The organism is Streptomyces sp. NPDC046860 (genome assembly GCF_040645115.1).
Lineage (GTDB): Bacteria > Actinomycetota > Actinomycetes > Streptomycetales > Streptomycetaceae > Streptomyces.
In genome coordinates this window covers 56,522-104,421 of record NZ_JBEYXQ010000020.1, presented here as the reverse complement: position 1 = coordinate 104,421, position 47,900 = coordinate 56,522, and the positions used below count along the sequence as shown (strand labels likewise).

Annotated in this window: 44 protein-coding genes and 2 pseudogenes (1 of these 46 cut by a window edge); 11 read left to right on the top strand and 35 right to left on the bottom strand. The window is 73.0% G+C overall.

The genetic code is table 11. The features are described 5' to 3' along the window. From ABZ898_RS24830 to ABZ898_RS24790, 9 genes and pseudogenes are all read right to left on the bottom strand, one after another. Positions 1 to 146, bottom strand: a pseudogene (locus ABZ898_RS24830) (sulfate adenylyltransferase small subunit); the annotation flags it as partial. Then, positions 143 to 754 (bottom strand): adenylyl-sulfate kinase, encoded by a 612-nt coding sequence (cysC, locus tag ABZ898_RS24825; RefSeq protein WP_361662920.1) that lies wholly within the window; start codon positions 752 to 754, stop codon positions 143 to 145. The pseudogene ABZ898_RS24830 and the gene cysC, both read right to left, overlap by 4 nt. Further along, positions 747 to 2,084: an MFS transporter gene (locus tag ABZ898_RS24820; RefSeq protein WP_361662917.1), complete on the bottom strand. Its 1,338-nt coding sequence runs from the start codon at positions 2,082 to 2,084 to the stop codon at positions 747 to 749. The genes cysC and ABZ898_RS24820 overlap by 8 nt, the downstream gene beginning before the upstream one ends. Before the next feature lie 20 nt (positions 2,085 to 2,104). Further along, positions 2,105 to 2,869 carry a class I SAM-dependent methyltransferase gene (locus ABZ898_RS24815; RefSeq protein ID WP_355196323.1) on the bottom strand — a complete coding sequence of 255 codons (765 nt, stop codon included), beginning with the start codon at positions 2,867 to 2,869 and terminating at the stop codon, positions 2,105 to 2,107. A 47-nt stretch (positions 2,870 to 2,916) separates the two neighbouring features. Beyond that, on the bottom strand, positions 2,917 to 4,050 hold the full coding sequence (locus ABZ898_RS24810) for a hypothetical protein (RefSeq protein ID WP_361662914.1): 1,134 nt from the start codon (positions 4,048 to 4,050) through the stop codon (positions 2,917 to 2,919). A 32-nt stretch (positions 4,051 to 4,082) separates the two neighbouring features. Further along, positions 4,083 to 4,835 (bottom strand): SDR family oxidoreductase, encoded by a 753-nt coding sequence (locus ABZ898_RS24805; RefSeq protein WP_361662911.1) that lies wholly within the window; start codon positions 4,833 to 4,835, stop codon positions 4,083 to 4,085. After that, positions 4,832 to 5,584, bottom strand: a complete 753-nt coding sequence (locus tag ABZ898_RS24800) for a hypothetical protein (RefSeq protein WP_361662909.1) — start codon at positions 5,582 to 5,584, stop codon at positions 4,832 to 4,834. Before ABZ898_RS24800 ends, ABZ898_RS24805 begins: the two co-directional genes overlap by 4 nt. Before the next feature lie 50 nt (positions 5,585 to 5,634). Then, a complete protein-coding gene (locus ABZ898_RS24795; protein ID WP_361662906.1) occupies positions 5,635 to 6,873 on the bottom strand; it encodes a transaldolase family protein in 1,239 nt (412 codons plus the stop codon). An 84-nt stretch (positions 6,874 to 6,957) separates the two neighbouring features. Beyond that, positions 6,958 to 7,632, bottom strand: coding sequence for an HAD family hydrolase (locus ABZ898_RS24790; protein ID WP_361662903.1), 675 nt, complete (start codon positions 7,630 to 7,632; stop codon positions 6,958 to 6,960). Positions 7,633 to 7,849: 217 nt separating this feature from the next. On the opposite strand from ABZ898_RS24790, the gene ABZ898_RS24785 reads away from it, so the two are divergent. The 5 genes from ABZ898_RS24785 to ABZ898_RS24765 are packed head-to-tail and all read left to right on the top strand — an operon-like array spanning position 7,850 to position 13,487. Then, on the top strand, positions 7,850 to 8,704 hold the full coding sequence (locus ABZ898_RS24785; protein WP_361662900.1) for an AfsR/SARP family transcriptional regulator: 855 nt from the start codon (positions 7,850 to 7,852) through the stop codon (positions 8,702 to 8,704). Continuing rightward, positions 8,701 to 10,044 (top strand): MFS transporter, encoded by a 1,344-nt coding sequence (locus ABZ898_RS24780; protein WP_361662897.1) that lies wholly within the window; start codon positions 8,701 to 8,703, stop codon positions 10,042 to 10,044. Before ABZ898_RS24785 ends, ABZ898_RS24780 begins: the two co-directional genes overlap by 4 nt. 45 nt (positions 10,045 to 10,089) lie before the next feature. Further along, positions 10,090 to 11,298 (top strand): methionine adenosyltransferase, encoded by a 1,209-nt coding sequence (gene metK, locus ABZ898_RS24775; protein ID WP_361662895.1) that lies wholly within the window; start codon positions 10,090 to 10,092, stop codon positions 11,296 to 11,298. Positions 11,299 to 11,346: 48 nt separating this feature from the next. Continuing rightward, positions 11,347 to 12,336, top strand: coding sequence for a carbohydrate kinase family protein (locus tag ABZ898_RS24770; protein WP_361662893.1), 990 nt, complete (start codon positions 11,347 to 11,349; stop codon positions 12,334 to 12,336). A 14-nt stretch (positions 12,337 to 12,350) separates the two neighbouring features. Then, complete coding sequence (locus tag ABZ898_RS24765; RefSeq protein WP_361662890.1) at positions 12,351 to 13,487, top strand: transaldolase family protein; 1,137 nt, start codon at positions 12,351 to 12,353, stop codon at positions 13,485 to 13,487. Here the strand turns inward: ABZ898_RS24765 and ABZ898_RS24760 are convergent. After that, a complete protein-coding gene (locus ABZ898_RS24760; protein WP_361662887.1) occupies positions 13,471 to 14,280 on the bottom strand; it encodes a methyltransferase domain-containing protein in 810 nt (269 codons plus the stop codon). The genes ABZ898_RS24765 and ABZ898_RS24760 overlap by 17 nt on opposite strands. 272 nt (positions 14,281 to 14,552) lie before the next feature. Here ABZ898_RS24760 and ABZ898_RS24755 point away from each other — a divergent pair, with 272 nt between their 5' ends. After that, positions 14,553 to 16,568: a helix-turn-helix domain-containing protein gene (locus ABZ898_RS24755; protein WP_361662884.1), complete on the top strand. Its 2,016-nt coding sequence runs from the start codon at positions 14,553 to 14,555 to the stop codon at positions 16,566 to 16,568. A gap of 16 nt (positions 16,569 to 16,584) precedes the next feature. On the opposite strand, the gene ABZ898_RS24750 is transcribed toward ABZ898_RS24755, so the two are convergent. Next, positions 16,585 to 17,628 (bottom strand): transposase, encoded by a 1,044-nt coding sequence (locus ABZ898_RS24750; protein ID WP_361662882.1) that lies wholly within the window; start codon positions 17,626 to 17,628, stop codon positions 16,585 to 16,587. A 203-nt stretch (positions 17,629 to 17,831) separates the two neighbouring features. On the opposite strand from ABZ898_RS24750, the gene ABZ898_RS24745 reads away from it, so the two are divergent. Beyond that, positions 17,832 to 18,587 (top strand): hypothetical protein, encoded by a 756-nt coding sequence (locus tag ABZ898_RS24745; protein WP_361662880.1) that lies wholly within the window; start codon positions 17,832 to 17,834, stop codon positions 18,585 to 18,587. A 116-nt stretch (positions 18,588 to 18,703) separates the two neighbouring features. Further along, on the top strand, positions 18,704 to 20,260 hold the full coding sequence (locus tag ABZ898_RS24740) for an alpha/beta fold hydrolase (RefSeq protein ID WP_361662877.1): 1,557 nt from the start codon (positions 18,704 to 18,706) through the stop codon (positions 20,258 to 20,260). A 49-nt stretch (positions 20,261 to 20,309) separates the two neighbouring features. Here ABZ898_RS24740 and ABZ898_RS24735 read toward each other — a convergent pair whose 3' ends face one another. The 16 genes from ABZ898_RS24735 to ABZ898_RS24660 form a co-directional block, all read right to left on the bottom strand. Beyond that, a complete protein-coding gene (locus ABZ898_RS24735; RefSeq protein ID WP_361662874.1) occupies positions 20,310 to 21,188 on the bottom strand; it encodes an amino acid ABC transporter permease in 879 nt (292 codons plus the stop codon). After that, positions 21,185 to 21,829, bottom strand: coding sequence for an amino acid ABC transporter permease (locus ABZ898_RS24730; RefSeq protein WP_161148463.1), 645 nt, complete (start codon positions 21,827 to 21,829; stop codon positions 21,185 to 21,187). Before ABZ898_RS24730 ends, ABZ898_RS24735 begins: the two co-directional genes overlap by 4 nt. A gap of 12 nt (positions 21,830 to 21,841) precedes the next feature. Continuing rightward, positions 21,842 to 22,762 carry a glutamate ABC transporter substrate-binding protein gene (locus tag ABZ898_RS24725; RefSeq protein WP_361662870.1) on the bottom strand — a complete coding sequence of 307 codons (921 nt, stop codon included), beginning with the start codon at positions 22,760 to 22,762 and terminating at the stop codon, positions 21,842 to 21,844. 17 nt (positions 22,763 to 22,779) lie between these two features. Next, positions 22,780 to 23,523: an amino acid ABC transporter ATP-binding protein gene (locus ABZ898_RS24720; RefSeq protein WP_361662867.1), complete on the bottom strand. Its 744-nt coding sequence runs from the start codon at positions 23,521 to 23,523 to the stop codon at positions 22,780 to 22,782. 147 nt (positions 23,524 to 23,670) lie between these two features. Continuing rightward, positions 23,671 to 24,090 (bottom strand): DUF6278 family protein, encoded by a 420-nt coding sequence (locus ABZ898_RS24715; protein ID WP_361662864.1) that lies wholly within the window; start codon positions 24,088 to 24,090, stop codon positions 23,671 to 23,673. A 15-nt stretch (positions 24,091 to 24,105) separates the two neighbouring features. Then, a complete protein-coding gene (locus ABZ898_RS24710; protein WP_361662861.1) occupies positions 24,106 to 24,885 on the bottom strand; it encodes an exodeoxyribonuclease III in 780 nt (259 codons plus the stop codon). 37 nt (positions 24,886 to 24,922) lie between these two features. Next, a complete protein-coding gene (locus ABZ898_RS24705) occupies positions 24,923 to 25,558 on the bottom strand; it encodes an MBL fold metallo-hydrolase (protein WP_361662858.1) in 636 nt (211 codons plus the stop codon). A 63-nt stretch (positions 25,559 to 25,621) separates the two neighbouring features. Further along, positions 25,622 to 26,962 (bottom strand): alpha/beta fold hydrolase, encoded by a 1,341-nt coding sequence (locus tag ABZ898_RS24700; RefSeq protein ID WP_361662855.1) that lies wholly within the window; start codon positions 26,960 to 26,962, stop codon positions 25,622 to 25,624. Positions 26,963 to 27,079: 117 nt separating this feature from the next. After that, complete coding sequence (locus ABZ898_RS24695; RefSeq protein ID WP_361662852.1) at positions 27,080 to 29,320, bottom strand: SWIM zinc finger family protein; 2,241 nt, start codon at positions 29,318 to 29,320, stop codon at positions 27,080 to 27,082. After that, the gene (locus ABZ898_RS24690) at positions 29,317 to 32,163 is read right to left on the bottom strand and encodes a DEAD/DEAH box helicase (protein WP_361662849.1); all 2,847 of its coding nucleotides are present in this window, start codon (positions 32,161 to 32,163) and stop codon (positions 29,317 to 29,319) included. The genes ABZ898_RS24695 and ABZ898_RS24690 overlap by 4 nt, the downstream gene beginning before the upstream one ends. A 94-nt stretch (positions 32,164 to 32,257) precedes the next feature. Beyond that, a complete protein-coding gene (locus ABZ898_RS24685; RefSeq protein WP_361662842.1) occupies positions 32,258 to 32,839 on the bottom strand; it encodes a sugar kinase in 582 nt (193 codons plus the stop codon). Beyond that, positions 32,836 to 33,981: an ROK family glucokinase gene (locus ABZ898_RS24680; RefSeq protein ID WP_361662839.1), complete on the bottom strand. Its 1,146-nt coding sequence runs from the start codon at positions 33,979 to 33,981 to the stop codon at positions 32,836 to 32,838. The genes ABZ898_RS24685 and ABZ898_RS24680 overlap by 4 nt, the downstream gene beginning before the upstream one ends. A gap of 81 nt (positions 33,982 to 34,062) precedes the next feature. After that, a complete protein-coding gene (locus ABZ898_RS24675) occupies positions 34,063 to 34,854 on the bottom strand; it encodes an ATP-binding cassette domain-containing protein (protein WP_361662836.1) in 792 nt (263 codons plus the stop codon). Further along, positions 34,851 to 35,825, bottom strand: coding sequence for an ABC transporter permease (locus ABZ898_RS24670; protein WP_361662931.1), 975 nt, complete (start codon positions 35,823 to 35,825; stop codon positions 34,851 to 34,853). Before ABZ898_RS24670 ends, ABZ898_RS24675 begins: the two co-directional genes overlap by 4 nt. Before the next feature lie 98 nt (positions 35,826 to 35,923). Beyond that, the gene (locus ABZ898_RS24665; protein ID WP_361662834.1) at positions 35,924 to 36,940 is read right to left on the bottom strand and encodes a sugar ABC transporter substrate-binding protein; all 1,017 of its coding nucleotides are present in this window, start codon (positions 36,938 to 36,940) and stop codon (positions 35,924 to 35,926) included. A gap of 198 nt (positions 36,941 to 37,138) precedes the next feature. Continuing rightward, positions 37,139 to 37,888: a GntR family transcriptional regulator gene (locus ABZ898_RS24660; protein WP_361662928.1), complete on the bottom strand. Its 750-nt coding sequence runs from the start codon at positions 37,886 to 37,888 to the stop codon at positions 37,139 to 37,141. A 119-nt stretch (positions 37,889 to 38,007) separates the two neighbouring features. Between ABZ898_RS24660 and ABZ898_RS24655 the strand changes: the two genes are divergently transcribed. After that, the gene (locus ABZ898_RS24655; RefSeq protein ID WP_361662831.1) at positions 38,008 to 39,030 is read left to right on the top strand and encodes a Gfo/Idh/MocA family oxidoreductase; all 1,023 of its coding nucleotides are present in this window, start codon (positions 38,008 to 38,010) and stop codon (positions 39,028 to 39,030) included. Positions 39,031 to 39,104: 74 nt separating this feature from the next. Here ABZ898_RS24655 and ABZ898_RS24650 read toward each other — a convergent pair whose 3' ends face one another. From ABZ898_RS24650 to allB, 4 genes are all read right to left on the bottom strand, one after another. Further along, entirely contained in the window at positions 39,105 to 39,500 is a 396-nt protein-coding gene (locus ABZ898_RS24650; protein WP_361662828.1) for a ribonuclease domain-containing protein, read from the bottom strand. A 139-nt stretch (positions 39,501 to 39,639) separates the two neighbouring features. Further along, on the bottom strand, positions 39,640 to 40,248 hold the full coding sequence (locus ABZ898_RS24645; RefSeq protein ID WP_361662825.1) for a dihydrofolate reductase family protein: 609 nt from the start codon (positions 40,246 to 40,248) through the stop codon (positions 39,640 to 39,642). Between the two features lie 86 nt (positions 40,249 to 40,334). Beyond that, entirely contained in the window at positions 40,335 to 41,468 is a 1,134-nt protein-coding gene (gene alc / locus ABZ898_RS24640) for an allantoicase (RefSeq protein WP_361662822.1), read from the bottom strand. A gap of 47 nt (positions 41,469 to 41,515) precedes the next feature. After that, entirely contained in the window at positions 41,516 to 42,847 is a 1,332-nt protein-coding gene (allB, locus tag ABZ898_RS24635; RefSeq protein WP_361662819.1) for an allantoinase AllB, read from the bottom strand. A 209-nt stretch (positions 42,848 to 43,056) separates the two neighbouring features. On the opposite strand from allB, the gene ABZ898_RS24630 reads away from it, so the two are divergent. Further along, positions 43,057 to 43,674: a nucleotidyltransferase family protein gene (locus tag ABZ898_RS24630; RefSeq protein WP_361662816.1), complete on the top strand. Its 618-nt coding sequence runs from the start codon at positions 43,057 to 43,059 to the stop codon at positions 43,672 to 43,674. A 65-nt stretch (positions 43,675 to 43,739) separates the two neighbouring features. Continuing rightward, positions 43,740 to 45,362, top strand: a complete 1,623-nt coding sequence (gene aceB, locus ABZ898_RS24625; protein WP_361662813.1) for a malate synthase A — start codon at positions 43,740 to 43,742, stop codon at positions 45,360 to 45,362. Positions 45,363 to 45,368: 6 nt separating this feature from the next. Here aceB and ABZ898_RS24620 read toward each other — a convergent pair whose 3' ends face one another. The 4 genes and pseudogenes from ABZ898_RS24620 to ABZ898_RS24605 form a co-directional block, all read right to left on the bottom strand. Further along, complete coding sequence (locus ABZ898_RS24620) at positions 45,369 to 45,650, bottom strand: SelT/SelW/SelH family protein (protein WP_361662810.1); 282 nt, start codon at positions 45,648 to 45,650, stop codon at positions 45,369 to 45,371. A gap of 10 nt (positions 45,651 to 45,660) precedes the next feature. Then, positions 45,661 to 46,572: a HipA family kinase gene (locus ABZ898_RS24615; protein WP_361662807.1), complete on the bottom strand. Its 912-nt coding sequence runs from the start codon at positions 46,570 to 46,572 to the stop codon at positions 45,661 to 45,663. 103 nt (positions 46,573 to 46,675) lie between these two features. After that, the gene (locus ABZ898_RS24610) at positions 46,676 to 47,386 is read right to left on the bottom strand and encodes a class F sortase (RefSeq protein ID WP_361662804.1); all 711 of its coding nucleotides are present in this window, start codon (positions 47,384 to 47,386) and stop codon (positions 46,676 to 46,678) included. A gap of 12 nt (positions 47,387 to 47,398) precedes the next feature. After that, positions 47,399 to 47,900 (bottom strand): annotated as a pseudogene (locus ABZ898_RS24605) (hypothetical protein); its annotated part runs 149 nt beyond the window's last position; the annotation flags it as partial.

Sequence of the window (47,900 nt, the reverse complement as noted above, 5' to 3'; positions counted from 1 at the left end):
TTGCCCCCGGAGAACAGGATCACCGGGTTCTCGAACTCCCCCGCCACCTCACGGAAGATGTGCACCGCCTCGGACTCCAGCGCGTCCAGATGCGACAGGGCGTACGGGGTCTCCTGGGCCGTGCTGCGGGTCGCGGCCTGTGTCATGCCAGTCCCCTTTCCTGGAGCAGCGTGTGGAGGGAGGCCGCCGACTCCGGCACGGTCTGGGTGTGCGACTCGATGCGCAGGTCGGGGCCGGCCGGTGTCTCGTAGGGGTCGTCCACCCCGGTCAGGCCGGTCAGCTCGCCCGCGGCCTGCCGGGCGTACAGACCCTTCACGTCCCGTTCGGCGCACACCTCGACCGGGGTCGCCACATGGACCTCCAGATAGGCGGTGCCGGAACGCTGATGGCGTGCGCGGACCCGGTCCCGGCTGTCGGCGTAGGGGGCGATGACGGGGACCAGGGCGACGATGCCGTTGCGCGCCAGGGTCTCGGCGACCAGCCCGATGCGCTGGACGTTGGTGTCGCGGTCGGCGCGGGAGAAGCCGAGGCCGGCGGAGAGGAAGGAGCGGATCTCGTCCCCGTCGAGCACCTCCACCCGGCGTCCGGAGCCGCGCAGCCGTCCGGCCAGCTCGTGGGCGATGGTGGTCTTGCCCGCGCTGGGCAGGCCGGTCAGCCACACGGTCGCGCCGGGCCAGCAGGCGCAGTAGCCGTGGCTGGTGCGATGGCCGGGGGCGGGCGGGATGTCGGGGGTCGCGGACAGGGTGTCAGGCATGGCTGGTTTCCTTGTCGGATACGGACCTCGGGGCGCGGCGGCCGACGAAGCTCGCGGCGGAGCCCTCGTGGGGCAGTTGCAGCACGAGGGCGCCCAGCACGACGGTGGCCGCCGCGATCACGGCGTAGTACCACATGAAGTCGCCGGTGACGTTCTTCAGGAATCCGGCGGTGTAGTTGCCGACGATGCCGCCCAGGCCCTGGGTGACGTTGGTGACCCCGAAGATCACGGTGGCGGCGGCCCCGGAGGCGGACTTGGACACATAGGCCGGCACCAGTCCGTAGATCGGGTAGAAGGCCAGCGCGAAGAGGACGCCGGAGACCATGGGCACGTACCCGACGGGGGCCAGGACGAGCAGCAGCGCCGAGGTGAAGAACATGCCGTAGCAGAGCAGCATCGAGCGGCGTACGCCGATGCGGTCGGAGAGCCAGCCGACGGCGAACCCGGCGCCCATGCCGATGACGGCGATGGTGCCCCAGACCTGGGCGGCGAAGTGGATGTCGAAGCCGAGTCCTTCGCGCAGGTAGGGCGAGAGGTAGTTCTGGAACGGCATGCAGGCGAACCCGTTGAGGAACTTGATGATCCAGACGATGACCACCCAGCGGACCAGCACCATGCGCCAGCCGGCCCGCGCGCTGGTGGTGTCGGCTGCGGCGTCCTCGTGTTCCGCTGCCTGGTCCTCGGCCTGATTGTCGGCCTGGTTCTCGGCGGGGCTGTAGAACAGGCCGTACCGCTTGAAGGCGTAGGCGGCGACCGCCGTGACGGCCAGGGTGCCCAGGCCCACGCAGTACCACAGGCCGCGCCAGTTGCCGGAGCCGACGAAGGACGGCACGAGGAGGCTGTTGACGAAGACGCCGTAGCTGGTGCCGCTGGAGATCAGCCCGAGCACCTTGCCGCGGTGCCGGTAGTCGACGACCCGGCCGACGATCTCCACCAGCGGGACGTACACGGAGGCGGCCGTGCCGCCGAGGACGGTCAGCAGGACGCCGATGAGCACGATGCTGTCCGTCATCGGGATGAGGACGAGGCAGAGTCCGCACAGCACGGCCGAGCCGATGGTGACGGTGCCTCCGCCGAGCCGGGTCGACACCCAGGTGCCCAGCAGCGCGAACGCGAGGAAGCCCAGCTGGCCGGCGGCGGTGACCGTGCCGACCACGGTGTAGCCGAAGCCAAGGTCCTCGCGCATGTCGGTGACGATCTGCGCGAACAGGTAGAACCCGAAGCCGTAGGTCGCGGCCACGAAGCTGGTGAGCAGGATGGTGATGACGAACGCGGCGACGGTGCGGTTCCGCTCCGGCCGCCGCCGTGGTTCGGTGACGGTGCTCGTCACGTCGTTCTCCTTACGCCTTGTCACGCCTTGCGGGCGACGTGGATCAGGAAGTCGGCCTCGTCGAGGTCGAAGTCCTGCTTGAAGTCGCCGAAGTCCTGGACCGATTCGAAGCCGGTGTCGCGCAGCAGACCGTCCAGTTCGGCCGAGAGGATCGGGTAGACCTCCAGGTGGTGCACGTCGCCGTCGGGGAAGTCGTAGCGGAAGCGGCACAGCCGGTCGTCGGCGTGGTCGACCGAGACGCTGACGCCGCTGCCGCAGTAGTAGTAGTTGCCGCTGCTCGTGTAGCGCTGCCGGCGCACGGAGTCGAAGTTGCGGTGGTCGACGATGAAGATCCCGCCGGGCTTCAGGGCCGCGTAGAACTGGGCGAGCACGGCCCTGCGGTCCTCCTCGTCGAACAGGTGCGGGAAGGAGCTGCCCAGGCAGACCACCGCGTCGTAGGTGCCCTCCAGGCGTCCGGACAGCTCGCGCCAGTCGGAGCACAGCACGGGGAAGTCGTGGCCGTGGGCGGCGGCGTTGCGCCGGGTCCGCTCGACCATCGCCGCGCTGCCGTCGACGGCGGTCACGTCGAAGCCGTGGGCGGCGAGCATCACCGAGTGGTAGCCGGTGCCCGCGGCCGTGTCGAGGACGCGGTGGGCCTCGGCGCCGCCCAGGATCTCGACGAAGAAGCCCTGTTCGCCGTCGCGGCGCCGGTTCCAGTCGATGAGGTCGTCCCAGCGGTCGACGAGGGACGCGCCGTACTGTGCGGCGCCCTCCTGAACCGGGTGGATCGTCCGTGCTGTGGTCATGGGATGTCTCCAGGGGCGGGGTCGGGTCCGGGCTCGGGGCGGGGGCGTCAGACGCCGTGCCGGGCGGCGAACGCGGCGTATTTCGCGCCGAGTTCACGCGCCCATTCGGCGGACTCGTCGAGCTTCATGCTGGGGCAGTCGTAGCCGAGCAGGCGTCGCATGACGGCCATCTCGCGCTCGGCGAAGTGCACGGTCCCGTCGTCGTCGATCCGGTCGATGCCGTCGGCGCGCTGGCAGTCCTCGTTGAGGGCGACGGCGGTGGCCTCGTCGAGGTGGGCGGGCAGGTCGAGGACGGCGCCGTGCCGGTACACCCGCACCGGGTAGCCGCCGGGAAGTCCGCCGGGGGCCGGGGCGTGGGCGCGTACGCCGCTGTCGGTGGCCAGGCCGTGCACGACGCGCACCACGGAGGAGGCGGTGAGGAGCTGGCCCTCGATGCCGCCGATCCGCTTGAGCGGGCCGTCCAGCAGGCGGAACAGCTCGCCGTGGTCGATGGGCTGGGCCGCGCCGCCGGTCAGCCGGACGTCCAGGTCGTAGGCGCCCCGGCCGGCGTCGCCGAAGCGGGGCACGTAGTGGCTGAAGTAGTGCTGGCTGGTGAGCCGCACCTCCACGTCGCCGGGGTCGGCGTCGAGCAGCATGGCGGCGCCGTGCGTGAGGGCCGGCACGATGTTGGCGACGTTGCCGGCACCCACCGTCGGGGCGAGTCCCACCCGCTGGAGCACGGGGCCCACGGCGTCGGGGAAGGCCGCGTTGACGACCTTGGCGCCGGTGCCCGAGGCGTGCACCGCGCGCATCAGGAGGTGGTTGAGGGTGAGGTGCATCGGCAGCCAGGGGCCGAACTGGGCCTCGTCCAGCTCCTCGAAGACCGGCCCCGGCAGCTGGGTGATCACCCGCCAGGACTGGAGGGAGGCGCCCATGACGATGATGTCGGGGCGTACCTCGGCGAGGGTGGCGCTCGTCGCGTCCACGTCCCACAGGTCCAGGGCGACGGCCTGCGGGGGCGTGGGCGGCCGGCTGATGTTGGTGGCGGTGAAGCGGGCCAGGTTGGCCCGCCGGCGCAGCGCCTCGGGGTCGCGGCCGGCGAGCACCACGCGGTCGGTGGCGGGGTCGGCCAGCAGCATGTTGAGGACCCTCGCCGACAGGTCGCCCACGCCGACGAGCATGATGAGGGGCTTGGTCGTCACGGTGTCTCCTTCCTTGGCCCTTGGGGGGCCGGTCAGCGGGGGTAGCAGCCGTTGTCGGAGCGCAGGAGCGCGCCGGTGAGGGTGCGCGAGGCGTCGGAGAGCAGGTAGACGCAGACGTCGGCGACGTACTCGGGGCGGATGTCGCCGTCGAGCTGCTCCTGGCGCTTGTACTCGGCGTAGCGGTAGTCGGGTATGCGGTCCGCGATGGCCGTGTCGACGATGAGGCCGGGCGAGACCACGTTGACCCGGATGTACGGGGCGAAGTTCATGGCGTTGGACTTGGTCAGGCCGATGACCCCGGCCTTGACGGTGCCGTACAGGGCGTCGGAGCTGCCGACCTCGCCCGCGACGGAGGCCAGGTTGACGATGGAGCCGCGCCGCTTCTCGGGCAGCAGATGGCCGGCGAAGCGGCGGGAGAGCCAGACGGGTCCCTTGACGTTGACCGCGATGACCCGCTCGATGGTGGCGTCGTCGTACTCCCACACGGGCTGCCCGAGGTAGAGACCGGCGTTGTTGACCAGGCCGTCCACCTCGGGGTGGGCGGCGATGACGTCGTCCATGAAGGCGTCGCAGTCCTCGTGCGAGGCCACGTCCCGTACGTGCGTCTCCAGCGGGCGGCCGGCGTGTTCGGCGGCCAGGTCCTTCAGGCCGGCCTCGTCTATGTCGCAGGTCACCACGGTGTGCCCGGCGTCGAGCAGGCGGGCCACGAGGGCCTTGCCGACACCGCTCGCGCCGCCGGTGACGATGATCGTGCGGGTCTCGGGGGTGAGGGCGTCGGTCGTCATGCCACGGTCTCCTTCTCCGGCTGGAGCCGGTACTGGTCGATGTGGTCGTAGAACGGCTTGCAGTACTGGACGAACTCGCGCAGGTGGGGCGCTTCCTCGTAGCTCACGCGGTACTTGCGGGCGGGGGCGCCGATGCCGGTGCTGGCCGCGACGTCGGTGTGCCAGCCGCTCCAGGTGGCCCACTCGCCGCGTTCTCCGCTGGACCAGCGCAGGGCCTCGGGCCGGAAGGGCACGCCGATGGCCGCGCAGTAGGCGGCGAGGGTGCCCTCGGGGTCGGCGGCGAGGTCCGCGGCGTTGATGACGACCGGGGTCTCGCCGGTCAGTTCGCGCACCGCGTCGAAGAGCCGGGCCAGCGGCTCGTAGCCGAGGACCTCACGGGTGACCCCGGGGTGGACGGTGGCGTGCGAGAGCACGGCCTCCTCCGGGTCGCGCACCAGGAAGGTGTGCGTCTGGCCGCGCAGGTACGCGGGGTCGGCGAGCAGGTGGTCGAGGCAGTGGTAGGGGAAGTCCTTGTGGAACACGGGGCGTTCGGCGCGCGCGTCCTCCATCATCCGCCGCACGTCCGGATAGGTGAGCGGGTGGCCGTCCTGCGGGTTCTTGTGCGGGATGGCGGCCCGCTCCTCGTGCATGAAGAAGACGTAGGCGAACTCCTCGTGGAAGACGGTGAAGTCGCCGCGTTCGATGAAGGAGCGTTCGACGGCCGTGGACAGGGAGCGCGGGTGGCTCCACAGTGCGATCGACGGGTGCACGGGCTCCTGCCTCCTGGACAGACGTGGACGGGACGGCGCCGGGCGCGCGGTCACCGGGGGTGGCCGGACAGGCTGAGCGGGCGGGCCCGGCTGGAGAGGGCCTGGAAGCGGCGGGCGACGAAGTCCAGCAGGCGCCGGGTGTTGCCGAGGACCTCGGCGTAGGTGGCGGTGAACGCGCCGTAGTGCGCGAACTGGTCGCTGGACATGCCGTCGGTGAGGTAGCCGCGCTGGAAGGAGGGCAGCCACATCAGCTTGTCCATGACCTGCTCGGGCACGTCGGCGTGGATCGCCTCGGCGTCCAGGCGGGGCAGCTCCGCCTCGCGCCGTACGACGTCCGCGACGAACTGCGGCTTGCAGGTGTAGGCGACGGAGCCGCCGGCGCTGTGCTCCAGGTGCATGCTGAGGCCGCCGAAGCCCTGGGCCGGGTCGTCGGCCTCCAGGCTGGAGAGCAGCGGCTTGACCGGGTGGCCGTGCTCGGCGATGAGCCGGTGGATGCGTTTGAGGACGGCGATCTCGCCCCAGCGCAGGTCCGTGGCCGTCAGTTCGACGTCGCGGGCCGCCGCCTCGTGGAGCAGGTCGGTGTTGGCGCCGAACCGGCCGATCATGTGCGTGAAGACCGCGCGCCAGCGGGTGGTGTCCACGCCGCGGCGCGCCGCGTCCCGCAGTCCGCCGTTCACGGCGTCGACGCAGGCGAGGAACTGCGGGACGGTGTAGGAGAGCGTGTTGTTGACGGAGATGCCGTGGCCGACCAGGGTCCGGATGGTCTGGTAGCCGGCGGCCGAGCCGGGCACCTTCACCATCAGGTTGGGCGCGATCCGCGCGATCCTCAGGCCCTGTTCGGTCATGGCCCCGGCGTGGAACATCAGGCGCGGGTCGAGCTGCCCGGAGACCCATCCGTAACGGCCGCCGGTCGCCTCCCACATGGGGCGCATGGCGCGGGCCGCGCGGCGCAGCGCCTCCTCGTAGACCAGGTGGAAGGTGTGGTCGAGGTCGGGCAGCGGCTGGTCGCGCACCGTCCGGTCGATCCACTCCTCCCACGGCCGGGGGGTGGCCAGCACGCTCCGCGCGACGAGCGAGGGGTTGGTGGTGACGCCGCGCACGAGCGAGACGTCGGGGTCGTCGGGACACAGGAAGGTGTGCAGCTGGCCTTCCCAGCGTTCGCGGGACGCCCGGTCCGGGGCGCCGGCGAGGAACCGGTCCCGCCAGCCGCCGAAGTCCAGCGGCGAGGAGTCCCACCAGATCTCGGCGGCCGGGCTGAGACGCTGTATCTCTTCTAGGACGATCGACATCGTGAGCAGTACCTTCCGATCCGCTTCCCCGCGGGGAAGCTGACGGGCACGGTGAGCGGGTCCGCACCGCCCGGCGGGCGGGCCTCAGGCGGCGGGGGCCGGCGGTGTCGGGGCGAGCCGGTGTCCGAGCAGGGCGGGCAGCCGCGCCATGGAGGTGAAGACGGTCGCCCCGGCCCCGGCCAGCTCGGCGGCGGTGCCGCTGCCGGGCGGGGCGTAGCCGAAGACGGTCATCCGGGCGGAGACCGCCGCCTGCACGCCGACCAGGGAGTCCTCCACCACGGCGCAGTGGTGTGCCGGGGTGCCGAGGTGGTGCGCGGCGTGCAGGAAGAGGTCCGGCTCCGGTTTCCAGGAGCCCACCTCGTAGGCGCTGAAGACGCGGCCCTCGAAGTAGGGCAGCAGGCCCGTGACGGACAGGGTGTGGGTGATCTTCTCCCGGGGGGCGCTGGAGGCGGTGCAGTAGGGCAGGGACAGGCCGGCCAGCAGCTCGTGCACGCCGGGTACCGGCAGCAGTCCGTCCGTGAACGCGTCCAGGGTGCGTCGGCGGAACGCGGCGATGAACTCCTCGCCCAGGGGGCGTCCGAGGCGTTCGCCGAGCTCCTGGACCCAGAGGGCCACCTTGCGTCCGCGCAGCAGGGTGAGCGCCTCGGCGGAGGTGAGTGTCAGTTCGGGTGCGGTCATGGTGCGCAGGACTTCGGCGCTGAGCGTCTCGCTGTCGACCAGCACGCCGTCGCAGTCGAAAATGACCAGTCGCTGTTCCATGACTTCAGCACAGCAGCCGGTCCTTACGATCGGCTGACGCTCCGCTACCCGCCCCGCAGAGCGGCCGATATCACCCCGGACCGCCATGAAGCGGCCAGCATTGACGGAGTCCCGGCCGACCGGCCGTGCACAGTACGCGGCCGGCGCGTGACGTTCCTACGGTGAAGAAGGCGGGACCTCCCGCGGCTCCCCCGTCCTTCATACGAGAGGAACGTGCATGAAGTTCGGAGTTCTCGGCCCGCTCACCGCCGACCTCGACACAGCGACTCCCCCGGGAGCCTCCGGGCAGGGCACGGACCGATTGCCGTCGGCCCCCAAGACCCGGCAGCTCATCGCCCTGCTGGTGCTGAACGAGGGCTCCCTGGTGACGCTGAACACCTGCGTGCAGGAGCTGTGGGGGGAGGACGCCCCGCGCAGCGCCGTACAGAGCCTGCACACAAGGGTGTTCCGCATCCGCCAGGCGCTGGCCGCGCTGCCGGGCATCGGGACCACCGACGCCGCCAAGCGGGTCCTGGAGACCCACCACCAGGGCTATGTCCTCAACCTGTCCGCCGGGGCCCTCGACGTGCACACCCTGGACGAGCAGCTCGCCCAGGCGCGCGGCGCGCGGGCCGGTGACGACGCGCGGGAGATCTCGTACGCGCTGCGCGGCGCCCTGCGGCTGTGGCGCGGCGCGACCCTGGCCGACGTGGAGATGGGCATACATCTCCAGGCCCACGTCACGCGCCTGGAGGGCATCCGGATGACGGCCCTGGAGCAGTGCCTGGACGCGGAGCTGCGCCTGGGCATGCACCACCAGCTCATCTCCGAACTGGGGGACCTGGTCTCCCGGTTCCCCACCCACGAGAACCTGCACGCCCAGTACATGCTGGCCCTCTACCGGTCCGGCCGCACCGCCCAGGCCCTCGACGTGTACCAGGGGCTCAACCGCCGGCTGGTCGGCGAACTCGGCATCGAGCCGTCCCACAAGTTGCGCAGCCTGCAGACCGCGGTGCTCGCGGAGGACCGCGCGCTGGACGTCGTCGCGCCGCGCGGCCTGCGGCTCTCGCTGGACCTGGTGGCGGGACGGTGACCACGTCGACGTCCGCGGCGCCCGCCGCCGTACGCCCCGACGCACGGACCGTGCGCCGCTTCCAGACCCGCATCGCCGTGTGCGCGGGCGGCGGCGAGGTCTGCGACGGCTGGGTGCTCGGCGTCGTGGGCACCGCGCTGCCGCTGGCCCGTGACGACCTGGCACTCGGCACGACCGCCACCGGCCTGGTCGGCGCGTCCTCCCTGCTCGGCATCTTCCTCGGCGGCCTCGCCTTCGGCCGGCTCACCGACCGCGTCGGCCGTCAGCGCATGTACCTCGTCGACCTCCTGGTCTTCGTGTTCGGCTCGCTCCTGCAGCTGACCGTCGGCTCGGGCACCGAACTCTTCCTGGTCCGGCTGGTGATGGGCATGGCGGTCGGCGCCGACTACGCCATCGCCGGGGCTCTGGTCGCGGAGTTCGCGCCGCCCGACCGCCGGGGGCGCCTGCTCGGCTCACTCATCGCCTACTGGTACGTGGGCTATGTGCTGGCCACCCTGACCGGTCTGGCCATGGCGGCCGGCCTGGAGGGGCCGCACGTCTGGCGGTGGGTCCTCGCCACCAGCGCGATCCCGTCCGTGGTGGTGCTGCTGGCCCGGCTCGGCACCCCCGAGTCGCCCCGCTGGCTCGCCGCCCGGGGGCGCCACCGTGAGGCGGACGCCGTCTGCCGCCGGTGGCTCGGCTGCACCCTCGCGGAACTGGGGGACGACACGCGGCCCTCCCTCAACCGGCCCGGCCTGCTTTCCGCCGCCTACCGCGGCCGTGCCCTCTTCACCAGCACCTTCTGGCTGTGCCAGGTCACCCCGTTCTTCGCCATCTCCACGTTCGCGCCGCAGGTGCTGTCCTCGCTGGGGACGACCGGCGGCGCGACGGAGGTGGTCCTCAACGTCTTCCTCCTGCTGGGCTGTCTCTGCGGTGTACTGCTGCTGGACCGCGTCGGCCGCCGTCCGCTGCTCGTGGTCCCGTTCTTCGTGGCCACCGGCGCTCTGGCGGTGCTGGGCCTGGTCCCGCGCGGTCCGGCGCTGCTGACCGCCGTCTGCTTCGCCGCCTTCGCGCTGAGCCACGCGGCCGGCAGCACGCTCCAGGCGGTCTACCCGAGCGAGGTCTTCCCGACGGAGATCCGCGCCACCGGCATCGGTTTCGCCGCGGCGTGCAGCCGCGTCGGCGCTGCCGTCGGCACCTTCCTGGTGCCGTCCGCCCTGACGTCGTGGGGCGTGGGCGCGGTGATGCTGTGCGGCGCGGCGGTCTCGCTGTCCGGTGCGGCGGTCTCGCTGCGTGCCGCTCCCGAGACCAAGGGCCTCGACCTGGCCCGGACCGGCGCCCCTGGAGGGACGCCCACCTGATCCCGCCCCCCTTCCGATTCCCGTACGAGCGAAAGGCAGGAAACCGTGTCCCGTCGCCTCTTCACCTCCGAGTCGGTCACGGAGGGACACCCCGACAAGATCGCCGACCAGATCAGCGACACCATCCTCGACGCCCTGTTGGCCCAGGACCCCACGGCACGTGTCGCCGTGGAGACGATGCTCACCACCGGCCTGGTCCACGTGGCCGGCGAGGTCAGCACGAGCGCCTACGCGCCGATCGCCCAACTGGTCCGGGACAAGGTGCTGGAGATCGGCTACGACTCCTCGACCAAGGGCTTCGACGGAGCGTCCTGCGGGGTGTCGGTCGCGATCGGCGCCCAGTCCCCCGACATCGCCCAGGGCGTCGACACCGCCTACGAGTCCCGCATCGAGGGCGGCGACCACGATCTGGACCGGCAGGGCGCCGGCGACCAGGGCCTGATGTTCGGCTACGCCTCCGACGAGACGCCCGAGCTGATGCCGCTGCCCATCCACCTCGCCCACCGGCTCGCCCGCCGCCTCACCGAGGTCCGCAAGAACGGCACCCTCCCCTACCTGCGCCCCGACGGCAAGACGCAGGTCACCATCGAGTACGAGGGAAGCCGCCCGGTCCGGCTGGACACCGTGGTCGTCTCCTCCCAGCACGCCGCCGACGTGGACCTCGACACGCTGCTGACCCCCGATGTCCGCACCCATGTGGTGGACCACGTCCTCAAGGAGCTCGCCGAGTCCGGGCTCGCCCTGGCGACGGACGGGTACCGGCTGCTGGTCAACCCGACGGGCCGGTTCGAGGTCGGCGGGCCGATGGGCGACGCCGGACTGACCGGCCGGAAGATCATCATCGACACCTACGGCGGATACGCCCGCCACGGCGGGGGCGCCTTCTCCGGCAAGGACCCCTCCAAGGTCGACCGCTCCGCCGCCTACGCCATGCGCTGGGTCGCCAAGAACGTCGTCGCGGCGCGGCTCGCCCGGCGGTGCGAGGTCCAGGTCGCCTACGCCATCGGCAAGGCGGAGCCCGTCGGCCTGTTCGTGGAGACCTTCGGTACCGCCACCGTCGCGCAGAGCGCCATCGAGAAGGCGATCAGGGAGGTCTTCGACCTGCGCCCGGCCGCCGTCATCAGGGACCTGGACCTGTTGCGGCCCATCTACGCCCAGACCGCGGCCTACGGGCACTTCGGCCGTGAACTGCCCGACTTCACCTGGGAGCGCACCGACCGCGTCGACGCCCTGCGAGCCGCGGCGGGCGTCTGAGACCCGCCGCGCCGAACCGTCCACCGCCCCAGACCCGGGAGTCACACCGTGCGCATCGCCGTAACCGGTTCCATCGCCACCGATCACCTCGCCGTGTTCCCCGGCCGGTTCCGGGACCAGATCCTCGCCCAGGAGGTCGACCACATATCACTGTCCTTCCTGGTGGACGATCTGGAGGTGCGGCGCGGGGGTGTGGGGGCCAACATCGCCCTGGGCCTGGGGCGGCTGGGCGGGACCCCGCTGCTGGTGGGGGCGGTCGGCGCGGACTTCGCGGACCACGAGGTCCGGCTCAAGGAGCACGGCGTCGACACCGCCGCCGTGCACGTCTCCGCCACCCGGCACACGGCCCGCTTCATGTGCACCACGGACACCGACCAGAACCAGATCGCCGTCTTCTACGCCGGGGCGATGGCGGAGGCCGCCGACATCGACCTTCTCGAACTCGCGCGCCGGCACGGCCCCTTCGGGCTCGTGCACATCGGCCCCGACGCACCCGAGGCCATGCTGCGCCACACCCGCGCGTGCCGCGCGGGCGGCGTCCCGTTCGCCGCGGACCCCTCACAGCAACTGGCCCGGCTCACCGACGGCGAGGTACGCGAACTCGTCGACGGCGCCGCGTACTTGTTCACCAACGAGTACGAGGCCGCCCTGCTCGTGGAACGCACCGGCTGGTCGCACGACGAGGTGCTGACCCGGACCGGCACCTGGCTCACCACCCTCGGCGGCGCGGGCGTCCGCGTCGAGCGGGCCGGGGAGCCTCCGGTCCGTCACCCCGCCGTGCCGGCCCGTCACGCCGTCGACCCCACCGGCGTCGGTGACGCCTTCCGGGCGGGTTACCTCGCCGCCGTCGGCTGGGGCGTGAGCCCGGAAGCCGCCGCCGCGCTGGGCTGCGGCCTCGCGACCCTCGTGCTGGAGGCCAAGGGACCGCAGGAGTACGAGATCGACGCCGTCGGCCTCCTCGGCAGGATCGCCGCCGCCTACGGCGACTCCGTGGCGCTGTCGCTCGCACCCCGTCTGACCCGGGTCCGCGCCGGATGAGAACGGGAGGAACGATGTCGCCGAAGCCGTCCGATCCCGGCCGGGCCCTTCCCCGCGCCCCGCACGACGGCGGGGCGCTGCGGGCCCTGTCCGCGGAGGGCGTCGCGCTCTGGCTCGACGGGGTGAGCCGGCGTCACCTCCTCGACGGCACCCTGCGGGCCTGGGTACACGGGGGCCTGGTCAGCGGCGCGGTGCTGTCGCTCAGTGCGATGACGGACGAACTGCGCCGGGCCGGGAGTTCGTACCAGCCGCAGGTGGACGCCCTGGCGGAGGGCGGCTGGGCGCCGGAGCGCGTCGCGCGGGAACTGCTGCGCACCGACGCCCGCTGGGCGTGCCGGGTGCTCGCCCCCGTGCACGCCAGGGCGGGCGGTCTGGACGGCTGGGTGCGCACCGACGGCGCGGACGGCTCCGCCTCGGAGGCCCTGGGACTCGCCGCGGACGTGGGCCGGCGCAACCTCCTCGTCGACGTGGCGGCGACCGGAAGCGGGCTCGACGTCCTGCGGGTCTGCGCCCGGGAGGGCGTGGGGACCTCCGCGACCCGGGTCTGTTCCGAGGAGCGGTTCGCCGAGGTGCTGGACGCGCACCTGAGCGGGCTGGAGGACGCGGTGCGCGCGGGCCGCGACCCGGCCCGCTCGGTCTGCGTGCCGTGTGTGGCGGTGGGCGAGGTCGACGCGGCCGTGGACGACGCGCTGGCTCGCGCGCCGGGGGGACGTCCGGTACCGGGACGCGCGGGCCTCGCGCTCGCCCGTGCGGTCCACGCCCGTCTCGACGGACGGCTGGGCGGCGAGCGCTGGCGCGCCCTGCGCTCCGCCGGTGCGCTGCCGCACCGCCTCGCCTGGCAGACGTCGACACCGGCGCAGGTGCGGGGCATCGTGGGCTGGCGGACCGCTCATGTCGTCTCTCCGGAGACCGTCGTCCGGACCGCGCTCGGGCCGGTGCCCCTCGGCGACAGCCTCGCGTCCCGCGCGCCGGACGCCCGGCGCGACCTCAACGCGCTGCGCCGTCAGGGCATCCACCTCGGCTGCCTGGCGGAGACCCTGACCCGGCGCGCGCAGCGGGCCCACGACCGTGAACGGGCCGCCTACCTGGAGGCCGTACGGGACCGGATGCCCCGGCGCCGGACGCGCCCCTCAATCACTCCTCGGCGCTGATCTCGATGAGGACGTGCCGTACGGCGCACTCGCCCTCCTGGACCGTCCGCCCGGCCAGGGTCCGCAGGGCGCGGCCCTGTTCGGCGGCGATGCGGGTCAGCACGTCGAGCTGGCCTCGGTCGCAGAAGTGCAGCAGCGCCCGGCCGACCGGGGTCAGGTGGCGCACGGCCTCCGTGAGGTAGCGGCGGTGGGCGCGGTAGCCCGGGTCGACGTAGGCGCGCTCGTGGTCGCTGTGGAAGACGTACTCCTCGGGCGCCAGGACGTAGTTCGAGCTCCAGAAGATCCGGTCGAAGCGGCGTCCGGCGAAGGGGGCGAGGAGGTCTCCGTGCACCGCTTCCAGCCGGTCCTCGACGCCGTGCCGGACCGCGTTGAGCGCGGTGTTGCGCACGGCGTGCTCGTTGACGTCGACGGCGGACACCCGGTGTCCCGCCAGCGCCGCCTGGACGGCGATGACCCCGGCGCCCGATCCGACCTCCAGGAAGGCGGGCGCGTCGGGGGCGAGCGGCACGGGCGTGCCCGAGGGCGCGGCGGAGTCCAGGCCGAGCAGTTCGAGCGCGGTGCGGGTGGACGGCGAGTAGGGCGGCGCGAAGACGTGGTCGAGCAGGTCCCAGCGGCGGCCGAGCATGGTGAACTCGCGTGGCCGGTCCGGGCGGTGCAGGGAGAGCCGGCTGCGTTCCAGCGACTTCTCGTAGCTGCGCATCTCCCCCGTGTCCCCCGCCGCGCCGGCGCGGCGGGCGTCGGTCAGGACCGTGGCGGGTGATGTGGCGGTGTCGTCGTGAGCGGTGCTGCCCATCGGCATCCTCGTCCTTCCTGGAGCGGGCCCTGGTGCAGGCGTGTGGCGCGGACACCTCGTGGTGTCCCCACCGTTCCACCCTCACCGCCGGGGCGACGCGTCCGGAAGGGAGTCCGGCAACACTTCCGGGCCGCTGACCGGTGGCCGGACCACCTCCCCCGCGATGTGACCTGCGCCACATCCCGTGGCATTCCCTGATCCGAGGGGCAGGCGCAGGGGGACCGAGCCGGGTCGCGCGACACGGTGCCGGAAACCGGGGGAGAGGCAGACGGATGGTCGACGGCGGACGACGCCCGGCGGCGGTGAGCGCCTCGGGCGTGGCACTGGACCTGCTCGAACTCCTCGCCGCGGAGGCTTCGCCGGACCGGATGAGCGATCTCGTGCGGCGGGCGGCGTCCGACACGGACGCCTCGACGGCCGCGGAACTGGACCGCGCACGCGAACTCGCCCTGCACGTCCACTCGTTGTTCGCCCGGCGTCAGCAGCGGGAGGCCGAGCTGGCGGCACTGATCGACACCGCGCGTGATCTCACCGCCCCGCACAAGCTGGACACCCTGCTCAAGATGATCGTCCGGCGCACCCGCATGCTCTTCGGCGTCGACATGTCCTACATCAGCTTCCGCGACCGGGACAGCGGCGAGGGCTATGTGCGCACCTCCGACGGCCACGCCTCCGCGCTCACCCTCGGGTACCGGGTGCCGGGCGACGCCGGGCTCGGCTGGGAGGCCGACGTGGGCGGTGTGCCGATCTGGTCGCCGGACTACCTGGCGGACGAGCGGATGCGGCACTCCCCCGTGCTGGACGACATCGTGCGTTCGGAGGGGCTGCGCGGCATCATCGCCTCACCGCTCACCCACGGCAGCGAGACCTTCGGCACGCTGTACGCCGCCGACCGCAACGTGCGTCACTTCAGCATCAGCGACGTCTCGCTCATGACCTCGCTCAGCGACCTCGCGGCGGTGGCGATCGAGAAGGCCCGCACGCTGGAACAGCGCGCCTCCTACCTCGCCGAACTGGGCGAGTTCCGCCGCTTCGGGCGGCTGCACACCCGGCTGACCGACCTGGCGCTGCGCGGCGCCGGGCTCCATGAGGTGCTCACCGCGGCCGCGTCGGCCCTCGACTGCGCGCTGGAGGTGCGCGACGTGGACAAGCGGCGGATCGGCGCCGCCGGGGACCCCCCGGAGGTGGCCGAGGAGCAGGTACGGCGTGCGCTGGGCGAGTCCTACCGCGGCGGGCAGGACGGCCCCGTGCCGGTGCGGTCCGCGGCGCCGGACGGTTCCGCGTACCCGGAACTCTGGGTCATCCCGCTGACCGCCGGGGACGAGGAACTGGCCGTACTGCTGATGCACGCGAGGTGGCCGCTGGACGACACCGCCCGCTGGAAGGGGCAGTTGGTGGCACAGCCGCTGGCGGTGCTGCTGCGGATGCAGCGCGGGGAGGAGGCCATCGCCAGCCCCTTCCGCGACGAGCTGTTCGAGGACCTGCTGGCGGCGACCGGGCGCCCGGTGGAGCAACTCGCCCATCGCGCGGCCCGATTAGGGCTCGTCACCTCTCGGCCCATGATGGTGCTGGTCAGCCGGCCGGAGGGTGGCAGCCTGGGCCGGGCGGCCAGTTGGGCCGCGGCGTACGCCCGCCGGACGGGCGGCCTGCGGAGCATCAGGGACGGGTGCGTCTCCCTGCTGCTGCCGCTCAGCGGGCAACTCGGTGAGCGGGACGACGGTTGGTGCGCCCGACGCGTCAGGGACGACATGACGGGCGCGCTCGGCCATCCGGTCACGGTGGGAGCGAGCGGCCGCATCACCGGTCTGGGCGAGGTGCGCGACGCGCACCGGGAGGCGACACGGTGTCTGGACGCGCTGCTCGCCCTGGACCGGGCGGGCAGCGCGGCGGCCGCCGGGGACCTGGGCTTTCTCGGGCTGCTGCTCTGCGACGCGCCGGACGCGGCCTCGTTCGTCGCCGCGACGATCGGCCCGCTGCTGGAGTACGACCGGCTGCGCCTGACGGAGCTGACCCGGACGCTCGAGGAGTACTTCGCCGCGGGCGGCAGCCCGAGCGTCGCGGCGGAGGCCCTGCACGTGCACGCCAACACGGTGTACCGGCGCCTCGACCGCGTCGCCGAGGTCCTCGGTCCCGGCTGGTCGGACCCCGACCGGGCGCTCGATCTCCAACTGGCCCTGCGGCTGCACCGCACCCGCCGGGCCCTGCGGTCGGGCCCCGAGATCCCCGCACCGGACGTGTTCGGCCCGGTGGTCCGGACGGCCGCCCAGCAGGCGGCCGGCGAGCGCTGAAGCCGCCCGGGGCTCCTCAGGCGGCGCACACGGCGGGCCGCCGCACCCCGGCCCGGTCCCCCGCCAGTTCCTGGACCGCGTACGCGCACGAGGCCAGCGTCATGTGGCGGTGCCAGCCCGCCAGCGACCGTCCCTCGTAGTCCGCCAGTCCCACCGCCGCGCCGCGTGTGCGCCAGCCGCCGCCCACGCGTCCGGGGAGCCGGACCAGGGCGCCGAGCACGGCGGGCCGCTCGGCGGGCAGGCCGCTGAGCCAGACCTCCTCCGGCCGGCCGCCGACGTGCCCGCCCGGCCACACCCCGACCGCCGTGGACGGCCCCGGTCCTCCCGAGGCCAGGGCGGCGGGCACCGTGGCCACCGCCCCGTCCGACGCGGAACGGATGCCCGCCGAGGCGAACACCTGGCCCGCCGGAGCGACCTGCGCGCGGCCCCGGACCGGCCGCCGCTTCACGGCCACCCGCACCTCGGGGTCGACGCGGACCGTCAGGGGACACCGGGCCCAGGGCTGCCGGGCGGGATCGGCCACCGGCAGCGCCCCCGGGTCGACGACCACGGGCCGCCCGCCCTCGGTCCAGTCGGCGACCTCGGTGACCAGTTCGGAGACCGCGGCCGCCCGTTCGGCCTCGCCACCGCCCGGCACCAGCCGCCAGCTGACCGGGACGACCGATCCCGCGGTGGCGAACCAGGAGCCGAAGGCCAGTTGTCCGACCAGCAGCCGTTCCCGCTCCGGGGAGTAGTGCCGGGTCACCCCCGCGCTGCGGTCACCGGTCTTGGGGATGGACACGGGTCCCACCACCCAGGCCCCGGCCCCCTCTCCGGCCCGCGAGGTGACGGCCTGGGCCAGCGCCCGGCGTATCGGGCCCCAGCGCCAGGCCCCGCGGGACACGAACCTGCGCAGCCGCTGCTCGTCCTCGGGGCCGCCCACGGCCGCGGCGATGTTCGCCACGGTCTTGCGTCCGTCGACCCCCAGCAGGCCGTCCATGTACTGGCGGGCCCGGACCCGGTGGGTCGCACCGCTGAACCCCGCGAACAGGGACGCGTACAGCTCGGTCATGTCCGTCATGCCTCCCGACTCTTCCCGCCGCGCCCCGGCCGCACGAGGGAAGCCCGTCACCCGAGTTCGGCGGCGGGGAGTGCGCGCACCACCATGGCCGCCGCGGCCGCCCCGGCGGCGGGGCCGGCCGGGGCGCGGAGGGTGGTGGCGGGCCACCACCACCCCGAGGGGGGCCGCGCCCTTGGCCACCGGACCCGCTAGCATCCCGCCGCATGAACGACGACGTGCGCAACATCGTCCTGGGCGTCATAGCCGCGGGAGTCAGTGCCGTGATCGGCTGGGCGGCCCGTACCTATCTGTGGCGGCGCAAGCTGCGGCGGAAGCAGGTGTTCTTCGGGCTGCCGGACAACTCGGAGTCGCTGTTCGTCGTGAACCGGGACCCGGCGGCCACCGAGCCGGCGGTGCACCGCTTCGACGTGTTCGCGCTGCTGGAGCTGTCGGCGCTGATCAAGGACTGCGGGGCGCATCTTCAGCTGGTGACGCAGGACGTGCCGCACCAGGGCTTCGGGGAGCGCACCGAGTTCTGTGTGGGCGGGCCGGCGTCCAACCGCCGGATGCTGGCGCACATGTCGGCGATGCTGCCGGGGGTGCGGATGAACACGGAGAAGGAGAAGGGGCCGAACCGGGGCGCGTTCCGGGTGGGCGGGGAGACGTACCGGATGGAGCCCGGCACGACCGAGTACGTGCTGCTGGCGAAGGTCTCGGCGGGCCGGCAGACGCGGCCGGTGTTCCTGTTCTGCGGGCAGCGGGCCATCACCAATCAGGCCGCGACCCGTTATCTGGCCCGTAATCACGAGCGGTTGGCCCGCAAGCACGGGTCCGGGTCGTTCGTGCTGCTGCTGAAGGTGGTCAACTCCCAGGCGTACGGCCCCGACCTGGTGGAACTGGTCGCCGATGTGACGCGGGCGGCGCAGGCGCCGTTCCCGGAGACCGAGGAGACGCCGGCCGCGGCGACACCCGCCTCCTAGAGCGCAACGGCCTCCACCGATTGTTACCCGTACGTAACTTACCCACGGGTTACTTGAGGTAAGAACAACCCACTACTGTCGGGTCACTTTCGCACTGGCACGCGTCAGGAGTGACCATGGCCCCCACCCGTAAACCCCTGCGCACCTGCGCCGTCGGCGCCCTCTCGGCGGCGTTGGTCGCCGGGACGGTCGTCGCGCTGGCTCCCGCGGCCCAGGCGGCCCCCGCCGTGCGGTTCGTCGACATTCCCGGCGACGGGGGCACCGTACTGAAGGCGAACGTCGTCACCCCTGCGGGCTCCGGCAGCCATCCGCTCCTGGTGCTGCCGACGAGCTGGGGCTTCCCGCAGGTCGAGTACCTCGCCCAGGCCCGCAGGCTCGCCGACTCCGGCTATGTGGTGCTCTCCTACAACGTGCGCGGCTTCTGGCAGTCCGGCGGCCGGATCGAGGTGGCCGGGCCGCCCGACATGGCGGACGCCTCCAAGGTGATCGACTGGGCGCTGGCCAACACGCCCGCCGACCCGGAGCGCATCGGCATGGCGGGGGTCTCCTACGGCGCCGGGATCAGCCTGCTCGCCGCCGCCCACGATCGGCGGATCAGGGCCGTGGCGGCGCTCAGCGGCTGGGCCGACCTGATCGGCTCGATCTACTCCGGCCGCACCCAGCACGTCCAGGCGGGCGCCCTGCTGGACGGCGCGGGCAGCCTCACCGGACGCGAGAGCCCGGAACTGCGGAAGATCTTCGACAGCTTCTACGCCTCCGACCTCTCCGACGAGCAGGGTCTGATCGACTGGGGCGAGCGGCGTTCCGCCCTCACCTATCTGGACCGGCTCAACGCCGGCAAGCCGGCCGTCATGCTCGCCAACGCCTGGAGCGACTCGGTCTTCCCGGCCAACCAGTACGCCGGTTTCTACGAGAAGCTGGCCGGACCCAAGCGGCTGCAGCTGCGCCCCGGCGACCACGCCACCCCCGAGCTGACCGGCCTGTTCGGGCTGCCCAACGACGTGTGGGAGGACACCGGCCGCTGGTTCGACCACTATCTGCGGGGCGTGGACAACGGCGTCGACCGCGAGCAGCCGGTCCAGCTCCGCTCACGCGGCGGGGGCGGATACGAGGGCTACCCGGACTGGAAGTCGGTCGCCGCCACCGACCGCAAGATCGCGCTGACGGGCAGCACCACGATCCACGCCAACGTCGACTCCGGCGCGGACGGCGGGATCGTCCTGCTCTCCGGCCTCCTGGACCAGGTCACCAAGCTGCCCCCGATGGCCTCCGTCCCGCTGCTCCCGCGCCGCTGGGCGGCCGTCTGGCAGTCGGAGCGGTACGCGGCCCCGCAGCGGGTCCGCGGCACCGCCAGGCTGCACACCACACTCACCCCGACCGCGGAGAGCGGCACGTTCGTCGCCTACCTGTACGACGTGGGCCCGCTCGGCATCGGCAAGCTGGTCACCCACGCGCCCCTGACCTGGCACGGGCGCACCCCCGGCGAGCCGTTCGGGGTGGATCTGGACCTGTTCTCCACGGCCTACGACGTCCCGGCCGGGCACCGGCTGGCCCTGGTGGCCGACACGGTCGATCCGCTCTACGTCGAGCACAACCCGTCCGGCGCGCGGCTGACCTTCTCCTCGCCCGGGGACGACCCGTCGTACGTGTCGGTCCCCCTGCGCGAGCAGTGATCTCCGGCCGCCGCCGGACGAGCATGGCCCGTGTGAACCGCCGCCTTCGTCACGGCTTCGGAGCCGTGGGTGGCTCCCCACCCGGCAGCGGCGCCCCAGGGCCGGGCGCGGCGACAGCCACGGCCTCGGTCTTGGGACTGCGCTGCTCCCGGCGGGACACCCACACGGCGAACCACGAGAGCAGCATGCACATCCCGATGTAGATCGGCGAGATCACCATCACCACGGGGATGAACGGCAAATCGTAGTCGAGGTTCGAGGCGATGAGCTTCCCGGCATGGAGGAACTCCTCGTAGGTGATGAGGAAGCCCAGCGAGGTGTCCTTCAGCGCGACGACCAACTGGCTGATGATCGCGGGCAACATGGCGCGCACCGCCTGCGGTACGAGGACGTAGGACATGACCTGCGTCTTCCGCATGCCGAGCGCGAACGCGGCCTCTCCCTGGCCGCGTTCGACGGAGTTCACGCCGGAGCGGAAGACCTCGGCGAGGACCGAGCCGTTGTAGAGGGTCAGTCCGGCGACGAGGGCGGGCAGCGGCTGCACCTTGAGCGCCACGAAGATGAAGAAGATCATCACCAGGACGGGCATCGCGCGGAAGAACTCCACGACGAGCGTGGACACCCAGCGCACCGGGGCGTGGTCGGAGAGCCGTCCGGCGGCGAGCACCCCGCCGAGCGCGAGGGAGAGCACGGCGGCCATGCCGAAGGCCTTGAGCGTGTTGCCGAGCCCGCGCAGCAGCAGTTCCTGGATGCCCTTGTACTCGAACGGCGTCCATTTGGCGGCGGTGAACTGGCCGGTGGAGAAGAGGAGGTAGAGGACCCAGGCGAGCAGGCCCAGCAGGACGGCGGTGGACAGCACCGCGTAGAGGCCGTGGCGCCTTCTGGTGCTGGGGCCGGGGACGTCGTAGAGCGCGGTCTGGGCCGTCATCGGGCCACTCCCCACTTGCGTTCCAGCAGGTTGAACAGGGCGCTGATGGCGAGTGTGATGATCAGGTAGCCGACGGCGATCCAGACGAAGGTCCAGATGATGTTGTAGCCCAGCTCGCTCAACGTCTTGTAGGTGCCCAGCAGTTCGGTGACGCTGAAGGCGCCCGCGATGGCGGAGTTCTTGGCCAGCGCGATCAGGGTGGAGCCGACGGGCGGGATCACCGAGCGGAACGCCTGCGGCAGTACGACCACGCTGAGCGTCTGGGAGAAGGTCATGCCGAGACTGCGGGCGGCCTCGCCCTGGCCCCGGGGGACGGTGTTGATGCCGGAGCGGAGCGCCTCGCAGATGAACGCGGAGGTGTAGCAGCCCAGCGCCAGGACGGCGAACGCCTGGAAGGGCAGGACGAGCCCGAACCGGGGCAGGCCGAGCAGCACCGCGAAGAACAGCAGGGTGAGCGGGGTGTTGCGCAGCACGGTCACCCACACCGTGCCGAAGACGCGCAGCGAGGCGACCGGCGCGACCCGGAAGGACGCCATCAGGAAGCCGAGCGCGAGGGCCAGCAGGGAGGCGTAGACGGTCAGTTCGACCGTGCCGAGGAATCCCTCGGCGTAGACGGCGAAGTTGTCTGTCAGTACGTTCATGGCGTCCTTCCGTCAGCTCGCCGGGTAGCGGTCGATCGGCGGGGGCTTCGGTGCGGGCACGCCGGACAGGCCGAGCGTGGCGTCGTACGCCTTCTTCCAGTCGCCGTCCTTCTCGCGGGCGGCGAGGGCGTCGTCGAGGGCGAAGCGCAGGGCGTTGTCGCTCCGCGGGACGCCGATGCCGTACGGCTCCTCGGAGAACGGCTTGCCGACGACCTTGAGTTCGTCGGGGGCCTTGGCGGCGTAGCCGATGAGGATGGCGTCGTCGGTGGTGACGGCGTCGACCTGGTAGGTCAGGAGGTTGTCGACGCAGACCGAGTAGGTGTCGTAGGCGACGAGGATGGCCTTCGGGTAGTCCTCCTTGATGCGCTGGTAGGGCGTGGAGCCGGCCGCGGAGCAGACGCGTTTGCCGGCGAGGTCCTGGGGGCCGTTGATGTCGTCGGTGTCCTTGCGGACGAGCAGGGACTGGCCGGCCATGTAGTAGGGGCCGGCGAAGCCGACGAGCTTCTTGCGGTTGGGGTTGATGGTGTAGGTGCCGACGTAGTAGTCGATCTGGCCGTTCTGCAGGGCCGTCTCGCGGTTGGCGGAGGCGATGGTGCGGAAGCGCACGCTGTCGCCGGGGAAGCCGAGGGAGGCGGAGAGCATCTTGGCGATCTCGATGTCGAAGCCGGAGTACCGGCCCGTCGCGGGGTCCTTCTCGCCGAGGTAGGGCTGGTCCTCCTTGGCGCCGACGACGAAGTGGCCGCGCTTCTTGGCGCGGACCCAGGTCGGGGAGCCGGGCAGGCTGAAGTCACGGTCCACCGAGTAGTGCGGGAGCTGGTCGGGGGCGGGGCCCTTGGTGGGCGGGCTGCCGTCCTTGCCGCAGGCGGCGGCGAGGACGGCGAGCGGGGCGAGGAGCAGGGCGAGGGCGCGGGACGCGCGGGTGTGGCGGAACATGGGTCGCACTCCCCCGGTCAGTGCTTGAGGATCTTGGAGAGGAAGTCCTTGGCGCGTTCGCTGCGCGGGTCGGTGAAGAACTCCTCGGGGGTGCGGTCCTCCACGATGCGGCCGTCGGCCATGAAGACGACGCGGTTGGCGGCGGAGCGGGCGAAGCCCATCTCATGGGTGACGACGATCATGGTCATGCCCTCCCGGGCGAGCTGCTGCATGACCTCCAGCACCTCGTTGATCATCTCGGGGTCGAGCGCGGAGGTGGGCTCGTCGAAGAGCAGGGCCTTGGGGTCCATGGCGAGGGCGCGGGCGATGGCCACGCGCTGCTGCTGGCCGCCGGAGAGCTGCGCGGGGTACTTGTCGGCGTGCGCCGACAGGCCGACCCGGTCCAGGAGTTCACGGGAGCGGCGGTCGGCGTCGGCCTTCTTGCGGCCGCGCACCTTGGTCTGCGCGAGCGAGACGTTCTCCAGGACCGTCTTGTGGGCGAAGAGGTTGAACGACTGGAAGACCATGCCCACTTCGGCCCGGAGCCGGGCCAGCGCCCGGCCCTCCTCGGGGAGCGGCTGCCCGTCGAGCGTGATGCTGCCGGACTCGATGGTCTCCAGCCGGTTGATGGCCCGGCACAGCGTCGACTTCCCCGACCCGGAGGGGCCGATGACCACGACCACCTCCCCCTTGCCGACGGTCAGGTCGATGTCCTGCAGGACATGCAGCTCCCCGAAGTGTTTGTTGACGTCACGCAGTTCGATCAACGGATCGACGGCCATCCGCAGCCCTACTCACTCTCAGCCGAGTCGTAGTGGCCGAAACTATCCAGACCGTGCCGGACCGCGCGGACGACACGCACCCCGGGGCATTAGCCGTATTTAAGCCTCAGTTGTCCGACGGGCGGGGGTGCCGCCCGGGTGCCGGGGTCAGGTCTCGGCGATCTCCGCGTAGGACTGGGACAGTTCGGGAAGGCCGCTCGCGGCCCACTGGCGGCCCGGTTCGGTGACCTCCACCTCGCGGCCGGAGGCGAGGCGCAGGACGGGTTCTCCGCCCGGTCTGATGCGCCAGGCGGCGCCGGGGACCGTGCGGACGACGACGGTGCCGAGGTAGAGGCCGGCGTCGTTGCCGAGCCAGGGCAGGATCTCGGGGTCGTCGCGCCAGCGTGGGACGAGCTGGTCGAGGGCCTCCAGGGAGGCCGGGGAGTCGTCCAGGCGGACGCCCGCCCGGGCCGCCTGGGAGCGCAGCAGCTCGCACTCGGAGAGCAGCGCGGCGATGGCCTCGGGGTCGGCCGGGAGCGCCGCGTCACCGCTCTTGCCGCGCCGGTGGCCCAGGAACGGGATGTTCATGGGCCAAGCCTGGCATCACACGTCGAGGTCGACCACCACCGGCGCGTGATCGGAGGCGCCCTTGCCCTTGCGCTCCTCGCGGTCGACGTAGGCGTCCTTGACCGCCGAGGCGAACGGGGTGTTGCCGTACACCAGGTCGATGCGCATGCCGCGGTTCTTGGGGAAGCAGAGCTGGCGGTAGTCCCAGTACGTGTAGGGGTGGTCGTACTTCAGCGGGCGGGGCACCACGTCGCTCAGGCCGGTCCCGCGCAGGGACTCCAGCGCGGCGCGCTCGGCGGGGGTGACGTGGGTGGCGCCCTCGAAGGCGGCGCGGTCGTAGACGTCGTCGTCGGCCGGGGCGATGTTGTAGTCGCCGAGGACGGCGAAGGGGCGGCCGCCCGCCGCGTCACCGGCGACGGCGGCCTGCAGCGCCTGGAGCCACTGGAGCTTGTACGCGTAGTGCGGGTGGTCGACCTCGCGGCCGTTGGGGACGTACACCGACCAGACGCGGACCGGGCCGCAGGTGGCCGAGACGGCGCGGGGCTCCTGGGCGCCGTCGTAGCCGGGGTCGCCGGGCAGGCCCTTGACCACGTCCCGCAGCCCCACGCGGGAGAGCACCGCCACGCCGTTCCACCGGCCGGTGGCGTGGACCGCCGACTCGTAGCCCAGCTCGCGCAGGGCCTCGACGGGGAACTGCTCCTCGGCGACCTTGGCCTCCTGGAGGCAGAGCACGTCGGTGCCGCTGCTCTCCAGCCAGGCGAGCAGCCGCGGGAGGCGGGCGGTGATCGAGTTCACGTTCCAGGTGGCGATGCGCATGCCCTCAAACCTACCCGCCGGGTACGACAGCCCGGTCTCACAGCTCGGCGGCCGCCCCGGGCGCCAGGCGCAGGTGCTCGGCGCCGGCGAGGGCACCGATCTGGCGGTCGTAGATCGGGCGGGCCAGGTCGGTGAGGAGGGCGTCGTGGATGTCGTAGGCCCGGCGCGGCCGCACCTCGCGGACGTACTCGATCACCTCGGAGATCTTGTTCCACGGTGCCATCACCGGCAGCATCAGGGTCTCCACCGGCCGGTCGGGGACGGTGAGGGCGTCACCGGGGTGGAAGACCTTGCCGCCGTCGATCAGGTAGCCGACGTTGGTGATGCGCGGGATGTCCGGGTGGATCACGGCGTGCAGCTCGCCGTGGACCTGGACCTCGAAGCCGGCGGCGGTGAAGGTGTCCCCGTGGCCGACGGTGTGCACGCGGCCGGGGAAGGCCGCCTTGAGCTGGTCCGCGACCGATCTCAGGGTCCAGATCTCGGCGGCCGGGTCGGCCTCCAGCGCGGTGCGCAGCCGCCCCTCGTCGAAGTGGTCGGGGTGTTCGTGGGTGACGAGGACGGCGTCGGCGCCGAGCGCCGCGTCCGTCTCGCTGAACCCGCCGGGGTCGATGACGAGCGTCCGGCCGTCCTTCTCCAGGCGGACACAGGAGTGGGACTTCTTGGTGAACTTCATGGCTCCCCGTCCTCCCGGTTCGGCTGCTCCTCCTCCATCGTGCCGCCGGACACGGGCGGGGGCTCACTCGGCGGGGGTGGTCTCCTCGCGGATGACCCGCTGGGCGACGCGGAAGGCGCTGTCGGCCGCCGGGAGGCCGCAGTAGACGGCCGCCTGGATCAGCACCTCCTTGATCTCCTGCGGGGTGAGGCCGTTGCGGAGCGCGGCGCGGAGGTGGACTGCCAGGTCGTCCAGGTGGCCGCCCGCGACCAGCGCGGTGAGCGTGACGCAGCTGCGGGACTTGCGGTCCAGCCCGGGGCGGTCCCAGACCTCGCCCCAGGCGTAGCGGGTGACGAGCTCCTCGAAGTCGCCGGAGAACTCGTCGGCCCGCGCGAGGACACCCTCGACGTGCGCGTCGCCGAGCACCTCACGGCGGATCTTGAGGCCCGTCTCGTACCGGTCCGGCGGCGCGACCGGCTGTGGCGGCTCGGCGGCGGTGGCGATCTCGGCGACCGCCGGGGTGCGCGGGGGCGCCAGGGGGGCCGGCGGGGCCGGGACGGGCATGGCCACGGGGGCCGGGGCGGCCGGGGCCTGTGCGGCCGGGGCGGCGGCCGGGAGGGCCGTCTGGCCGGTCTCGAAGGTCTGCTGCCAGGCGGTGGAGAAGTGCCGGACGAGGAGGTCGGTGACGGCGGCGGGCTGCTCGACGGGCACCAGGTGGGAGGCGCCGGGCACGACGGCGAGCCGGGCGTCCGGGATGCCGGCGACCAGGGTGCGGGCCTCGGCGGGCCCGGTGACCTGGTCCTCGGAGCCGACCAGCACGAGGGTGGGCACCCCGATGCGGCCCAGCTCCGGGCGCACGTCGAAGGCGGCCAGCGCCTCGCAGGCGGCGATGTAGCAGCCGGGGTCGGTGGTGCGCACCATCTGCACCGCCCACTCGGTGATCGCGGGCTGGGCGGCGGCGAAGCCCTGGGTGAACCAGCGGTCGGGCGCGCTTCGCGCGATCGGGTCGAGTCCGTTCGTACGTACGATCACGCCGCGTTGACGGAACTCGTCGGGGGTGCCGAACCGGGGCGAGGCGGCGACCAGCGCGAGCGAGGCAAGGCGCTCGGGGTGGCGCAGGGCCAGCTCGATGCCGACGGCGCCGCCGAGGGCGCAGCCCGCGTAGCCGAAGCGCTGGACGCCGAGGCTGTCCAGGGTGGCCAGCAGGCGCGTGGCCAGCTCGGCGACCGAGCCGGACGGGTGGGCGGGGGCGCCGCCGTGGCCCGGCAGATCGAAGCGCAGGACCCGCCACTGCTTGACCAGTTCCGGAACCTGGCGGTCGAACATGTGCCAGGTCGTGCCGAGGGAGGGCCCGAGGATGAGTACGGGGGCGTCTTCCGGGCCGTCGAACCGGTACTGGAGGGTGGGGGTCTTCTTCTCGCTCACCGCACCACGCTAACCGCCCGGACGGCCTCGCCGGGCCGGGGGGCCCGGTGGTCGGCACGGGGCTCCCCGGAAATCACGGGGAACTCTCACACGGTCTTCACGGGACGCCCGCGGCCCTCAGAGGGAGTCCGGTATGTCCAGGGTGGTGAGGGCGGAGACCGGGTCGAGGTCGGGGGCGCCTCGGGGCCACCAGTCCTCCCGGCCGGGCTCCGACTCGTAGGCGTACCACAACCCGTCCTGGCCGAAGCGGAGTTGGGCGTGGCCCGCCGGGTGGGTGAGGCGGTTGCGCCACGGACGGAAGGCGGGCAGGCCGGCGGCGAGCAGCAGCGGGCGGGCCCGGTCGAAGCGTCCCGCGGGCGGGTCCCACCGCTCCTCCAGCACGGTCAGCCCGGCGAGGCCGCCCTGCCGCCAGGCGGCGACCGCGCGGGCCAGGTCGGCGGAAGTGCGGTCCACGGCGGCGCCGAGGGTGGCGTACAGGCTGCGGGTGGCGGCGGTCAGGCCGGAGCCTGGGCGGGCGGCGGCGAGGCGCACGGCGTCCTGCCACAGCGTCAGTCCGCCCACCGGGTCGCGGCCGGTGGAGAGCAGCGCGTGCGCGCGGGCGGCCGCGTCGGTGGCCAGCTGGTCCAGGGCGAACGGGTCCGGGCCGCCGGGCGCCGCCGGGTACGCCGGGGGCGCCTCGGGGTGTGCGGGCGGGGGCAGCGGCGCCGGGAGCGGGGGCAGCGACCGCCCGGCGAGGGCCTCCGACGCGCGTACGCCGGGCAGCGCGGCCGGACCCCGCTCCCGCGCGGCACGGGCCGCGGTGGCGGCGCTGCGCCGGGACAGGGCGTCCAGCAGCTCCCGCTCTCCCCGGCCGCGCAGCAGGAGCAGCACGAACGGGTCGGCGTCCAGCAGGCGGGCCGCCTGGTAGCACAGCGCGGCCGCGTGCTTGCAGGGGCGGCCGGAGTCGGGGCAGCTGCACTGCGAGGTGAGGTCGCCGGGACCGGGCAGCAGGGGGACGCCGAGGTCGGCCAGGGTGTGCGGCAGCTCCTTGTCGAGCAGGGCGGCGATGTGCGCGGGGCTGTCGGCGGCGGCCTCCAGGAAGCGGTCCCAGTCCGCGTCGCTCAGCGTGCGCAGCCGCATCTGGACCCGGTACGGCCGCGGGCGGCTCCCCCGCACGTACGCCAGCAGCAGACCCGGGGTCACGGTGATCGCGTCCACGTTGCCCGCGTCGGCGTAGCCCCGCCCCCGCAGCACCCGGTTGACGTCCAGCGCGGTGTGCTCCAGCGCGTCGACCCATGCCTGGCCCCACCAGGTGCCGGCGAACTCGTGGTGCGACTCGGGGCGCGGGGCGAACGGCGGGAAGGTGCGGCGGTGTTCGCCGTCGCGGTGGGGCGTGGCCATGGACGGGGGGATCTGGGCGGGCGCGGGGTGGGCGGGGTGAGGGTGGGCGGAGGTGACCGCCGGGGCGCTCGGCTCGTGTCCGGACTCGGGCGCGCGGTGGTCCGCTCCGGGGTCCGGCGCCGGGGCCGAGGGGTCGGACGGGGCCGGGACGGAGTGGGGCGGGGTCCGGTCCCGGTCGCGCGGGACCGCCGGGGCGGCCTTCAGCAGGGCGGCCATGCCGAGGGGCTCGCGGGTGCCGTCGGACGGGCGCGCCTCGGTCGCTTCGGGGGCTTCGGGGGCCTCCGGGTCGTCGGCCCAGTCGGGCATGCGGAAGGCGTTGCTGAGGAAGTCCCGCATGTCGCGGGCGGCTTGAGCGCGGGCGGAGCGGGGGGTGCCTTCGGCGGGCGCGGGCGCGGGTACGACACGCGGAGCGGGGCGGCGCGGACGCAGCTCGGCCTCCCGGCGGGCGGCGCGGAGCGCCTCACGGGCGACGTCGCCCGGGCGCGCGGTGCCGGGGGCGGGGGTGCCGGGGGTCGGCGAAGGGTCGGCGGGCGCGGGCGGCGTACCGGAACCGGCGTCGTCCGCGTCGGCATCACCACCGGAACCGGAACCAGAACTGGCATCGGCATCGGCATCGGCATCGGCATCGGTGGAGTCCGCGTCCGCTCCCTCGCGGCGGGCGGCGACAGCGGCACGCAACGCGGCCCGGGCGACCTCCCCGGGCCGGGCCCCGCCGGTGCCGGAAGCAGCCTCCCCCTCGGGCTCTTGAGAGGCGGCGGAGTCCGCGCCGGAGACATCGGCGGCACCGGGGGCACCAGAGGCGTCGGAGGCACCCCGCAGCGCGGCACGCGCGCCCTCGGCCGACGCCGAAGCCGACGCCGAAGCCGAAGCAGGAGACACCCCTCGCTCCGCCGCCCCCGGCTCACCCTCGGCCCTGCCCCGAGCCGCGCGCAGCGCCTCTCGGGCCGCCTCCGCCGGACCGCTCCCGCCGGAACTCATGCCGGCCTCCGCAGGGAGACGAGGTCGGTGAGCTCGCGGTCCGTCAGCTCGGTGAGGGCCGCCTCGCCGGAGCCGAGGATGGCGTCGGCGAGGGCACGCTTGGCGGTGAGCATCTCGGCGATGCGGTCCTCCACGGTGCCCTCGGTGACCAGGCGATGGACCTGGACGGGCTGGGTCTGGCCGATGCGGTAGGCGCGGTCGGTGGCCTGTTCCTCCACGGCGGGGTTCCACCAGCGGTCGAAGTGCACGACGTGTCCCGCGCGGGTGAGGTTCAGGCCGGTGCCCGCCGCCTTGAGGGACAGCACCAGGACGGGGATCTCCCCGGACTGGAAGCGGTCGACCATCCGCTCCCGCTCGGGCACCGGCGTACCGCCGTGCAGCAGCTCGACCGGGACGGCGCGGTCGGCGAGGTGGGCGGTGATCAGCCGGGCCATGCCGACGTACTGGGTGAAGACCAGCACCGAGCCGTCCTCGGCGAGCACGGTGTCCAGCAGCTCGTCCAGCAGGGCGAGCTTGCCGGAGCGGGCGGAGAGCCGGTCGGGGTGGGCCGGCTCCTCCTTGAGGTAGAGGGCGGGGTGGTCGCAGATCTGCTTGAGGGCGCCGAGCAGCTTGAGGACCAGGCCCCGGCGGGCGATGCCGTCCGCCTCCTCGATGGCGAGCATCGACTCGCGTACCACCGCCTCGTACAGCGCGGCTTGTTCGCGGCTGAGCGGGACGGGGTGGTCGGTCTCGGTCTTGGGCGGGAGTTCGGGCACGATGCCGGGGTCGGACTTCTTGCGGCGCAGCATGAACGGCCGGACCAGCCGGGCGAGCCGCTCGACCGCCTCGGCGTCCTCGCCGTTCTCCACCGCGCGCGCGTGCCGGGAGCGGAAGGACTTCAGGGGGCCGAGCAGGCCGGGGGTGGTCCAGTCGAGCAGGGCCCACAGCTCGGAGAGGTTGTTCTCGACCGGGGTGCCGGTGAGCGCCACGCGCGCGGGGGTCCTGATGGTGCGCAGCGCCTTGGCGGTGGCGGAGTACGGGTTCTTCACATGCTGTGCCTCGTCGGCGACGACCATGCCCCAGGAGCGGTCCGCAAGGTGTTCCGCGGCGGAGCGCATGGTGCCGTAGGTGGTGAGGACGAAGCCGCCGGTGAGGCCGTCGAGGGTGCGGTCGGCGCCGTGGAAGCGGCGGACGGGGACGCCGGGCGCGAACCGCTCGATCTCCCGCTGCCAGTTGCCCAGCAGGGAGGCGGGGCAGACCACGAGGGTCGGCTCGGGGCGGGAGCGCTTGAGGTGCAGGGCGATGAGGGTGATCGTCTTGCCGAGGCCCATGTCGTCGGCGAGGCAGCCGCCGAGGCCGAGGGAGGTCATGAGGTCGAGCCAGGCGAGCCCGCGCAGCTGGTAGTCGCGCAGGGTCGCGTCGAGACCGGCCGGGGGCTCAGCGGGCGCGATGCCCGCCGTGAGCCGGTCGCGCAGGGCGGCCAGTGCCCCCGTCGGGACGGCCTCGACGCTCTCGCCGTCGACCTCGGCGGTGCCGGTGAGGGCGACCGCGAGCGCGTCGACGGGGTCGAGCAGGCCCAGCTCGCGCTTGCGGGCCTTGCGGACGAGGGCGGGGTCGACCAGGACCCAGCGGTCGCGCAGCCGGACGACCGGACGGTGGGCCTCGGCGAGGGTGTCCATCTCGGCCTCGGTGAGCGGGTCGCCGCCGAGCGCGAGCTGCCAGCGGAAGCTCAGGAGGTCCTCGCTCTCGAAGAACCCGGTGCCGTCGGTCGCGGAGCCGGGCGCGGTGCGGACCTCGGCGGTGGCGGAGAGGTCGCTCGCGAGGTCGCGGGGCCAGTGCACGGCGACCCCGGCGGCGGCGAGCCGGGCCGCGGCGACGCCGAGCAGGTCGGTGACCTCCTCCTCGCTCAGGGCGAGCACGTCGGGCACGTCCTGCTCGGCGAGCCGCTCCAGCGGCGCCCAGACGCGCGCGGCGCGCCGCACCGCGAGGGCGGCGTCCACGTGCGCGCGGGGCCCGAAGGCGTCGGCGTCCCCGGCCCACACGGCGGCGGCGTCGGCGACCAGGGTGGGGTCGGCCAGGCTGTGCACCTGGACGACGGCGGCGCCGGCCGCGCGCGCCCGCTCGTCGTCGCCGGTGTCGAAGACGCTGTACCCGGACAGGTCCAGGCGCAGCGAGACGCGCACGCCCGCGTCCATGCCCGCGGCGACCTCGGCCGCCCAGTCGTGGGCGCCGGGCAGCGGCTGGGGCTCGCGGGCGGCGAAGGGGCGCCCGCTGGTGTGCGGGGCGGCGGGGGTGCGCGGCAGGGTGTCGGCGACGGCGTCGAGGAAGGAGCGGACCAGGGCCTCGGGCTCGGGCAGGGTCAGCGGGCCGGGTCCGGGCAGCGGTACGGCGTGGCCCTCGGGCGGCAGGGCGGCGGCCACCGCGCGCAGGTGGGCGATGTCGTCGGGCTCCAGCGGTCCGGCGCGCCAGGCGTCGTGCCCGCTCGGGGTGAGGCCGGGCAGCAGGCGCCCGCGCGCGGCCAGGCGCAGGGCGTGCAGCGCGGCGGCCCCCCAGCAGGCGGTGGCCGGGTGGGCGGCCGGGTCGTGCCGGGCCCTGACCAGCAGGGGCAGGGCGTCGGCGAGGGGGAGGGTGTGGGCGGGCACCTGGCGGCGGCGCACCCCGGTGCCGTGCGGTCGTACGACGGTCAGCTCGCCGGGGTCGTCCGGGCCGGGCAGCGGGTCCCCCTCGGGGTCCCAGAAGGCGATGCGGGCCTCGCGCGGGAGGGGCGCGGGCAGGTACACGCAGGCGAGGCGCGCGGGGACCGCGTCCCCGGTCCACGTGCGGCCTGTCGTGGGGGCCTGTGCCGTGGCCGTGCCGTCGCTCATGTGTCCTGTCACCTCCCGTCCGTGCTCCCGTCCGTGCCGGACCGACTCTCTCCGACTGTAAGGGCGGGGTCTGACAACGGGTTGTGGAGTCCGGTCACGGCACCGTGCGCGAGACCACGTACACCATCGGGAACTGCGGGTCGGACATGTTCACGACCACTTCCTGGGTGGGCGCGGGGTTCTTCTGCTTGTGGGTGAAGCTGGCCCACGGGCCGGGGCCGGCGAACTCCCAGCCGGAGATCTGGCGGTCGCGGGTGCCGATGGTGACCGAGCCCTGCTTCAACTGGTCCCGGCGGGTGCCGAGGGCGCCGAGGAAGCTGTCCAGGCCCGCGTTGTTGGTGCGGAACTGCGCGTACAGGCGGCTGGTCTTCCAGTTGTTGGTCTCGTAGTAGGCGAGCCGGTCGGCGGGGCGCGGTACGGGCACCTGGTAGAGGCGGCGCTGCACCTTGGAGGGCCAGCCGGGGGTGAGGCCGGTGGCCGAGTACTTGGCTTCCTTGTCCTTGCCGCTGTCCCGGCTCTGGTTGGCGGAGATCACCAGGTAGCCGGCCGGTACGCCGATGAGCAGCACGATGATCAGCAGGGTGAGGGCGCGGCGCTTGACGCGGTGGCGCGGGTCCTCGCCCGACGGACGGGGTTCGGCGGGCGGGGCCGCCTGGTGGGGAAGCGAGGTGGTCATGCGGTGTCCCGGTCGCGGCGGGTCTGGGTGTACCGCTCGTAGCGTTCGTAGCGCTCCACGCGGCGGCGCTTGGCGCGGCGGAAGCGGCGGGCGACGAGCCGGGCGAGGTCCGCGGCGCCGACCATGCCGGCCTCGGGGCCGAGCTGGGCGCGGGTGATGCGGGCCTCGGGGCGGTAGCCGCGGCCGGTGAGGTGGCGCTTGAAGGCGTCGCGGGCAGGGCCGATGAGCAGGTCGTCGGCGGCGCTGACGCCGCCGCCGATGACGAAGCAGGAGGGGTCGAGGGCGGCGGCGAGGTTGGCGATGCCGACGCCGAGCCACTGGCCGATGTCCTGGAGCAGCTCGATGCACATGGCGTCGCCCTCGCGGGCCAGCTCGGTGATCATCGGGCCGGTGATGTCGCCGATGTTGCCCTTGACGTGCTCGATGATGCCGTAGGCGACCGGGGAGTCGGCAGCGGCCAGCTCTCTCGCCTCGCGGACCAGGGCGTTGCCGGAGCTGTACTGCTCCCAGCAGCCGCGGTTGCCGCACGGGCACCGGTGGCCGCCGGGCACGACCTGCATGTGGCCGAACTCTCCGGCCACGCCGAACTTGCCCCGCTTGACCGCGCCGTCCTCCAGGATGGCGCCGCCGATGCCGGTGCCGAGGGTGATCATGACCAGGTGGTCCTCGCCGCGCCCGGCGCCGAAGCGCCACTCGGCCCAGGCCGCGGTGTTGGCGTCGTTGTCCACGAGGACGGGCACGGACAGCCGGCCGGAGAGCCGGTCGCGCAGGGGCTCGTTGCGCCAGGACAGGTGGGGCGCGAACAGCACGCGGTTGCGGTCGGCGTCGACCCAGCCGGCCGCCCCGATGCCGACGGCGTGCACGTCGTGCCGGTCGGAGAGGTCGAGCACCAGCTCGACGATGGTGTCCTCGACGACCTGGGGGCTCTTGGACTTGTCCGGCGTCTCCGCGCGGAGCTTCTCCAGGATGTTGCCGTCGGCGTCCACGACGCCCGCCATGACCTTGGTGCCGCCGATGTCGATCCCGACCGTCGGCACCCGGGGCGCGGTCAGGTGGGAGCGGCGTTCCCGGGTGCCCACCGTGCGCAGGACGGGGGCGCGGCGGGAGCCGATGGGGGCGGCGAGGTCGCGGTAGGTGCTCATCGGGCTCGATTGTGCCTCACGCTCACGCCGAGTGCGGCGCTGTCGGGGGCGGAGCCGCGAATCCCCGCGGCCCCGCGCCCGTCAGCCGCGCTTCAGCTCGTGGTGCAGAGCGTCCAGGTCCGCTCCGCCCGCCATCTGCTTGGTCAGTTCGTCGAGGGTGATCTCCTCGCGTGTGTGGTTGCCCACCATGGTGCCGCGGCGCAGCAGCACGAAGCGGTCGCCGACGAGGTGCGCGTGGTGCGGGTTGTGGGTGATCAACACAACACCCAGGCCCGCGTCCCGTGCCGCGGCCACATATTTGAGGACCACACCGGACTGCTTGACGCCCAGGGCGGCGGTGGGCTCGTCCAGGACGAGCACCTTGGCGCCGAAGTGGACGGCGCGGGCGATGGCCACGCACTGGCGCTCGCCGCCGGAGAGGGTGCCGATGGGCTGGTCGACGTCGCGCAGGTCGATGCCCATGCGCAGCAGTTCCTCGCGGGTGGTGCGGCGCATCAGGTCGGTGTCCAGGCGCGCGAAGGGGCCCTTGCCCTTGCGGGGCTCGGAGCCGAGGAAGAAGTTGCGCCAGACCGGCATCAGGGAGACGACGGCGAGGTCCTGGTACACGGTGGCGATGCCCCGGTCCAGGGCGTCGCGCGGGGAGGCGAGCCGGGTCTCCTCGCCCTCGATGCGCAGGGTGCCGCCGTCGTGCTGGTGGAGTCCCGCGATCGTCTTGATCAGGGTGGACTTGCCCGCGCCGTTGTCGCCGAGGACACAGGTGATCTCCCCGGCGTGCACCTCCAGGGAGACGCCCTCCAGGGCGCGGACGTTGCCGTAGTGCTTGCTGACGCCGGTCAGCTCGACCAGGGGCGTGCGCTCTTCGATGACGGTCATTTCGTGGCCTCCGCGCGCTTGCGGACCCAGGTGTTGAGCAGGGTCGCCAGGAGGAGCATGGCTCCGAGGAAGAACTTGAACCAGTCCGGGTTCCACTCGGCGAAGACGATGCCCTTGCTGGTCATGCCGAACAGCAGGGCGCCGACGGCCGAGCCGATGGCACTGCCGTAGCCGCCGGTGATCAGACAGCCGCCGATGACGGCCGCGATGATGTAGATCAGCTCGTTGCCGACGCCCTCGCCGGACTGGACGGTGTCGAAGGAGAACAGCAGGTGCTGGCCGGAGACCCAGGCGCCGAACGCGACGCCCATGTAGAGGCCGATCTTGGTCTTGGCCACCGGGACGCCGACCGCGCGGGCCGCGTCCTCGTTGCCGCCGACCGCGAAGATCCAGTTGCCGACGCGGGTGCGCAGCAGCACCCAGGAGGCGAGGGCGACCAGGCCGAGCCACCACAGCACGGTGACCTTGAGGTCGACGCCGCCGATGCCGATCGTCGAGGCGAACACGGCGTGCGCGCTCGGGAAGCCCTCCATGTCACCGATGGACTTGGTGGAGACGGTGCCGTCGATCAGCTTGGTGAAGCCCAGGTTCATGCCGGTGAGCATGAGGAAGGTGCCCAGCGTGACGATGAAGCTGGGCAGCTTGGTGCGGGTGAGCATGAACCCGTTGAACGCGCCGACGGCCAGGGTGGCCAGCAGGGAGACGCCCGCGCCGACCCAGATGTTCGCCGTCATCTGGTAGCTGAACATCGAGGAGATCAGCGCGGAGGACGTGACCATGACGCCCGCGGAGAGGTCGAACTCGCCGCCGATCATCAGCAGGGCCACGGGTACGGCCATGATGCCGATGGTCGAGGAGGCGTACAGCACGGTGCTGATGCTGGACGGGCGCAGGAAGCCGTCGGCGGCGACCGCGAAGAAGACGAGGACGGCGAGGGCGCCGACGACCGAGCCCAGTTCGGGCCGGGACATGAGCCCCCGCAGCGGGGAGGTGCGCAGCAGCCTCTCGTCGCGTGGCTGATCGCCGCCCGGCGCCGGGCCCGGCGTGGGCCGCGTGTCGGTGGTGGTGCTCATCGGGTGCCCCGATCGGTGTACGCCGCGAGCGCGCCCGCCTGGTCCTTGGTGATGATCTGCGGGCCGGTCAGCACGGGCTGGCCGCCGCCGAGGACGTCGCCGTTGTACTTGTAGAGCCACAGCAGGTCGACCGCCTCGTAGCCCTGGAGGTAGGGCTGCTGGTCGACGGCGAAGCCGAGGGTGCCGTCCTTCAGCTCGGCGGCGACCTTGGCGTTGAGGTCGAAGGTGTCGACCTCGGCCTTGCTGCCGGCGTCCTCCTTGGCCTTCACCACGGTGTCGGCGTAGGGGGCGCCGAGGGTGACGACGGCGTCGATGTCCCGGTCGGCCTGGAGCTTGGCGCCGACGGCGGACTGCACGTCGGGCATGTTGGTGCCGTTGACGTAGAGCTTGCGGACCTTGCCCTTGAAGGTCTTCTCCACGCCGTCGCAGCGCTGCTCGTGGCCGACGTTGCCCTGCTCGTGCAGGACGCACAGGGCGTTCTCGCGGCCGCGCTTGTTCAGCTCCTCGCCGACGGCCTCACCGGCGATGGTCTCGTCCTGGCCGATGTGGCTGAGCGCGCCGAACGCCTTGGACTGCGCCGAGCCGGAGTTCACCGTGACCACCGGGATGCCGGCCTGGCGGGCGCGGGCCACGGCCGCCTTGAGGGCGTCGGGCTTGGCCAGGCTGACGACGATCCCGTCGACCTTCTTGTCGATCGCGGCGTCGACGAGCTGCGCCTGCTGCTGGGCCTCGTCGTCGTGCGAGTACAGGAAGTTGATGTTGTCCTTGACCGCCGCCTGCTTGGCGCCGCTCTGCACGATGTCCCAGAAGGTGTCGCCGTCTCCGGAGTGGGTGATCATCGCGATGGTCCAGCGGGGGGTGGTCACCGCCGCCCTGCCCTGAGCCGTGGCGGCCTTGCGGGCGTCCTCGGCCCGCTTGCCGCCGGTGCTGCTGCAGGCGGTCAGCGAGACGCAGGCGAGCAGCGCGAGCGCTCCCGCAACCGTCATGCCCACCCGGTTCTGAAACCGTGCCACGAGGCCATGCCCCTTCTTGCCGTGTACTGAGGTGCTCCAACGTGCGCGTGGGGCGGGCGAGCGCGTCGGCCGTGGGTCCAGCCGGTGCCTTCACCTGCCCCAAACACTTCAGTATCGAACACAAGGAACACTCGTTACATGTCCGGGGCGCACCTGATGGGGCGTTTGTCCGGACAATGTGACGCGGCCCGGGACGGCTCAGGGGCGCACCAGGAGCTGGAACTCGAAGGAATACCGGGCCGGACGGTAGATGTGGTCGCCGTACTCGACCGCGCGGCCGGTGTCGTCGAACGTGACGCGCCTCATGGTGAGCAGGGGCGCGTTCTCGGCCTCGGCGAGCCGGTCGGCCTCGGCGGAGGTGGCCCCGCGGGCGCCGATCGACTGCCGGGCGCTGTGCAGGGTGATGCCGGCCGAGCGCATCATCCGGTACAGGCCCGTCGCCTCCAGCCGGGCGGTGTCGAGGTCGAGCAGGCCGAGCGGGAGATGGTTGACCAGGTAGGCCATCGGCTCGCCGTGCGCCAGCCGCAGCCGCTCGACGCGGTGGACGTCGCCGCCCTCGGTGACGCCGAGCGCGGCGGCGATCTCGGCGGTGGCCGGGACGACCGTGTTGACCAGCACCTTGGTGGCGGGCCGCTGTCCGGCCGCCTCCAGGTCGTCGTAGAGGCTGCTCAGCTCCAGCGGGCGCTTGACCTGACTGTGCACGACCTGGGTGCCGACGCCCCGGCGGCGCACCAGCAGGCCCTTGTCGACGAGGGACTGGATGGCCTGGCGGACGGTGGGGCGGGACAGGCCGAGCCGGGCGGCCAGCTCGATCTCGTTGCCGAGCAGGCTGCCGGGAGTGAGGGCGCCGCGCTCGATGGCGGCCTCCAGCTGCTGGGCGAGCTGGAAGTAGAGGGGGACCGGGGAGCTTCGGTCCACCCGGAGGTCGAGCGGCGCGGTCGGGTCCACATCAGGTTTCGGCACGGGCCCGAGCGTAGTCCGGCGACCGGTTGACGGGAAGTCGTGAAGTCCGGTTGTCCTGACATTTGGATTGACAGGTTCACGTTGTTCCCCCTCAATGTGTCTTCATGCGCATCGGGGTCATCGGTACGGGCCGCATCGGCACCATCCACGCCAACACGCTGAGCCGCCACCGGGAGGTCGGATCGCTGATCCTGACGGACTCCGATCCGTTACGCGCGCAGGAACTGGCGCACCGGCTGGGCGAGACGGCGGCGCCGAGCGTGGAGGAGGTCTTCCACTGGGGCGTGGACGCGGTGGTGATCACCACGGCGACGGCGGCGCACGCGGAGCTGATCGGCCGGGCGGCCCGCTCCGGGCTGCCCGTGTTCTGCGAGAAGCCGATCGCACTCGACCTGCCCGGCACCCTGCACGCGCTCGCGGAGGTCGCGGCCGCCGGGACCGTGCTCCAGATGGGCTTCCAGCGACGCTTCGACGCGGGCTACGTGGGCGCCCGCGAGGCGGTGCGCTCGGGCCGCCTCGGCCGGCTGCACACCGTGCGCGCCCTCACCTCCGACCAGTCCCCGCCCCCGCGCGAGTGGCTGCCGCTGTCCGGCGGCCTGTTCCGGGACACCCTGATCCACGACTTCGACGTGCTGCGCTGGGTGACCGGCCGCGAGGTGACCGACGTGTACGCGTCCGGCTCCGACGCCGGTCCCCCGATGTTCCGCGAGGCCGGTGACGTCGACACGGGCGCGGCCCTGCTCACCCTGGACGACGGCACCCTGGCCACGGCGACCGCGACCCGGCTGAACGGCGCCGGATACGACGTGCGGATGGAGCTGTCCGGCGAACTCGACACGGTCGTCGTCGGACTGGACGACCGCACCCCGGTCGCCTCCACCGAGCCGACCGGCCCGCCCCCGTGCGACAGACCCTGGCCCGGCTTCCTCGAACGCTTCGGCACCGCGTACGAGTCCGAACTGCGCACCTTCGTCGAGGTCGTACGCGGGGAGCGCGCCAACCCGTGCGACGGCTGGCAGGCGTTGCAGGCCCTGCGCATCGCCGAGGCGTGCGAGATCTCGCGGCGCGAGCGGCGGGCGGTGGCGCTGGCGGAGGTGCCGGGCCGGGTGGAGCCCTCCTACACCTGAGCCGCCCCGGACATGGCCCCGCCCCGCGGCCCCTGATGTGGGGGGAAGGACCGCGGGGCGGGCGGTGCGGGGGTTCAGCAGCCGTAGTCGACGAGGTCGAACGTGGCGTAGTGGTCGGAGGTGTAGTAGTCCTCCTCGTTCCGCTGACCGGTGACGATGCGGCGGGCGCCGCGGGTGGATTCACCGGGGGTGATGACCGTGTACTCGTGGTAGTACCCGGAGGACTGGCCGGGCAGGACGCCCTCGCGGTTCTGGAAGACCACGCCGTCCTGGGAGTAGGGGTACGGGCCGCCCTGCTCGATGAGGTCCAGGGTGTCGTGCGCCTGCGACGGCAGGGCGCCGTAGCAGATGCTGCCGACCGAGGCGGCGGCCGCGTCCGCGGTGGTCGCGGAGACGGTGCCGCCGACGAGGAGGGCGGAGAGGAGTGCCGCCGCGGCGCCGATACGAGTGGTGCGTGGGGGGAATCTCATGGGTTCATAATGACGCGCGTAGACGCGTTCATGTCAATGACGGAGATGTGGATGTTCCCGGCAGGTCCGATGACTTCTTCCGGAGTCAACCTGCCTCAACAGGGGCCGTTCAGGCGCCTGTTGAGGCAGCTTCGGCCGGTCAGAAGGACCCGTACTCCGGGCTCCCCGCCAGGTCGTAGGTCTGGATGGAGACACCCTTGCCGGTGACCAGTCCGCCCGCGTGCCGGAAGCGGGTGGGGACGGCGCCCTCGACGAACAGGCGGCGCCCTTCGCCCAGCACGACGGGGAAGGTCAGCAGGTGCAGGGTGTCGATCAGACCAAGGTTGACCAGGGAGCGGACCAGCGCGCCGCTGCCGTGGATCTGGACCTCGCCCTCGGTGCGCTCCTTGACCGCCGAGACCTCCTTGCCGAGGTCACCGGTGAGCACGGTGGTGCCGGACCACTCGGGTTCCTCCAGGGTCGCGGAGACGACGTACTTCGGCAGCGTGTTGAGCTTCTGCGCGACCGGGTTCGCGGGGTCGGTCACCTTGGGCCAGTAGCCGGCGAAGATGTCGTAGGTGTGGCGGCCGAGCAGGAAGGCGCCGGCCCGGCCGAAGCTCGCGCCGACGAAGTCGCCGAAGTCGTCGTCGGCGTACGGGAAGGTCCAGCCGCCCTGGCCGAAGCCGCCGCTGGTGTCCTCCTCGGGGCCTCCGGGGGCCTGGTACACGCCGTCGAGGGAGACGAAGACGGTGGAGACGAGCTTGCCCATGGCGTGCCTTCTTCCGGGTGCGGGGTCGTGCTGTCAACGGTGCAGACCCCGCGCCGGCCCGCAACTCATCGGTGCCCCGGCGGGCGTCAGCCGTCCAGCTCCCGGAACCGGGCGGCCAGGCGGCTCGCGCCGGCCGCTGTGAGGGAGCCGAAGAGGCGCAGCCGGGAGATCCCGCCGTCCGGGTGGATGTCCACGCGCGCGTGCGTGCCGACGGCGGGGGCCGGGAGCGGGAAACGGTGATTGGTGTCCGGCTGGAGCCGGGTGCGCGGGAGGATCTCGGTCCACTCCCCGCTCTCGCCGTCCCGCACCGACACCGACGCCCAGCCCGCGCTGTTCCCCTTCAGGTACGCCGTGTCGATCTCGACCGCCCGGATCTCCGCCTGGGCGGCCAGCCGGTACGTGATCCAGTCGTGGCCCCGGTCGCGGCGGCGCCGGGTCTCCCAGCCGTCGTCCATCCGCTGGGAGCGGCCGGGCCGGATGGTGTTGGCGGCCGGGGAGTAGAAGCGGTCGGACGCGTCCTCGGCCCGGCCGCCGTTCTCCAGCGCGACCACGTCGAAGGTGCCCAGCACCGCCAGCCATGCCGGGTCCGGGACGATCTCGCCGTGCACCCGCAGGCGGGCGATGCCGCCGTCCGGGTGCTGGTTGAGCCTGAGGTGGGTGAAGCGCTGGGGCGCGGAGACGGTGAAGCCGTTCGCCGCGTGGCCGCCGACGGGGGTGCGCGGGACGAGCGTCGTCCACTTCACGCCGTCGCCGAGCAGTTCACCGGGGGACGGGGTGCCGGGCACCGACGTGGCCTCGACGGAGACGGCCTGCGGGTGGTTGCCGCGGAAGTGCGCGGTGTCGACGACGATCCCCCGGATCACGCCGGGCGTGCCCAGGCGGATCAGCGCCCAGTCGTGGTCGTCGGCGCCGGGCCAGGGGTCCTCGGCGCCGGTGCCGCGCCGGCGGCGGGTCTCCCAGCCGTCCATGATCTTGCCCTTGTGGCCGAAGCGGCCGGGCTCGAACTCGGCGCGTCCGGGCAGCAGCAGGTTCTCCCGCTCGGCGAAGAACTCGTCGTTGGCCGCGATCACCCCGGCGCCCAGCCGACGGTCTGCCAGGTCGGGGTGGTGGGTGAAGGGGAGTTCGGCGGCGCGGTAGTCCGCGTAGGGGTCGCCGCCGCCGTAGGGAGCCGCGTCGCCGGTGAAGCGGGGCGGGGTGGTGGGTGGTTGCTGCGCCGTCACGTTGATCGGGGTCCTTTCGGGCGGGGGTGCGGCTCGCGCTTCGGGGCTCAGCCGGTCCGGGTGAGCAGACGGCCCGCGGGTTCGGTGAACTCGCCCTCGCGGTAGACCTGCCGGCCGCGCAGCCAGGTGGACCGCACCACGCCGTGGAGGGTCTTCCCGGCGTACGCGGTGACCGGGTTGCGGTGCTGGAGGCGGGCCGGGTCGACGGTGAACGTCTCCTCCGGGGCGAGCACGGCGAAGTCGGCGTCGCGGCCCGGCGCGATGGCGCCCTTGCGGTCCAGCCCGGCGAGCGCGGCCGTGCGGGCGGACATCCAGCGCGCGACGTCCGTCAGCGCGTGCCCGCGCCCGCGCGCCTCGGTCCAGACGGCCGGGAGGCTGAGCTGGAGACCGGAGATGCCGCCCCAGGCGGTGGCGAAGTCCGGGGTCTTGAGGTCGGCCGTGGAGGGCGAGTGGTCGGTGACGACGCAGTCGACGGTGCCGTCCGCCAGGGCCTGCCAGAGCAGGTCGCGGTTGGCCTCCTCGCGGATGGGCGGGCAGCACTTGAACTCGCTGGCCCCGTCCGGGACTTCCTCCGCGCTCAGGGTGAGGTAGTGCGGGCAGGTCTCCACGGTGACCCGGACTCCGTCGGCGCGCGCGGCGGCGATCAGCGGGAGGGCGGCGGCCGAGGAGAGGTGCAGCACGTGCACACGCGCCCGCAGACGCCGGGCCAGGTCCAGCAGTCCGGCGATGGCCTCGGTCTCGGCCGCGTGCGGGCGGGAGGCGAGGAAGCCCGCGTATCCCGGTCCGGCGGGGGCGTCGGTGAGGCGGGCCGGGTCCTCGGCGTGCACGATCAGCAGCCCGTCGAATCCGGCGATCTCGCCCATCGAGCGCGCCAGCCGGGCGCTGTCCAGATGCGGGAACTCCGCCACCCCCGACGGCGAGAGAAACGCCTTGAAGCCGAACACCCCGGCCTCGTGCAGCGGGCGCAGGTCCTTGACGTTGTCGGGCAGGGCGCCGCCCCAGAAGCCGACGTCGACATGGGTACGCCCCAGTGCCGCCTCCTGTTTGACGCGGAGGTGGTCGACGGTGGTGGTCGGCGGCAGCGAGTTCAGTGGCATGTCCACGAGGGTGGTGATGCCGCCGGCCGCCGCCGCGCGGGTGGCGGTCCAGAAGCCCTCCCACTCGCTGCGGCCGGGGTCGTTGACGTGCACGTGCGTGTCGACCAGGCCGGGCAGCAGGGCGTCGTCCCCGAGGTCGGTGAGCCGGGTCCCGGCCGCGAGGTCCGTGTCGTAGGGCAGTACGCCCGTGATGGTCCCGGCGGTGACGGTGACCGTGGCGGGCCTCGCCCCCTCCGGGGTGATGACGCGCCGGGAGCGCAGCGCCAGCTCGGCGTCGGACACCGAAGCCCCTCTCCGTCGTGCGCTTCCCGGCCGTTCACGTCCGGGAAACGGGATTTCACACCCTGGTAACGGAATTCAACGTTCTGTTGAAGGAGTCTTGCCGTCCGCTCCCCCGCCAGTCAAGGCACCAGTCAAGGGTGCCAGGCGCCGTGGCCGCGCCGTCGGACCGTGCGAGGCGCATGTCCACCGCTCCGGGGCATGCTGGAGCCATGGTCCACGAACCCCGCGCCCAGGTCGCCGGTCTCCTGCTGGCCGCCGGAGGCGGGCGCCGGCTGGGCGGCAGGCCCAAGGCGCTGCTGCGGCACGACGGCGCCCTGCTGGTCGAGCGGGCGGCGCGGGCCCTGCGGGACGCCGGATGCGGGCGGGTGCACGTGGTGCTCGGGGCCGGGGCCCAGGAGGTGCGGGAGCGGGCCGCGTTGCCCGGATGCGTGCTCGTGGACAACCCCGGCTGGGAGGAGGGGATGGGGTCCTCCCTCCGTGCCGGACTCGGCTCCCTCGCGGGTACGGACGCGCGCGGCGCGCTCGTGGGCCTCGTCGATCAGCCGGGCATCGGACCCGAGGCGTACGCACGCGTGCTGGACGCCTTCACCGGCGAGACCTCCCTGGCGGCCGCCGCCTACGACGGCGGACGCGGGCACCCGGTGCTGCTGGGCGCCGCCCACTGGCCCGGTGTGGCGGCGGCCGCGCGGGGCGACCGGGGGGCGCGGGAGTATCTGCGGCGGCACTCCGCCGAGATCCGGCTCGTGGAGTGCGGGGACGTGGCGAGGCCGTACGACATCGACACCGGGGCCGACCTCGCCAGGCTGCCTCCCGGCGGGGCCCATTGAGCTTCGGCGATCAGGAAATTACGCTGCCCAGTCCGACCAGCCCCGCACGGAGGAAGTGACCGCTGATGTCCGCACCCGCGTCCCCGCCGGCCGTCGTCGACGCCGAGCCGCTGCCCCGGCAGGAGGAGGTCCTCACCGGGCCGGCGCTGGACTTCCTGGCGGAACTGCACCGCCGGTTCACCCCGCGCCGGAACGAACTCCTGGCGCGCCGGGCCAAGCGCCGCGCGGAGATCGCCCGCACCGGCACGCTGGACTTCCTGCCGGAGACCGCCGGTGTCCGCGCCGACGACTCCTGGCGGGTGGCACCGGCGCCGCCCGCGCTGGAGGACCGCCGGGTGGAGATCACCGGGCCCGCCGACCGCAAGATGACGGTCAACGCCCTCAACTCGGGCGCCCGGGTCTGGCTCGCCGACTTCGAGGACGCCTCCTCCCCCACCTGGGAGAACGTGATCCTCGGCCAGTTGAGCCTGACCGACGCCTACGCCGGCCGGGTGGACTTCACCGACGCCCGCAGCGGCAAGTCGTACGCGCTGCGCCCGCAGGAGGAGCTGGCGACGGTCGTGATGCGGCCGCGCGGCTGGCATCTGGACGAGCGGCACCTCAAGGGGGCCGACGGGGAGCCCCTTCCGGGCGCCCTGGTCGACTTCGGCCTGTACTTCTTCCACAACGCGGCCCGCCTGCTGGAGCTGGGCAAGGGGCCGTACTTCTACCTGCCGAAGACCGAGTCCCACCTCGAAGCCCGCCTGTGGAACGACGTGTTCGTCTTCGCGCAAGACCAACTCGGCATCCCGCAGGGCACCGTACGGGCGACCGTGCTGATCGAGACGATCACGGCGGCCTACGAGATGGAGGAGATCCTCTACGAACTGCGCGACCACGCCTCCGGCTTGAACGCGGGCCGCTGGGACTACCTGTTCTCCATCGTGAAGAACTTCCGTGACGGCGGGCCGGAGTTCGTGCTGCCGGACCGCAACCTGGTCACGATGACGGCGCCGTTCATGCGGGCGTACACCGAACTGCTCGTCCGCACCTGCCACAAGCGGGGCGCGCACGCGATCGGCGGGATGGCGGCCTTCATCCCGTCCCGCAAGGACGCCGAGGTCAACGAGGTGGCCTTCGAGAAGGTGCGGGCCGACAAGGACCGGGAGGCGGCCGACGGCTTCGACGGCTCCTGGGTGGCCCACCCGGACCTGGTGCCGATCGCCATGGAGTCCTTCGACAAGGTGCTCGGCGACCGCCCGCACCAGAAGGACCGGCTGCGCGAGGACGTGCGCGTCGAGGCGGCCGACCTGATCGACGTCGCCTCGCTGGACGCGAAACCGACGTACGCGGGGCTGGTCAACGCGGTGCAGGTCGGCATCCGGTACATCGAGGCGTGGCTGCGCGGGCTCGGCGCGGTGGCCATCTTCAACCTGATGGAGGACGCGGCCACCGCCGAGATCTCCCGCTCGCAGATCTGGCAGTGGATCGACGCGGGCGTGGAGTTCGAGAACGGCGAGCGTGCCACGCCCGAGCTGGCCCGCTCGCTGGCCGCGGCCGAACTGGAGGCCGTGCGCGCGCAGATCGGCCAGGAGGCGTTCGCGGCCGGGCACTGGCAGGAGGCGCACGACCTGCTGCTGACGGTGGCGCTGGACGAGGAGTACGCCGACTTCCTGACGCTTCCGGCCTACCGGCGCCTCACCGGCTGAGCGCGCTCACCGGCCGGAGTGCGTGTCGGAGTGGCCGAGGGACCGCTCCGGCGCGACCCGGTCGCGTACCAGCCGCTTGACCGCCGTGGGCTCGGGGAAGCCCTGCTCGCGGCGGTCCCAGACCGGCTCGCCGTCCACCCGGACGACGAAGACGCCGCCGGTGCCGGGCTTGAGCGCGAGCGCCTCCAGCTCGGTCTCGAAGGTGGTGAGCAGCTCCTGCGCCAGCCAGGCCGCGCGGGGCAGCCAGCGGCACTGGGTGCAGTACTCGATCTCGACTCGATGGCTCACGGAAGTCCCTTCATCCCAGATGCGCCGACCAGTCCTGTTCCGCCGCCGGACGGCCGTGCAGGTCGGGGACCCGCTTGAGCCAGTCCGGACGGCCCCGCTGGGACCGCTCGGCGCGGGCGGCCTCCTCGGCGGCGAGTTCCGCGCGGCCGGGGAAGTCCGTGGGCAGCCACTGGGCGGAGAGCCGGGCGCGGGCCAGCAGGTGGTCGGTGTAGGCGGCGCGGGCGTCGTCCGGGGAGGCGAAGGCGGGGTCCTCGGCCAGCCAGGCGTCGGGCACCTCGGCGAGGATGCCGCGCAGCAGCTCCTCGGTGATCTTCGGGGCCAGCTCGGCGTCGGCGGCGCGGACGTCGGGGCCGTACTGGCCGAGGGCGTGGTGGCGGAAGTCGTACCTGCGGCCGGGGTCGGTGGTGTCCCAGCGGTGGTGGAAGACGAGGGCGGCGCCGTGGTCGATGAGCCACAGGCGCGGGGGCGCGGTGCCGAAGGTCGGCCAGATCATGAGGTTGGAGCTGTGGGTGGTGCGGTCCACGTTGGCGGTCAGCGCGTCCAGCCAGACGATCCGGCCCGCCTCCAGCGGGTCCACCGGGAAGTGCCGGGCCAGCTCGGGGGTGAGGTCGCGGGCGCCCGGCAGGTAGTCCATGCCCAGGTTGACGCCCGCACTGGCGCCGTGCAGGTCGCGCACCTCCTGGTGCGGCTCGTCGGCGGCCACGGCGGGGTCGAAGTGCACGAGCACCAGCTCAGGGAAGCGCAGACCCAGGGCACGGGCCAGCTCGCCGACGATCACCTCGGCGACGAGCGCCTTGCGGCCCTGCGCGGAGCCGGTGAACTTGACGACATAGGTCCCCAGGTCGTCGGCCTCGACGACCGCGGGTACGGAGCCGCCGGTGCGCAGGGCTGCGACGTAGCGGGTCGAGGTGACATCCCGCATGTTTCCCACCTCCCACATGAAGTGACCATAATAACCAAGGGTGATCACCAGGGAGAGGGTGACGGGCGAGGCAGGCCGGTCGGCCCCGGGTCACCGCGTCCTGTCAGGTCACGTCGGGACGAGCCGCGGAGTCCAGTCGGGCGTAGACCACGACATTGTCGCTGTAGTGATGGTCGGTGTCGGTGTAATCGCCCCCGCAGGTGATGAGCCGGAGTTCGGCATGGTCTGTGTTGCCGTACACCTCCAGGCTCGGGAAGTGGTCCTTGTGGTACTGGGCGGTCCTGGTCACGGTGAAGGCGGCCGTGGTGCCGTCGGCTCGGGTGACGTCGATCCTCTGGCCGGGGCGGAGCCGGGCGAGGTCGAAGAAGACGCCTTCGCGACCGTTCCAGGTGACGTGCCCGGCGATGACCGCCGGTCCGGGCGCACCGGGTGCGACGCCCCGTTCGTACCAGCCCGCCTTGTCGGGGTCGCGGGGCGTCCCCAGGACTCCGTGGCCGTCCAGGCCGAGCCGCTCCAGGGAGGTCGAGACGTCCAGGGAGGCGATGGTCAGTCTCGTGGGCGGGGAGGCGGGCATCGTGGGCTCCGGCGTCGGTCCGTCCGTCCCCGGTGTCGCCGAGGGGGCCGGGGTGGTGTCGGTGGCGGGCGGTCCGGCCACCGTGTCGGGGCGGCCGGGTGGAGCGGGTTCCTGCCGGGCGAGTCCGGTGCCCAGCAGGACTGCGGCCACCACCAGCAGCACGGAGGCGGCGGTCAGCAGGACCGCCCGGCGGGGATGCCGCCGGGCGGTCCCTTCAGCCGCCGGGGTTGTCTCCGGCATCCGCGTGCCGCCTCAGTGGGTGTCGGTCGCGGCCGTGCGGCGACGCCGCGCCGTCACGCCCAGCGCCGCCGCGCCCAGCAGGGCCGCGCCGCCCGCGGCGAACAGGCCCGGTGACTCGACGCCCTGCGTCCCGCCCGAGCCGGTCTCGACACCGCCGACCGGCATGGAACCCACGGCCGCGCCCGCGACCATTCCGCAGGACGCGGGGGCGGTGGCCTCCTGAGGCAGCTTGGGGTCGAGTTCGCTCTTGCCCTTGCCGAAGTCGTACGTGTCGTTGCCGTTGGGGTCGATGCCGTGCTGGACGACGTGCAGGTCCTTGATGTGGTCCGCGACCTGCTGGGAGACCGTGATGGTCCGCTCGTAGGAGAGCTGGCCGTCCTTGCCGGCCGCGGGCATCCGGGTGACGTCCAGGCCGCTGTTCTTGCTGGTGTCGCCCTTGGTGGTCAGGGAGATGTTGATGTCTCCGTAGGCGGGCAGGCCCTCGGCGGTGGTGACGATGCCGTCGCCGTTCTTG

What these genes read in the sequence shown, in the direction of transcription:
- ABZ898_RS24765 (WP_361662890.1), top strand. Translation starts at nt 12,351, where the DNA reads ATGTCGCCGAAGCCGTCCGATCCCGGCCGGGCCCTTCCCCGCGCCCCG.
- ABZ898_RS24815 (WP_355196323.1), bottom strand. Translation starts at nt 2,869, where the DNA reads ATGACCACAGCACGGACGATCCACCCGGTTCAGGAGGGCGCCGCACAG.
- ABZ898_RS24720 (WP_361662867.1), bottom strand. Translation starts at nt 23,523, where the DNA reads ATGGCCGTCGATCCGTTGATCGAACTGCGTGACGTCAACAAACACTTC.
- ABZ898_RS24730 (WP_161148463.1), bottom strand. Translation starts at nt 21,829, where the DNA reads ATGAACGTACTGACAGACAACTTCGCCGTCTACGCCGAGGGATTCCTC.
- ABZ898_RS24710 (WP_361662861.1), bottom strand. Translation starts at nt 24,885, where the DNA reads ATGCGCATCGCCACCTGGAACGTGAACTCGATCACCGCCCGCCTCCCG.
- ABZ898_RS24685 (WP_361662842.1), bottom strand. Translation starts at nt 32,839, where the DNA reads ATGACCACCTCGCTTCCCCACCAGGCGGCCCCGCCCGCCGAACCCCGT.
- cysC (WP_361662920.1), bottom strand. Translation starts at nt 754, where the DNA reads ATGCCTGACACCCTGTCCGCGACCCCCGACATCCCGCCCGCCCCCGGC.
- ABZ898_RS24755 (WP_361662884.1), top strand. Translation starts at nt 14,553, where the DNA reads ATGGTCGACGGCGGACGACGCCCGGCGGCGGTGAGCGCCTCGGGCGTG.
- ABZ898_RS24790 (WP_361662903.1), bottom strand. Translation starts at nt 7,632, where the DNA reads ATGGAACAGCGACTGGTCATTTTCGACTGCGACGGCGTGCTGGTCGAC.
- ABZ898_RS24760 (WP_361662887.1), bottom strand. Translation starts at nt 14,280, where the DNA reads ATGGGCAGCACCGCTCACGACGACACCGCCACATCACCCGCCACGGTC.
- ABZ898_RS24630 (WP_361662816.1), top strand. Translation starts at nt 43,057, where the DNA reads ATGGTCCACGAACCCCGCGCCCAGGTCGCCGGTCTCCTGCTGGCCGCC.
- ABZ898_RS24675 (WP_361662836.1), bottom strand. Translation starts at nt 34,854, where the DNA reads ATGACCGTCATCGAAGAGCGCACGCCCCTGGTCGAGCTGACCGGCGTC.
- ABZ898_RS24645 (WP_361662825.1), bottom strand. Translation starts at nt 40,248, where the DNA reads ATGGGCAAGCTCGTCTCCACCGTCTTCGTCTCCCTCGACGGCGTGTAC.
- ABZ898_RS24725 (WP_361662870.1), bottom strand. Translation starts at nt 22,762, where the DNA reads ATGTTCCGCCACACCCGCGCGTCCCGCGCCCTCGCCCTGCTCCTCGCC.
- ABZ898_RS24785 (WP_361662900.1), top strand. Translation starts at nt 7,850, where the DNA reads ATGAAGTTCGGAGTTCTCGGCCCGCTCACCGCCGACCTCGACACAGCG.
- aceB (WP_361662813.1), top strand. Translation starts at nt 43,740, where the DNA reads ATGTCCGCACCCGCGTCCCCGCCGGCCGTCGTCGACGCCGAGCCGCTG.
- ABZ898_RS24745 (WP_361662880.1), top strand. Translation starts at nt 17,832, where the DNA reads ATGAACGACGACGTGCGCAACATCGTCCTGGGCGTCATAGCCGCGGGA.
- ABZ898_RS24740 (WP_361662877.1), top strand. Translation starts at nt 18,704, where the DNA reads ATGGCCCCCACCCGTAAACCCCTGCGCACCTGCGCCGTCGGCGCCCTC.
- ABZ898_RS24795 (WP_361662906.1), bottom strand. Translation starts at nt 6,873, where the DNA reads ATGTCGATCGTCCTAGAAGAGATACAGCGTCTCAGCCCGGCCGCCGAG.
- ABZ898_RS24670 (WP_361662931.1), bottom strand. Translation starts at nt 35,825, where the DNA reads ATGTCCCGGCCCGAACTGGGCTCGGTCGTCGGCGCCCTCGCCGTCCTC.
- ABZ898_RS24615 (WP_361662807.1), bottom strand. Translation starts at nt 46,572, where the DNA reads ATGCGGGATGTCACCTCGACCCGCTACGTCGCAGCCCTGCGCACCGGC.
- ABZ898_RS24705 (WP_361662858.1), bottom strand. Translation starts at nt 25,558, where the DNA reads ATGAAGTTCACCAAGAAGTCCCACTCCTGTGTCCGCCTGGAGAAGGAC.
- ABZ898_RS24690 (WP_361662849.1), bottom strand. Translation starts at nt 32,163, where the DNA reads ATGAGCGACGGCACGGCCACGGCACAGGCCCCCACGACAGGCCGCACG.
- ABZ898_RS24735 (WP_361662874.1), bottom strand. Translation starts at nt 21,188, where the DNA reads ATGACGGCCCAGACCGCGCTCTACGACGTCCCCGGCCCCAGCACCAGA.
- ABZ898_RS24805 (WP_361662911.1), bottom strand. Translation starts at nt 4,835, where the DNA reads ATGACGACCGACGCCCTCACCCCCGAGACCCGCACGATCATCGTCACC.
- ABZ898_RS24750 (WP_361662882.1), bottom strand. Translation starts at nt 17,628, where the DNA reads ATGACGGACATGACCGAGCTGTACGCGTCCCTGTTCGCGGGGTTCAGC.
- ABZ898_RS24715 (WP_361662864.1), bottom strand. Translation starts at nt 24,090, where the DNA reads ATGAACATCCCGTTCCTGGGCCACCGGCGCGGCAAGAGCGGTGACGCG.
- ABZ898_RS24695 (WP_361662852.1), bottom strand. Translation starts at nt 29,320, where the DNA reads ATGAGTTCCGGCGGGAGCGGTCCGGCGGAGGCGGCCCGAGAGGCGCTG.
- ABZ898_RS24610 (WP_361662804.1), bottom strand. Translation starts at nt 47,386, where the DNA reads ATGCCGGAGACAACCCCGGCGGCTGAAGGGACCGCCCGGCGGCATCCC.
- ABZ898_RS24680 (WP_361662839.1), bottom strand. Translation starts at nt 33,981, where the DNA reads ATGAGCACCTACCGCGACCTCGCCGCCCCCATCGGCTCCCGCCGCGCC.
- ABZ898_RS24655 (WP_361662831.1), top strand. Translation starts at nt 38,008, where the DNA reads ATGCGCATCGGGGTCATCGGTACGGGCCGCATCGGCACCATCCACGCC.
- ABZ898_RS24650 (WP_361662828.1), bottom strand. Translation starts at nt 39,500, where the DNA reads ATGAGATTCCCCCCACGCACCACTCGTATCGGCGCCGCGGCGGCACTC.